Source organism: Streptosporangium carneum (genome assembly GCF_027922005.1).
GTDB lineage: Bacteria > Actinomycetota > Actinomycetes > Streptosporangiales > Streptosporangiaceae > Streptosporangium > Streptosporangium carneum.
Genome location: NZ_BSEV01000004.1, coordinates 224,746 through 279,980 on the forward strand (window position 1 = coordinate 224,746; position 55,235 = coordinate 279,980).

Sequence of the window (55,235 nt, forward strand, 5' to 3'; positions counted from 1 at the left end):
TCAACCCGGCCCGGCGCGGGACCGACAAGGAGCGCCTGGCCATGCTGCCGAAATTGGAGAGAGCCTCCCGGATCCTGGCGAGGGCTTCCCGGGTGTTGATCGAGCGGCTGCAGGCGGTAGAGGAGACCCAGACGGACCTGGATGTCGCCGCGTTGTGGGCGGCGGTGGCGACCGTGGCCTCACGCGCCGAGGTACATCAGGCGCTCGAGCAGGTCGAATCTCTGATCAGCCCAGAAGACGATGGCGGCGACAGTGCGATGCGACGTGCGCTGACCGACCGCTACAACACGGTCCGACCGTTCCTGACGCTGCTGGGTGAGTCGCCGGCGCTGGGCGCCGCCTCCGGCGGCAAGCGGGTGCTGGCCGCGGTACGGCGGCTGCCTGCGCTGGCCCGCCGCAAGGTGAAGCAGCGGGCGCTGCTGCCCAAGGAGATTGATGAGAAGCTGGTGCCGCCGATGTGGCGGCGCGCCGTGTACGCCAACCCCGGCCTGCTGGCCGGGTCGGTCGATCGCGATGCTTATGTGATGTGCGTGCTGGAGCAGCTCATGCGGGCGCTGCTGCGGCGTGACATCTTCGCCCCACCCTCGCACCGCTGATCCGATCCTCGCGCCCGGCTGCTGGACGGAGCGCAGTGGCAGGCGGTCCGCGAAGACGTCCTGGCGGGTCTGGGACTGGAGGTCCCGGTGATCGAGCATCTGGCTGAGCGGGTGCACGTGCTGGATGCCGCCTGGCGGCAGATGGCCGACCGACTAGAGGAAGCGGGCGAAGAGGCCAAAATCTCCATCGTGGTCCCGGAGAGGGGACGCCCCAAGCTGAACGTGGAGCGGCTCGGCGCGCTGGGCGAAAGCGAGATGCTGCGCTGGCTACGGGCGACGACCGCCGCGATGCTGCCCCGCATCGAACTGCCGGATCTGCTGTTCGAGGTGCACTCCTGGACCGGATTCCTGGACGCCTTCGTCCACGCCGCCGATGGCTCCACTCGGATGGAGGATCTGGCTACCTCGCTGGTGGCGTTGCTGACCAGCGAGGCCTGCAACATCGGCCTGTCTCCGGTGATCAACTCGAATGTGCGGGCACTGACGCGGGACCGGCTGGCGCATGCGGACCAGTACTACCTGCGCGGTGAGACTCTGGCGGCGGCCAACGCGCTGCTCATCCAGGCCCAGAGCGAGGTGCCCATTGTGAACGGCTGGGGCGGCGGGCTGCTCGCCTCGGTCGACGGGCTGCGCTTCGTCGTGCCCAAACGCAGCATCAACACCGGGCCGTCGCCGAAGTACTTCCACTTCAAGCGCGGACTCACCTGGCTCAACGCGATCAACGACCAGGTGTCCGGGATCGGGCAGATGGTGGTGCCCGGCCCCCCGCGCGACAGCCTGTACATTCTCGACACCCTGCTGAACCTGGACGGCGGCATCAAGCCGGAGATGGTCACCACCGACAACGCCTCCTATTCCGACATGGTCTTCGGCCTGTTCGACATCCTCGGCTACCGCTTCTCACCTCGCTTCGCCGACCTGGTCGACCAGCGGTTCTGGTACGCCGACCTGCCCGACCAAGCCCGTGGCAGCTACGGCCCAGTGGACGCGCTAGCTTGCAACAAGATCAACCTTAAGAAGATCATCACTTGGTGGCCGGACATGCTGCGCGTGGCCGGGTCGCTGATCACCAACCAGGTCCGCGCCTATGACCTGCTGCGCATGTTCGGCCGCGAAGGCCGCCCCACGCCGCTCGGGCAGGCCTTCGAGGAGTACGGCCGCATCGCCAAGACTCTCCATCTCCTCGCCGTGATCGACCCGGTCGATGACACCTACCGGCGCCGGGTCAACCGGCAGCTCACTATCCAAGAAGCCCGCCACACGCTGGCCCGGGAGATCTGCCACGGTCGGCGCGGCCGTATCCACCAGGCGTACCGTGAGGGCCAGGAGGATCAGCTCGGATCCCTCGGCCTGATCCTGAACGCGATTGTCCTGTGGAACAGCCGCTACCTGGATGCCGCCGTGGAACAGCTGCGTGCCCATCCGCCCAAGGACCGAGAAGTGCTCGACGAGGACGTGGCCCGGCTCTCACCCCTCGGCTATAAGCACATCAACACGCTGGGCCGCTACAACTTCATCGCCTCCCAGCCCGGCGAAGGCCTTCGCCCGCTACGCGACCCCTCCCAGCACGAAGAAGACGAGGGCTGATTGCAGGCCTTAACCCGCCCATGAGGGGTCGTAAGTAAGAGGCATGCGCCCAGCCGCCAAATTCGTGATCATGGCGACCCCGTCCGACCTTGTCCAGGATCGGGATTTCGTTCCAAATCACTCCGACCCCCTCAACCGTGCGGGCAAGATCGATCGTCGAGCGCTCGCCAAGATGCTCGATCCCGCACTCCCCCACCCGGACGCAACACGCAACCCTCACGTTGTGCCATTCACTGGCACGGGAGGGACGGATACGGGAAACTGTCCCAATGCCTGCTGAGTACACCCAAAGTGACCAGTTCCGTGGTGCCCGCATCCACCTGAGCGACCTCTCCGGCCTCGAGATTCGCGATTGCGACGTCACCGGCCTGAAGATCGTGGACTCCTATGGGGGCAACGTCTCCCTCGGTGGCGGCTTCGAGCGCGTCGTTGTCAACGACGTCGACGTGACCACCTACGTCGAGGCCGAGCTCGACCGGCTGCATCCCAACCGGGTGCTGGCCCGTGAGGCCACGTCCGCCGCCGAATACCGGGCCGCTTGGGATGCCATCGAGAAGCAATGGGAGGAGACGCTCGACCGCGCCAGGAGCCTACCCGAGGCGAAGCTACACGAGCAGGTCGACGGCGAGTGGTCGTTCGTCGAGACGCAGCGGCATCTGCTGATGGCCAGCGATGCCTGGATCGGCAACGCCGTGCTCGAGGAGGACGCGCCGTACCACCCGTTGGGCCTTCCTGCCGGCGGGATGCCGGCCGAAGCATCGGCGAAGCTCGGGCTCACCCTCGATGCCACCCCGACGCTCGACGAGGTACTCGCGCCGCGGCTCGCCCGCATGGCCACGATGCGCCGGGTCGTCGACGAGCTCACCGAGGCCGAGCTCGATCGGGTATGTGGTCGCAAGCCGGCGGACCCCTACCCGGACCGGGAGTACGTCGTGCGCCGCTGCCTCACGGTGGTGTGCAAGGAAGAGGCCGAGCATCACCGGTATGCGGTCCGCGACCTCACCGTGCTCGAGGCCGGTGCCCGAACCGAGTGAAGGCGCGTCCCGGCAATGGACGGCGATCTCGCGATCCTGCGCTTGACCAGCCCATCTTGCTGTCGGAGCCCCTCATCGCACCCGCACTGCCCAGCCAGGGCGCGGTGCCGACCGGCGAGGTAGTCACGACCGGCTACGGAAAGACCAGCAATGCGGGCTTCCCCAACGAACGACGCGCGGTCTTCCTCGATGTCACGCCGCGGTGGACCTGCGAAGGCATCTACCAGTTCGTGAAGGCGATCACGCCCGGAATGAACTGCACCCTCAAATCCGGCCAGACGGCCGGAGCGTGCGGCACTGGGTGATGTCGTCATCGGAATCGTCTCCTGAAATATCTCTGGCCAGTGCGGCAACCCGACCTATCCCACCGTGAATAGGAATGTTTCTCAGCACCGAACCTGGATAAGCGGCAACGTGGGGAGGTAGCCGGCGGTTCATCCACCTGCCTTCAGCCGGAACGCGAGGCGGCGGGGCGCCTGCACGCGATAGCTGTCCGTCACCAGCTCGGCAACCTCGACCCAGTCCGTCTCGTCGTCCAGCACCATTCCCACGACATTCACACCCCAGTCGGCCCGGAAGAACGGAGGGCCGGCATGCGCCAGCGCGGCCAACTCCCCGGGCGGCGCCCGGAAGGTCATCAGGATGGCCGGATCGTCCATATCGATGTACGCCGACCCCCTCCCGTCGGTGGTGTAGACGTGCAGGAACGTCCGCCGGCGAATTCGCCACCGCAGGCCGATCCACGCCGGCTCCTCGTACGCCTCGGGCAGCTCCCCGCAGATCACCCGGAGCCGGCCCACAACGGCGGGTGGAACGTCCGCGATGTCGCTCATCTGTACCTCCCGCGCCCATCCTGCCCGCCGGGTAGGACATCAGCACATCAGAGTCTCCGGGGTTGGCGGGGCCGCACCGACGTCATAGGACTATCGGGCCCTGGGCGCGCGCTTCACGTGGCCGATCTTGACGCCCTGGATGGCACGCCGGTGCTGGACATCAAACCGTACCTCCGCGAGTTCGCGCCGCAGGACGAGGTACGGCAAGCCCCCTGGGCAACCAACCTGATGCATCAGTACTACTAAAACTGGATCGCGGGCCCCGGAAGATCTCGTCCCACAGAACCGGTCGGCTGAAGGCTGGGCCCGCGAGATCACTTCCGGTCGATCCCGGCGGGCGTTTCATAGACGAGCACACATGAAACAGTTCTCACCGGAGATCGCGAACAGGGCATTCGCCGTTTCATAGGTCGTTTCAAAACTGTAGCCACATGAAACGACCCCATGAAACACTCGCCGGGTGAATGACGGGTACCTCAGCGTGGAAACCCACGGCTGCCCCATGTCCAGCTGTGCCGCGCCCGCCGGGTCACCTTGCCGGACCAGCAAGGGCAGGGTGGCGATCAACTACCACACCGCCCGGTTCCGCCTCGTCCCCTCGCTCGCCAAGGCCCTGACGGTTGTCACCCCGCCGATCCGCAAGCCGGGCACTCCGTGGGTCGAACTGCCCCGCCCCGCAAGCTCCGGGGCCGAGCTGAGCGGGCACGTCCGGATCGGGTACGCTCGCGCGTCCACAGCCCGACAGTCGCTCGACACCCAGCTCGACTCTCTCACCGCCGCGGGCGTGACGAAGATCTTCTCCGAGAAGATCTCAACCCGCGCCGTCAGTCGTCCCGAGCTCGACCGTGCGGTGGAGTTCGCGCGGGAGCTGCGGGCCGCCAGCCTCGGTGTCACGCTAGTGGTCCACGAGCACAAGCGCCTCGGACGCGGCCTGGCCCTGGCTGAGCTCGCCGAGCAGCTCAAGTCCTATGGCGTCGCCCTGGAATTCCTCACCGGCGAACTTCAGGGCAACCACGACCCGTCCGGGATCGTGTTCACCGTACTCGCCGCGCTTTCCGGCATGGAACGCGAGTACATCCGCGACCGCACCCTGGAAGGCCACGAGTCAGCCCGTACCCGCGGCCAGACCATCGGCGGCGCCACCGTCACCGACGACGCCATGCTCTCCCTGGCCCTCCACCTGCGCGAGAAGAACCTCAGCCTGCGCGAGATCGCGGCCAAACTCGTCATCACCAAGGGCAAGAAGAAGGGCCGACATCCCTCACCCGCGACCGTCCTGCGGATGCTCCGCGAACACGACGAAGCCGATGAAGATCATTCTCACCGCTAATGGCTGTACCGCTGTTCCTCAACCCTGGATTTCTCCACCTGGTGCGTCGAGCACGGCCGAGTGGAGTTGCCCGCCATCGGTAACACGCTGGCCGAGTACGTCGAGACGTTGTGCGCGGCCGAGCAGGCGCCGGCCAGTATCGAGCAGGCCATTGCCTGCGTACGTATCATGCACCGCCTGGCCGGTCACCCCAACCAGCCCGCCACCGACGCCGCCCGCCTGGCACTGCGCGCCTACAAGCGGGCCCGTGCCGAGGCCGGCACCCGCGGTCAGCGCGAGGCTCCACCGGTGGGCATCGACGCGCTGCGCGCCATGGTCAGCGCCTGTGACCTGGGCACGCGCATCGGCCTGCGTGACCGGCTGCTGCTGGTGCTAGGCCTGGCCATGATGGGCCGCCGCTCCGAGCTGGTCGCCCTGACCTGCGACGATGTCCGCGAGGTTCCCGATGGGGTGGAGGTCACCATCCGTACTTCCAAAACCGACAAGGACAGTCGGGGCGAGACCATCGCCATCCCCCGGGGCAGTCACCCCCTGACCGATCCGGTGGTCGTTTGGACCGACTGGATGGCCGTGCTCACCGAGGCCGGACAGGCCTCCGGGCGCCTGTTGCGTCGCATCGACCGGCACAGCAACCTCGGTCCTCGGCTGGGCGCCGACGCCGTCAACGTCATTGTTCGCGACCTGGCCGTACGCGCGGGCGTGCCCGGCGGGGAAAGCTTCACTGCGCACAGCCTGCGCGCCGGCGGCGTCACCGTCGCCTACGCCGCAGGCGTCCCGGTTTCCGTCATCGCCAAGCACGGCCGCTGGGCCCCTGCCTCACCGGTCGTGCTGCGCTACATCCGCGCCGTCGACCGCTGGGGCGACAACGCCATGCGCAACGTCGGCCGGTAACCCATGCAAAACCGGACGGCACCACTGGGCCTTCACCGGCCTGACCAGCCAAAACGGCTCGTGGCCTGCGTCGGCCCGCGTGTTGCTCGTTGCCGCTGCCCGGGAAGGGCCTCATCACCGAACCCGAGGACTGGACCGGAGCGACAACACCGCACATCGTGAGGACTTCTCTGAGCGTCTCTGAGACGCTCACACATTTTCGCCGCAGCGGTCGTCGACACCGGAGAACGCCTCTCCCGACACCGCACCCCGCCCCGGCTCACGGGGGATGGGTATCAAGCCTGACCAGGCGAAGAGGGACGGCATCCCAGCCGAGGGGCTACTCGTCGTCGACAGAGGCCTCACCGACACCCTGACGCCGACCTCCGCTGAGAGCAGATGGTGAACCTCCAGGTCAAAGCATCTTTCTCTGCGTCGCGCCTTCCCGGAACGTCACGTGACGTCAGCGACGCCGACTTGCTCTGCACCGGTCTTTGGCAGCGAAGAATCTCGGCGCCGACGTAACGGCCCATCCCGCCAGCGCTCAGGCCGTCACCGCCGAGCCAGGCCGTGCCTGGGGGGCATGGCTCGGCGTTGGGTCTATGGCCGCCGGCGTGACAACACGTCCTGCGCAACGCCGGCCTGTAGTCCCGGACGCCTCCGGCGGCGTGACGTAGTCAAGAGCCTCGTAGATGATCATTCGCAGCCCAAAAGTGCCTCTGACCTGCACACTGACACCTCATGCAGATCTCTGCTGACATCTCGATGCAGATTCGCAGGCAGCTAGGAGCCACGTTCCGGGAGGGGAGAAGGATAACTTGCGGGAATTTACATTCCCGGTAGTTGGCAAGATGTGCCTTCAGTGCAACGGATCATGATTATTGATTTTGATTTTCTAGAAAATAAAAAATGCTACCCTGGGACGGTGAGCGAGGGGGCAGGTGTGGTGACGCCATGCAAGCACTGTGGGATGCCGGTCGAGCAGCGGTCGGGGCGAGGGAGGCCTCGGGCTTACTGTCCGCAAGGCGACTGTCAGGCGGCGGCCAAACGGGAACGGGAGCTGAAGCGCGCCACACCTGGCCTGGAAGGCGCGCTGGCTCGGGCGGAAGAGTTCTACGAGCGCATGGAGAAAGGCATGGCGGCGGCGATCGCGCCGTTGGCGCAGATCTTGGCCGATGAGTTGAGTCCGGCGGGAGTGGAGGCCAAGCTGAGTGCGGTGCAGGCCGAGGCCCACACCCGGGTGGCGATCGCGCGCACCGAGCGGGAACAGGCCTTCGAGCAGGTACGGCTGGCACGCGAGGCCACCAGCCACGCCCGCCGTGAACGGGATGCGATGGCGCGGCAGGTGGAGGAGGCCAACGCTGAGCGGGACATCGCCCTGGCCGACGCCGAGACCGCAAGGGAGCAGGCGCTGGCGGCCCTGCACGAGGCGGCGGCGACCGAACGGCTGGCCAAGCACGCGGAGCAGGAGGCCCGGAGACGAGCCGATCGGGCGGAGGCGGCCAGGGACGCGGCCTTGCAGGAGGCGGCCGAGCAGGTGGAGGCGGCCGAGACCGCGGCGAAGCAGGCGCGGCTGCTGGCCGTACAGGAACAGGAGCAGGCCGAACAGGCCCGCGCGGAACGCGATCACGCTGAGCGGGCGGCGAAGACCGCGCAAGAGGCACGGGCCGAGGCCGAACGAGCCGTCGCCGCCTCCGAGGCCCGGGCACAGGCGATCGAGGCCGAGCGGGACCGGGCGCAGGCACGGGCCGACACCGAGGCCCGGGCACACGCAGAGGCTTTGGCCGAGGTGGCCGAGGCCCGGGCACAGGCGAGTCGCGCGGACAGGCAAGCGGTCCAGGCCGGTAAACGGGCGGAGCGACGGCTGGCCGAAATGGAGGAACGGACTTCGGCCAGAGTCGCCGAGACGGAGGAGCGGGCCGCGGCCAAGGTCGCCGAGGCTCAGGCCGAGAGAGACAGAACGCTCACACAGCTCGCCATGGAGCAGATGAGATCATCGGATCTGCGGGAGCAGATAGCGGCGATACGTCTCGAAGCGGACCAGCTCAGGGAGCGTGCGGTGGCCGCGGAGCTGCGAGGGGCAGGAACGGCCGCCCCGAAGCGCGAACCATCGTGATCACCTGCGGCGACGGCGATTTCCGCTGTCTGTCCCCGTCCGACCACGCGTCCTCGCCCGCGCGTCGCGGGCGTCCGCGACCGCCGACGTCGCCCGGCTCCGCGCCGAGGGCCACGACATCGAGGACGAGGACGTGGCCCGACTCTCCCCGCTCAAGGACCGGCGCATCAGCTTCCTGGGCCGCTACCTGTTCAACGTCAAGGCCGGCGGCCCCTTCCAGGACCCGGACGCCGTCGAAGACGACGAGGACTGACGGCCGGCACACCGCCCCTTCCGGGCACGAGCTCAACCAGAGGGCGTGACCGAGGACCACACGCCGAACCACTGCTCGGCGCCGTACTCCTCGAACCGCTCCACCTCGGTGAACCCCAGCTTCGCCGCGAGGCGCATCGAGCGGTCGTTGGCGGTCTGGGTGCAGAGCACCACCGGCTCGCCGGGAAGCGCGCCGGTGAACCAGTCGAGGGCCGCCGCGCACGCCTCGGTGGCGTACCCGCATCCCCACGCCTCCGGCAGGAACATGTAGCCGAGTTCGATCTCCCCGGCCTCCGGACGGACATGCCCCGGCCGCTCCGCGTCGCGCCGGTCGAGCGTGATGACGCCGATCATCGCTCCGTCCAGATCGACCACGAAAAGGCCGGGGCGTCGCCTGGGCACCTCAGGCACCGCACGCTCGAACTCATCACGCGGTCGAGGGCCACCAATGTAGGTGCCCACCTCCGGCGAGGTGAACAGCTCGATGATCGCCGTACGGTCCCGGGCCTCGGGCTCGCGGAGCACGAGGCGTTCGGTCCGTATCGGGGCGGGGGGCCAGACGACGGGTCCAAGATCAGACATGGCGGGCAACCTACCGCACTCCCGCCGAGCAACGCGGAGGTCTTCTCTCGAACGTGCCCCCAGCCGCCAGGTAGCTCTATGAGAGGTTATGGTCGCAGTTCGTGATCGTCGTGAGTCGGGCATATGCCGGTAGCGGATCATGGACGTTCGACGGTGGTCTTGAGCTCGGGGATCGGTCGGACGAGGGAGCACGCTGGTTCGCCGGGAGTGGGAACCGGAAGAACTGATCGCGGCATGGACGCTGCTGGACGACGACCGGGAGTTGGTGGCGAACAAGGCCGGCGCGACTCGGCTGGGCTTCAGCCTGTTGCCGAAGTTCTTCGAGCTGGAAGCGCGCTTCCCTCGACATGCCGGGGAACTGCCCAAGGCCGCGGTGGACTACGTGGCTGGGCAGGTGAAGGTCGAGCCGCCGGGCCTGATCGAGCGGATCGTGCGCGGCAGCCGGGCTCGGTTCGAGGACTCCGTGGCCGCGATCCGGACCGACACCGCCGAGGCCACCGACGAACGGCTGCGGTGCGCCGAGGATGCGGATGACCGCCCAGTCCGCTCGGTGCCTGTCTTTGACATCCTCTGTTGTCGCTGTTCAGAGGCCGGATTCCGGTGATCGGGGATCGGTGGGCACCGTTCGGATCGGCGGCACGGTGATGGGTTTGCGAACGGCGAGCGCGCCCAGGAGGGACCGAACTGTCCCGACAGAGGAAGTGGACCCAGCATCTCTTCGTCTGGGCCCTGCCGCTTTCCAGTACGACGCCCGACTAAGCGCGCCATCGCCAAGGGAATCAAGGACAGGCAGTCAGAGCACCAGATCGTCATGTTCGTCGAAGATCCAACCGTCTTCGTAGAGCACCTCGAACAGGTGGCCGTCGGGATCGGTGAAGTATCCGCTGTGTCCCCAGGGATTCGGGCCGGCCGGGCGGGTGACGGTGGCGCCCAGCTCGGCGGCCTTGGCCATGACCTGGTACACCTCCTCGGCGCTGCGGGCCACATACGCCAGGGCGAAGCCGGCGAAGCCACCCGGTTCCCGGTCGGGTAGACCAGCGTCGGCCGCGAAGGCCTCCCGGGACTGAAACGCGACCGCGACCCCACCCAGTTCGAACAGCGCGAACTCGTCCGAGCCCGCCGTGGACCTTCGCCAGCCCAGCGCCTGGTAGAACGCGACCGAGGCGGCGACATCGCGCACACCGAGCAGAATCAGATTGAGTCGCTGCCGCATGTCTTCCTCCTGGGAGCCGGTGTCCGGCACGTCATTCTGCCACCCCGCCATCTCCGGCTGACACCAGCCTGCCCAGCCCTGTGACGGCGGGCACAGGCGAGGGCACCTTGCCCCGAGAGGCTCCCCAGAGTTGGCATTCGGATAGGCGTGACCGTGAGGCTTTCCCCAACACCGGCCTGTCGGCGCTACTTCTTGGAGAGCGGCGCCGACCAGGACACCAAGGGGTCAAGGGCAGACACCCAGCTCGCCGCGATCACCCGCACGCTCGGCCTGGTGCTCGACGCGGTCACCCCGCGACCGTCCCCGGGCACGCGGTCCGCACCAACCTGATCATCGTCCCGGCCCTACCCGAGCGGGACGCCGGCCCGCAGGTCACCCTCGACGCCGACGTCCTGGAGCTCGCCGAGTTCTGTGGCCTCGCCGTCCGACTCGACCTCGACGACGAGGAGTCGGTGCGGCACGGCGGCTCCAGCCTCGAGGAGCGGCAGCGCCAGGAGGCCGAGCTGGTGGAGAGGCGTTCAACATCGGCTGCACCCCGGTCATCGACTTCACCAAGCTCGACCCGCAGGACCAGGCCGAGCTGGCGTCGGCTGCCTGAACCCCGGTACCGGATCGGCTCCGAGCGGTAGTGGCACCGGCCTGGGGTGGTCGAAGTCGTCTACCTCGGCTTCGACCGCCCCAGGCTTCTGGGCACGGTCAGGTTCGGGCCTGTGTCCGGGCGCCCGGGTACGCGCGGACCCGCGCCGTGGGCTATTCCTCCCGGGCCGGACGGAGGACCCGGCGCACGGCGCCACGCAGCCACTGATGGGCCCCGTCGGCGGTGTGGCGCGGGTGCCAGGCCATGCCGATCGTCAGTGGTGGCAGCGGCAGCGGGATTTCCAGCAGGCGTAGTCCCAGCGCATGCGCCGCGTCGCTGAGTGGTGAAGGGGGCTCGCCCGGCAGCGCGGTCGGCACCAGGCAGACCACGTCGCCGACTGCGGCCAGCGCCATCGCCGCCAGATGTCCGGGCAGGACGGCGCTGACCCGCCGGCTGAGCCCTTGTTCGGCCAAGGCCGCGTCCAGCGGGCCGGTGAAGCCTCCCCGGCGGCTGACCGTCACATGCTCGGCCGCGGCCAGCCTGATGGGCGTCAGCGGTCCTTCGGTGAGCGGGTGCCCGGCCCTGACGCCGGCCGCCATCCGCAGCGTGACCAGCTCTTCGACCCGGGTCTCCGGGTCTACGTGGTCGATGGACCCGATCTCCAGATCGATCCGGCCCTCGCGCAGCGCGGGGCCCGCCTCCCACTCCTCGGCCAGCACCCGCAGCGAGACGCCCGGCGCCCGGCGCCGGGCCAGCCCGAGCAGACCCGGTGCCAGCGCTGTGCCGACCAGGTCCGAGGTCTGGACGGTGAAGGTGCGTCGCAGTGCGGCGGGGTCGATTTCGCCGCTCGGGGTGAGCAATGCCTCCAGCCGACGCACCACCGCGGCGGCCTCGTCCCGCAGTGCCTCGGCACGGGGTGTGGGCACCATCGCCTGTCCTGCCCGCACCAGTAGGGGGTCCTGGAGCACCCGGCGCAGCCGGGCCAGAGTGCGGCTCATCGCCGCGGGGGAGGTGCGTAGCCGCGCGGCGGCACGGGTGACGCTCTGCTCGGTCAGCAGGGCGTCGAGGGCGACGGCGAGGTTGGCGTCGAGGTTCGGAGTTGGGCTGCTCAACGGCGTGATTCCGTTTCGGGCAATGATTGGATGCTGAAGTTCCCATTGTGGCAATGCGGTTCGGGTCTGCACGATCAAGGGGTTGTACCGATCCGACACAGACCGCGAGGTTTTCATGATCGTCATTACCGCCCCCACCGGGAACATCGGCCGACGGCTGCTGTCGCTGCTGGTCGAGGCCGCGCCCGCACGCGGAGAGAAGTTGCGCGTCGTGGTCCGCGATCCTGCCCGGCTCCCCGAGGCCGTGCACGGACGGGTCGAGGTGGTCACCGGCTCGCACGGCGACGCCGCGACCGTCGAGCGTGCCTTCACCGGGGCCGACGCCGTTTTCTGGCTGGTGCCGCCGGACGCCTCGGCCACACCCGACGAGGCGTTCAGCGGCTTCACCCGCCCGGCCGCGCGGGCGTTCGCCGCCCACGGCGTCGGCCATGTCGTCGGCGTCTCGGCGCTCGGCCGCGGCACCCCGCAGGCCACCCAGGCCGGGCTGGTCACCGCCTCCCTGGCCATGGACGACCTGATCGCCGGCTCCGGCGTCGCCTACCGCGCCCTGGCCAGCCCGTCCTTCTTCGAGAACCTGCTGGAGGAGGCCGACTCGATCCGCGAGAACGGCGTCTTCACCGACACCGTCGCCGCGGACCGTCCGGCCCCGCTGGTGGCCGTCGCCGACATCGCCTCGACGGCGGCCGAGCTGTTGCTGGACCGCTCCTGGACCGGCGTCGGCAGTGTTCCGGTGCTCGGCCCGCAGGACCTGTCGCCCAACGACCTGGCCCGCATCATGACCGAGGAGCTGGGCCGTCCGGTCCGCTACCGGCGCCAGCCGCTCGACGAACTGCGGTCCACCCTGCTCGGTTACGGCCTCAACGAGACGTTCGTCGAGGGCGTCGTCGACATGAAGCGCGCCAAGGACCAGGGCCTGGACTCGGGCGTCGGCCGCTCACCGCAGGCGGGTCCGGCCACCGGATTCGCGCAGTGGTGCGCGCAGACCCTCAAGCCGGCCGTCCTCGCCACGCCGGAGGAAGTCGATGCCCACTGACCGAACCGAGCCGCCGGTCACCGCGTTCATGCTGGTCAAGACAACGCCCGAGTGGCTTGCGATGACCGTGGCCGAACGCGTCCAGGCCTTCACCACCCAAGTCGTCCCGGTGATCGAGGCCCGCACCCGCGGCGTCCGCTCCCGCTTCTACGACACGGAGTTCTACTCGGCGCGGGTCACCGACATCTGGGTCTGGGAGGCGGACGACCACGACGCCTACCGGCTGCTGATCGACGCGCTGCGCGAAACCCCCTTCTGGGACCGCTACTTCGATGTTGTGGACCTGCTCGTGGGCACCGAGAACGGCTACGCCCGCACCTACGACCTGGAGCCGGTGGCCACCCTCGCCACCTGACGCTCCTCCCTGACCGGCCGGTGCCGCCGCCGCCCTGCGAAAGCATCGGCCGGCAGTTCAGCTGAGCAGCTGCCCGGCATCCACGCTCCGTCCGGCCTCGGCCGGATGCTCTTCGGGTTCTTCGCGGCGATGGCCGAGACCGAGCACGAGAGCATCCGCGAACCCCCTCGAAGGGCTCGACGCAGCCGCCCGCAAGGGCAGGCTTCGAACCGCTGGGCCCCGGAGCGGGCTTAGCGGTAACGGCTGCCCCATTGACCCCCGACGCCGTACACGCGGTGCCACGGACGTCACCTGGAAATCCTGAGCGTCACGCCGGCGGCCGGGCGAGTTTGGCGGCCACGGCGTCGAGGACCCAGTCCAGGCCGGTCGCGAAGGACGCCTCGGCGTCCACCTCCGTGCCGTCGTGCACGGCCTTGGCCAGCGCCGGGAAGCGGCCCGTGGCCAGCATCCTCATCAGATGCGGGCCATAGGCACGCTGCCAGTCGCGTTTGGACAGGCCCGTGGCGCGCTCGGCCCGCAGGTTCGCGATCTCGCGTCTGATCGCGCCAGTGAAGTAGGCGCTGACGGTCTCCACGGCGCGCATGACGGTGTCGAGGTCGGCGAGGCCGTCGAGAGCGGCCAGCGTGGCCTCGGTCACGGCGAGGGCGTTTGGGCCCAGGGTCGGACGGCCGCCGAGCAGGTCGGCCAGCCATTCGTGACGGAGGGCGGCCTGCCTGGTGCGGTGGGCGAGGATGCGCAGCGTCTCCCGCCAGTCGCCGGGCTGCTCCTCGGGGAGGATCTCGGCGTAGACCTCGTCCACCATGAGGTCGAACAGCTCCTCCTTGGTGGAGATGTATCCGTACAGCCGCATCGGGCCGACGTCCAGCCGGGCGGCGACCTTGCGCAACGACACGGCCTCCAGCCCGCCCTCGTCGGCCAACGCGATGGCGGCGGCGACGATTCGCTCCCGGTCGAGCGGCGCGGGGCGGGTCGGCGGCTCCGGTCGGTCCCACACAGTCATGGATACATCGTACTGTTGTGATACATCGTCTTAGTAAAATACAGTGTATCGACATGAGACATCGTATCGCCGTGATTGGAGGCGGCCCCGCCGGCCTTACCTTCGCCCGCGTCCTGCACCGCCACGATCACCCCGTCACCGTCCTCGAACGCGATCCCGCCCCCGACGCCCGTCCCCCGGGCGGCACGCTGGACCTGCATGAAAAGCTGGGCCAGCTCGCGCTGGGCAAGGCGGGGCTGCTGGCGGAGTTCCAGGCGCTGTCCCGTCCCGAGGGGCAGGCCATGCGCATCCTGGACGTGGACGGGAGCGTCCTCCGCGACTGGCAACCCCGTCCGGATGACCGGGCAAATCCCGAGATCGACCGCGGGCAACTCCGTGACCTGCTGCTCGGCCCCCTGGACGTTCGGTGGGGGAGGGGCGTGACGGAGGTGGTGCCGGGAACCCGGGATGGCGCGCTGGTCCGTTTCGAGGACGGGCGACAGGAGACGTTCGACCTCGTGGTCGGCGCGGACGGCGCCTGGTCCCGGGTCCGCCCGGCGGTCTCGCCCGCGACGCCGCACTACACCGGCGTCACCTTGGTCGAGACCTCCCTGGACGACGTCGACACCCGCCACTCCGACCTCGCCCGGCTGATCGGCGACGGCTCCGTGGCTGTGTACGGCGTGAACCGCGCCCTCGTGGCCCAGCGCAACAGCGGCGGCCATGTCAAGGTGTACGCCCAGTTCCGCGCGCCGCTGGACTGGCACACGAACCTGGACCGGCATCTGGGCCTGAACCGGCGCGCAGGCCTGGACCTGGCCGACGTCGAGGCTGTGCGATCAAGCCTGCTGGCTCTGTTCGACGGCTGGGCCGCTCCCGTCCTCGACCTCCTCCGTCACGGCACCGCTTTCGTCCAGCGTCCCCTCTACGTCCTGCCCGTCTCTCACATCTGGGCCCATGTCCCCGGGGTGACGCTACTGGGCGACGCCGCCCACCTGATGCCCCCGTTGGGGGTGGGCGCGAACCTCGCGATGCTGGAAGGCGCCGAACTCGCCGAGTCCGTCGCCGCCGCCTCCGGCCCTGGCGATCTGGACGAGGCCGTCCGCACCTTCGAGGAACAGATGTGGGCACGGGCCGGCAGGTGGGCGGAGATCACGGCGGCCGGTCTGGAACGCCTCGTGAGCCCGGACCCCGCCCAAGCCCTCGCCCTCTTCGACGAAGTCCAGCCGTCCTGACTGTCAAGCGCGAGAACACCGGCACCAGCGGCTCGCCACGGCTTCACGGGGCAGCACGGCACCGCCGCGGTTCCTTCCGGCAGATCCACCGCCCGCCGGACATCGCCCGCGACGCAGCGGCCCTTATGGTCCGACAGACGCTGGCCGTGACCCGGCAGCCCGTACGGGCGGCGGCGTGGCACGACCTGCCCACGACGTACGTGGTGTGCACCGAGACCGGGGCGCCTCGGCGGCGGCGCAACGCGAATTCTCCCGCCGCGCGGACAAGGACATCGAAGTGAAGGCGGCGCCCGCGAAGTAGGCGAATCCAAGCAAGGTCAATCTCACCGGGATTTCCTGCACCTCGACTACTCGCGCCCGGTGTACTTCACGATCCGGTCGTACTGCTGGCGGATCAGGTCCCAGTTGATCGTCCTGGTGGACAGCACTGACGTGAGGTTGGGGCCGGTTGTCGTCCTCCCCGGCCGCCGACCGGTACGGCTTCGCGGACTGGCCTCAGGGACAAGCGCCACGAGATGATCATCCTATGGCGGATGTGATTTTCTTCGATCTGGACGGCACCCTGGTCGATCACCGAAGCGCGGTCTTGGAAACGATCGGCCAGATCGTTCAGGCCTCGCCGAACGCGACGGCTCCACCGGAGGAGCTGGTGACCTTGTGGTGGACGCTGGAGGGACGCCACATGCGGGAATACCTGGCCGGTCAGTGCTCCTTCGCTGAGCACCACCGGCGCAGGATCCGTTCCTTCCTGCCGATGCTCGGCGAGCCGGTTCCTGAAAGTCCCGGCCTTCTGGACGCCTGGATCGCCGAGCGCTACCTCACCGTGTTCGAGGAGTCCTGGCGGTGCTATCCCGATGTCCAGCCATGCCTGGAGACCCTGAAACGGCTTCCCCGAGGACCGCGTCTGGCCGTTCTCACCAACGGGGACCCCGAGCAGCAGCGCACCAAGCTCGCCCGCTTCGGCCTCCTCGAATACTTCGAAGCCGTCCTGACCCCGACCGAGCTCGGTGCCGCCAAGCCCGCCGCCTACGCCACCGCCTGCCAGTGGATGCGGACGGACCCCGCGCAGGCGGTCAACGTGGGCGACATGCTGGAAAGCGACGTGAACGCAGCCGCCCTCGCCGGGCTCACCGGCATCTGGCTGGACCGCGGCATCGACTTCGTCACCGGTGGACCATCGCCGACAGCAGACGAGACGGTGCTCCGCATCGAACGACTCACCGACCTCCCCGACCACCTATCACGCACGAACGCCTGATCGGCTCTCACGAACCTCGGCATGGTTTGAGGGGGAGGGGGCCTTGAGCCCGGTGAGGCGGCTGCGCCGCTTCCGTTGGGGTCAACGCCTGCCTGCGGGTTCCTTCAGCTCTGCGACACGCACGGCGGTCACCTTGCCGCCGTGGCAGGGCGAGTCCTCGGGCCATGCGTAGACCGGAGGCAGGTTGCGCCGCGTCCGGTGGTCCGGTCCTTCCCGGCGACGTCCGGAGAACACTCGGGTGCCGGTGTCGACGCCATCGCCTTCGCCGCTGAGGGCTCCCGGTAGCACTGACGAAGTTTCGGCCGGAAAACCGTTTGAGCCTCTCTTCCGCGTTCCCGTAGGTTGCCTGCGGCCCGTCGCAGTGAGGACAGAGGACAAAACCGCGTGACCCCGCCTGCTCTTTAGACCTGACACCTTCTTCCGCTCACTTTCAAGCCGACCCTCCCGTCGGCTCTGCCGGGCTGCCCATGTGCGCCTGGTCACGCAGCGTTTGAGGCCGCGCGCAATCGGCCTCGTGTCAGGTCTAGAGAGATCATGTCTTCACAACCTCATACCGTGCTGCCCTGGGTCGTTCGTCGGACCAGGCTGCCTCTGCTGTCGTTGCGGTGCGTGGACTGCCGGTCGGAGTCGGCCACCACCGGCGAGGGCAGATTCCGCGTCAACGCCAGCGGCAAGCTGCTGGACGTGTGGCTGCTGGTCCGCTGCGTATCCTGCGATCGGACGAGCAAGCTCACCGTGCACGAGCGAGCGCCGGTCAGATCCTTCGATCCGGCCGAGCTCCACGGCTACCGCGTCAACGATCCGGGACTGGTGGCGTCCAGGCTGTTGGATCCGCTGCTCGCCCGGCGCAACCGCCTCACCCTGGACTGGACGGGGGCCTGGCGGCTGGACACCCCGTCGGCATGGCTCGACGAGGCGTGGCCGGTCCAGGTGGAGGTCCTCTTCGAGGATCCGGTACCGGTGCGCCCGGAACGGCTCATCGCGCAAGGGCTCGGCCTCAGCAGGAACGAAGCACTGCGTCGGATCAAGTGCGACATTCCGTTGCGCCGTCCGACGAGCGCCGGATTCACCTTTACCGTGATGGCCGGGGACTAGCGGGGATGTGGCCGCGGCGGGCCACCCGGCCTGCCGCGGCCACATCCCGAAACCATGCCGATACCGGACGCGCAAGGCCCACCCCGTCACAGAACACGAAGCACCCTCATCACCTGCAAGAACACTCAGGGGACGCCTGGATGACGGACGAACGGTGACAGCCGTGCCGTGTCTTCGTCGCGGACGTCGTGCCCGGCGGCGCGCAACAGCTTCAGGCTCGAAGGCGGGCCGCCAGGTCCCAGACCTGGACGGTCGTGTCGGCCATGACGGTGACGGCGACGGGGCGGCCGCCTGCGGTTGTGGCGGCGAGGGCGCCGACGCCGGAAGCGGTGATCGGGTCGGCGGCGGGTTCCCCGGTGGTCAGATCCCAGAGGTGGACGGTGTTCTCGTCCATGAGGGCGGCCACGATGGGGCGGCCGTGCGCTTCGACGACAGCCAGGTCCTGGACCCAGCGCGGCGACCTCCCGGTCAGCGGCTTCCCCAGGGGCAGACCGGTGCGCAGGTCCCACCTGCGGACGGTGCCGTCGTACCCGCCGGTGACGACGACGGGGCCGTCGTCGAGGAGCGCTGTCGTCACGACCGTCACGCCGGCGGTGTTGCCGGTGAGCCCCGCTCCGAGGCGGCCCCCGGTGGTGAGGTCCCACACCCGCACCGCCGGGTCGGCGCTGCTCGCGGTGATCAGCACGGGCCTCCCGTCCAGGACCGTCGTGGCGAGGTGCACCGCTCCCGAGTGCCCGGTCGCGATCTCACCGGTCTGCCGCCCCGTTGCCAGATCGTGAATGCCGGCGACCGGGAAGTCCTGGCAGACGCCGGTGCCGGAGTCGTCGGTGTGCACCGTGAAGATCACGACAGGCTGTCCGTCGAGCACGGCGGTGGCCAGGGCGTTCACATGAATGCCGCCGGGATACCACAGGTCCTCGGCGAGATCGTCGATGTCGGTGATCCCGGGATGCCCCTTGACCTCGATGGCGCGGATCAGCCGCCCGCCGGCCGGATCCCGGACCTCGATCACCCCGCCGTATCCGCCGGTCACCACGACGGGCCGCCCGTCCAGCACACCGGTCGTGATCGCCCACGCGTCGTCCGAACCTGGCCGCCACCACCCGGCGGGCTCGCCCGCGCCCACATCCCAGATTCGTACGGTGGTCTCGCCGAACCCGCCGGTGACCACGAGGGCCCGCCCGTCGGCCGTCACGGCCACCGCGGTCGTGGCCTCCTCCTCGTGTCCGGGGAACGTGATGACCGGCCGAGCCGCCACCCACGCGGCACCGTGCCCGTCGAGACCATCTGTCATGGCGGCACTGTAGACCCGCGCACCGACGAAGCCCGCCCCGTTCCCATCCGCGGCCTTCGTGCCCCGTGCCCAGCAGCCCCCCAACCCCGTTGACCTGCGTGGCCGACCTGAGCTGAGGGGGATGCGAACTCCGTTTCCTGCGGAGTTCAGCGTTCGCGATTGCCCCACAGGGGACGCCCTGTTCGCCCTCATCGGTGGAACGAGGGCGAACAGGGCATCCCTGTCAGGACGCGCCGACGAAGACCGGGGGAGTCCGGTCCTTCCAGGGCATGGCCTGTTCCAGCTGGGAGGCGATCTGGAACAACAGGTCCTCCCGGCCGTGAGCAGCGGCGACCTGTACTCCGATCGGCAGCCCGTCGTCGCTCATGGCGAGCGGCAGGCTGATCGCGGGCTGGCCGGTGACGTTGAACACCTGCGTGAACGGCCCGTACTCGGTCAACGCCTCCAGCCAGCTGGTCAGGGTGTGGCCGGGATCGTCGTACCGCAGGGCGCCGTGCGGCGCCGGCAGCCGGCCCAGAGTCGGGGTGACGAGCAGGTCGTACTCGGTGAAGAACGCGCCCACCGACCGGCTCACCCGATTCTGCGCGTGGAAGGCGGCCAGCATGTCCAGCCCGCTGTACTCCTTGGTCACCTGGAGAAACTGCCGGGAGACGGCTTCCAACCGTGCCGGGTCGGGTTGCCGGGGAGCCAGCAGCAGCGTGGAGAAGATCGCCACCCCCTCGAGCACCCAGGCCTGCATGACGGCATCCCAGTCGACCAGCGGACCGGCCTCGCAGACGATGTGCCCCGCCCGCTCCAGCACACGGCCGGCCTGGACCGTCGCCGCGGCCACCTGGGCGTCCACGCTCGTCCCGGACCAGGCCGTGGTGGTCACCGCCACTCGCAGCCGGCTCGGATCAGCCCCGAGCTCGTCGGCGTACGGACGGCGCGGGAGCGGCGCGGTGTACTTGTCGCCGATTCCGGGTCCTTGGACGGCATCCAGCAGGTGGGCGGTATCGCGGACGGTACGCGTCAGCGCGAACTCATAGGCCATGCCCAGCATCGGCTCGCCTGCATCGGGCCCGCTCGTGACTCGGCCCCGGCTCGGTTTGAGCCCGACCAGCCCGCAGCAGGAGGCGGGGACACGGATGGATCCGGCACCGTCGCTGGCGTGCGCGAGCGGTACCGCCCCGGCCGCGACCAGCGCCGCGGCGCCTCCGCTGGAGCCGCCCACACCACGGTCCGGATCCCAGGGGTTGCGCGTCGGCCCGAACCTGAGGGATTCGGTGGAGAAGCTGACGCACATCTCCGGCACGGTGGTCAGGCCCAGCGTGACCAGGCCGGCAGCGCGGAAGCGGGCCATCAGATCGGTGTCATGCTGGGCGATGATGCCCGGCAGAGCCCGGCTGCCGATGAAGAACGGCACTCCTTCGGCCACCGGTCCATGGTCCTTGACAAGGAACGGCACCCCGGCGAACGGGCCGTCGTCGGCGTGATCGAGCGCCGGAGAGAACACCGGCAGGGCCAGGCCGTTCACCTTCGCGTCGGCCGTTCGCAGGGCCTGCCGGGCGGTGGCCTCGATCTCGTCGGCGGTGACCTCGCCCGATCTGATCAGGTCCCGGATGCCGACAGCGTCGTACCTTGCGTACTCGTGGAGTTCCATGAAGAGTCCAATTCTCGGCGTCCCTGGACGCCTCGCACTTCGAGACAGGTGGATCCCGTCGCGGGATTCATTCGTTCGGTGGACAGCGCGACAAGCGCACGGCCGGCTCTCAGCCAGCGGCGTCGGCGCTGCGACAAGACGCGACCTGAACGAGGCGATGGTCGAAACGCCGGGTCGCCGGCTCCGAGGACCATCCCCTGTCGGTGATCGAAGTGTTTCTACGCTCGGTACATCACGCACCATGCTGGCATCGGCCGTTCCCGGCCGTCCACAGATTTTCCTCCGTCCCGACGACCTGGTCGTCTCCGGCGCACGGGAGGATGTCCGGCTTCAGTGTCTTCCACCAGCCCAGGCCTGTGGTGAGGTCGCCGTCGGCGATCACCGGGTACGGACCGTCGCCGGTCTCGATCGGTTCGTCGGCGGACAGCCTGACCCGGCGGATCCTCGTGGGCGGGGCAGCGGAGGGGCAGTCGAATCAGGAGCGGCGAGGCATAAGGTGGCTCGCATGTTCCGCGATGAGGATCTCGCCCTGCTCGCACGGCCGCTGTACGCCTTCCTCACCGTCGCACCACGCGGTGAACGCTGGCCCGCGCCGCGCCCGGTGTGGTTCGAGGTCGCTGACGACGGCGACCTGCAGATGTTCTCCGTCCCGGATGCGCCGAAGCTCGACCGCCTCCGGGAGCACCCCCGTGCCTCCGTCGTCGTCGCGGCTCCATCCGGTGAGCCCGAACACTGGGTGGCGGTGGAGGGCTCGGTCACTCTCCACGATCAGGGGGGCGCCGAGCTCGCCGCTCGTCTCGCCGAGAGATACTGGGACATGAGCGACCCGAACCACCAGAAGTTTCGCGATGCGTGGCTTGTCGGGGGCGTGGTGCGCATCGTCGTCCACCCAGAGGTGGTCAACCGCTTCGCCGCCTGAACAGCCAGACACCGTGAAGGCGTCCGCTCCGTGTCGACCGGACGACGCGCGGCCGCGCTGACTCGAGGTGTCGCGGACCCTGTAGAGGCATGCCGCCGGCACGTGCCTCATCCGGGCCGTGCTGGTGCGCGCCGTTGGTCGGGAGCACAATCCTTCTCGTGGCCATCCGCTCATCGGCAAATCTGCGGCGGTGCGGGCGGTCGTCCAAGTGGGGCTCGGTCTCTGCCCGGTCACGTGGGGGTCGTGGTGGGCGCCATCGTGGAGATGGCGGCGATGGCGTGTTTGAGGCTGGTGTGCACGTGCAGGAAGGACAGCAGGCCGGTGATCGTCAGCAGGCGCAGCGGGACGGGCTGGAGTTCGGCCAGGTGCAGGCTGCTGCCCTCCCGCTCGGCGGCGATGTGGACGGCCAGCAACGCCGCCAGGCCGCTGCTGTCCAGGAAGGTCATCCCGCTCAGGTCTGCGATCACGGGCTTGCCGCGGCGGCGGGCCTGGCCGAGGGCCGCCTCCAGTTGGGCCGAGTTGGTCGCGTCGACCTCACCGACGACGCACAGCAGGGTGGCGTCGAGCAGGTACGTGCTCGTGGTCATCAGACCGGAACGGCATGCGGGACGAGAGGCGGGCATGGCGTGCTCCAACATCGAACCAGCGTCCAGACAACGCGGGAGAACAGCTGACTCCCACCATAATGCCGAAGTATATTTCCGGAAAGACCATTCGGTGTTCGATGGCGGAAGACCCTCTCACGGGGAGCCGGACACACCCCAGATCAGAAAGCACGATGGTTGCCATGGGCAGGCCTGACGATCGCTCCTCCTGGACCTTCCTCACCCACCACGCGCGAGTGCTGCTGGAGATCGCACGTGATCCGGAGAGCCGGCTGCGTGACATCGCCCAGAGCATCGGGATCACCGAGCGCGCGGTCCAGGGAATTGTGGCCGACCTGCACGAGGCCGGATACCTCGCCATAGAACGGGTCGGCCGGCGCAACCGCTACCACCTCAACCTCGAGCGCGGTTTCCGCCACCCCAGCGAGGCCCACGCCCCGGTCCGGGCCCTGGTCGAGCTGTTCGCCGCCTTCGAGGTCTCCTCGCCGCCGACGGCGCCGGCCGACTCCGGTAGGGCCCCCGCACCGATCCCTTCATGAAGGCCCGGAACTCCTGAAGCTCCGGCGAGCCGCCACTCAGTTGATCAGTGGGTACGGCGGCGCGGTCGGTGTGCGGACAGATGTCGGCGGCCGCCGGGCGGCGGGCGGGGACGGGGCGGCGTTCGGACAGGAACAGCGGGCCATGGGTGCGGGTGCTGCCGTAGGGCAGCCGGAGCAGGCGGGGCAGCAGGTGGGCGGTCCCGCTCTCCCAGTACACCGGATAACGTGCGGGAGTCGCGCACCGCCGCGAAGCCGCCCCGCCAACCTTCGCGACGGTCGAACGGCCCCCAGCGGTGCTGGGGACCGTTCGACGCATTCGAAGAGCGGGAGGTCAGACGCCGAACGCCGCCGGGTAGCGGATGACGCCGCTCGGGACCGGCTGTTCAGGGTTGAAGGCGAGCGCCATCATGTACTTGTCCTCGACGTCGAAGGGCGGGCGGATTCCGTACCCGGAGGCCGGGGTGAAGCCGAAGCGGGGGTAGTACTCGGCGTGGCCGAGCACGAGCACCAGGTTCTCGCCCTGCTCACGGGCGGCTTGCAGAGCGGCGCGGATGGCGGCGGAACCGGAGCCCTGCCGCTGATGTTCGGGCTTGACGGCGCACGGGCCCAAGGCGAGGGCGGGTGAGTCGCCGACGTGGCAGCGGGTGAGCAGCGCGTATCCAGCGAGATCGCCGCCGGGGGTCTCGGCCAGCCAGGACAGGCTGGGCAGCCACGCCTGCGGGTCGGCCCGCAGCGCCTCGACAAGGTCGGCCTCGTGCGGGCTGGGGAAGGCGGCAAGGTTGATGTCGCGGATGGCGGCGACGTCGCCGGCGTTCTCGGGACGGGTGGTCCAGGAAGGGGCCATGGTCGGGTTCGTCTCCTTGTCCTTCTGCGGATGCAGGACATAGCCGGTGTACTGGTAGTCCGCGCCGTGCTCGCGGCGCATGGTGATCTCTTGCAGGGTGGCCGCGACCGCCTCGCGCATCCCGGGTACGGCCAGGTCTGCCGCGTGGGCACGCTGTGACAGCGGCGTGTAGTACTCCTCGAACCAGTCGCGGTCGGGGAGCGGATGCAGCGCGGCGACGGCATACCCTGCGGCGTGCGCCGCGGCGATGTTGTGCTCTCGTATGCGCAGCGGATACACCTGGTCCCAGAACGCGCGGGCTTCGGCGGATGGGGAGTCGGTGCTCCAGTCGGCCGCGGTGACCTCGGCGCCGGCCTGGGCCAGCACGAGCGAGGAGCGGCCTGGCCCGCAGCCGATGTCCAGCACGCGCGGGCGCGGTGCCGGCGGCCCGGCCAGGAACAGCAGGTGGCGGGTGGTCGCGTCGGAGCCGGGGCCTTGACGTGCCAGGTTGTCGTGCAGGGCGAAGAACGCCGCCACTGTGGGGTCGCTGACCGGGTCGTGCGGGCTTTCGGGCATGGTGGTGCGGGCTCCGGGTGGCCGATGAGCGGTCGAGGAGGTCGGTGGGACGCGGCCGGTCATGGCTGCTGGTCCCGGAACCTGTAGGTGGCGCGCAGGTGACTGGTGATGGCCTTCTGCCGGTTGACGCGCTCGTCGCGCAGCCGGGCATCGGTACGTGCGGCCGCCCAGGCGTTCTCCCGTTGCAGCTTGCGGTAGCTGTCCAGACGGCGCCCGGCCAGCTCGCCCGCGTCGATGGCGGCCTGAACCGCGCAACCCGGTTCGGTGTCGTGGGCGCAGTCGCCGAAGCGGCAGTCCCGAGCGAGGCGTTCGATCTCGGCGAAGACCTGCTCCAGGCCGTCGGCGGCGTCATGCAGGCTGATCCCGCGCAGGCCGGGCGTGTCGATGAGGACCCCGCCGCCGGGCAGGGGAATCAGTTCGCGGCGGACCGTGGTGTGGCGGCCCTTGCCGTCCTGCGCGCGTACCGTGCCGGTGGCCAGCCGCTCCTCGCCGAGCAGCGTGTTGCCGAGGCTGGACTTGCCCGCGCCCGAGGGGCCGAGCAGCACGGTGGTACCGCGCACCAGCGCGGCCAGCACGTCGATGTTGTGACCGGTGGCGACGCTGGTGACCAGGACGTCCACGCCGGGTGCCAGCGCTTCGGCCTCGGCGTGGACGGCCTCGGGATCGTGGGCCAGATCCGCCTTGGTCAAGACGATCACCGGCTGCGCCCCGCTCTCCCAGGCCAGGGCAAGCAGCCGCTCCAGTTTGGCCGCGTCCAGGGGCATCGCCAGGGACAGGGCGATGACGACCGTGTCGACGTTGGCGGCGAGCACCTGTCCGTGGGAGGACCTGGACGCCGACGAGCGCACGATCGCGCTGCGCCGCGGCAGCAGCGCCGCCAGGTGCGGCTCGGCGCCCAGGCGCAGCGCGGCCCAGTCGCCGGTGCAGGGCGTCACGAGCGGGTCGGGCGGGTGCGGCGCGGCGAACGTGGCCCGCATCGAGCCCGACGTGGTGATCGCCGTGCACAGGCCGCGATCGACCCGGGAGATCCGGGCCGGCACGAGGCCCGCTTCGTAGTGTTCGGTGAAGGTTTGGTCGAGTGCGCCGGTCCACCCGTACCGGGACAGGCCGGATGGATCGGTGTACGTGTGTGGCAACGTGAGAGACCCTTGCGGAGAAGGGGCCCCGACGAGACGCGGACATCACCCCGCCTGGCGAGCCGGATGGCTCAAGGCTGGGGGAAGAAGTGGGTCAGACCGGGGCCCGGGACGTGAGGTTGGTCCGGGCGCTGCCCATGGCAGCGGTCTTCACCGCGGTCATCAAACCTCACCTCCCTCCCACGCCGATCCAATACCGAACGAACGGCAGCATAGCACCCCGACCAGGGTCAGTTGTACCGCTGCCGTTCCCGCTCTTATCCGCCGACGCCTGCCACCACCAACTATGTGAAACCGGACGACCGGGTGTAGGCCGACCACGTGGCCCAGGCGTGCCGCCGCCTCCCGATGTCCGCTGGCCGCGATCGCCTTCCGGGCAGCGCCCGCCCCGAGCTCACGTCCGACCTCGACCTGGCCTCGGCAGGGGCCTGGTGGCCATGCTGCTGTCGGGACCTCCACAGGCCGAGACTCCGCTCATGCGGACACCTTCATCGATCGGCAGGGGACACCGTGCGTGCGCGGAGTCTGCGCAGCATGCGGGGGTCCTTGAAGCCCACTCGCGGGCGGCGACCTCGGCGGTGGCGCCCCGTGTGAGGAGGTGTTCGGCACGTTCCAGGCGCAGGGCGGTCTGGTACGCCAGAGGGGTGAGGCCGGTCGCCCGGGTGAACAGGCGGGTGACGGTTCGTTCGCTGCAGTCGGCGGCTTCGGCGAGCAGGCTGAGGGGGAGTCGTTCGGTGAAGCGGGTCTCGATGAGGTCCTGGATGCGGTGAACGGTCTCGTCCACGTGGGAGCGCCATCTCAGGAGGGGGCTGATCTGCTCCGCCGTACCGCCGCGGTGGGTGTGGACGAGCATGGCGCGGGCCACCTGGCCCGCGGTGTACGGTCCGTGGCGGGTCGTGATCAGGTGCAGTGCGACGTCGATTCCGCTGGCCACGCCCGCTGAGGTGACGATCCGGTCGTCCTCGACGTAGAGCGCGTCCTTGACGACGTGCGTGCGCGGGTAGAGGCGGGCGAGCTCGTCCTGGACGGTGTGGTGGGTCGTGCAGCGGCGGTCGTCGAGGAGTCCGGCGCGGCCCAGGGCGTCGGCGCCCGCGCAGACGCCGGCGACGGTGCCGCCCGCCGCGTGGTGGTCGCGCAGGCGACGCAGCGTTGGGGCGCCGGCCGGGCGGGTCGGGCCGCGCCAGCCGGGCACGATGATCAGGTCGTCGGGCGTCAGGGGTGGCCAGCTGGTCTCGGCTCGCAGAGGCAGGCCCTGGACGGTGGCGATCTCGGTGGATTCTCCGACGTACGTGAGGGTGTGGGGGTGGCCGAGGTCGTCGGCGGTGGAGAAGACCTGGGCGGGTCCGGCCACGTCGAGGAGGTGCGCCTGCGGGATGAGCAGGAAGACGACGCGGGACATAGCCGGTATCTCCTAGTTCGCGGTGAGTTCGTCCACGGTCTTGATGGTGGCGAACCGGCCCGACAGAGCGTATTCGGTGCGGGCGATGATCTCGTCGACGCCGAGGGTGCGCGGGTCGTGGACGAGTTCGGCGAAGGGGACGTCGTCAGGCGCGTCGCGGTGCGGGATGGGCGTGGTCGCGGTGGCGTCGATGGCGAAGTCGACCTCGAAGCCCAGGTCGGAGGCGAGGCGGGCGGTGGTCTCGCAGCACTGCTCGGTCCGGATGCCGCAGATGGTGAGCTTCTTGACGCCGCGCTGGGTGAGGTATCGGTGGAGGCCGGTGGTGGTGAAGGCGTTGTGCGCGTTCTTGGTGATGACCGGTTCGCCGGCAAGAGGTTCGACGCCGTCCATCAGGCTGACGAATCCGCGGGCCGGGTCGAAGACGGAGCCCGAACCGGGGCGCGAGCCGAGGACCCACACGACCGCGTCTCCGGCGCTCCTGGCGGCCTCGGCCAGGCGGTTGACCTGGTCGACGATGTCCGGCCGCGAGGTGTGCCGCCAGTCGGGGAGCTGGAGGAAGGAGTTCTGGACGTCGATGACGATGAGGGCGCTGGTCATGGCGTTCAGCCTGGCGAAACAGGGTGCGGAGCTGAAGGCCTGACCTGGTCGGCCTGCGGGCCGATCCGGTCAGGAGCCTCTGCTCGGACGCCCCGCGTCTCTACACGGCGTGCGCCGGCGTGGCCGGCGGCACCGGGTGCGCCACGCCCGGATCGGCGAGCCCCTCGCCGTGGCGCAGGCTCGCCACCGCGTCGGCAAGCCGGGCGGCGTAGCAGTCGCCGCCAGGTCCTCCCGCCGGGCTGTCACACGACGGCGACGGCGTCGATCTCGACCAGAAAGCCCGGGTTCAGGCCTGCTACGACGTGGACCGTGATCGCCGGCGGCGGGTCGGCCCGGTTCCACACCTCCTGGAAGGCCGCCACTCCCTCGTCGAAGGAGTTGCCCTCCACCACGGCGATGCGCCAGTGCACGATGTCGGCCAGGCGCGCCCCCTCGCTTTCCAGGATGGTCGTGAGGTTTCGGAACGCCTGCCTGGCCTGTTCCCCGACCGTGGGGCCGACGATCTTTCCGTCGGCGCCGACGCCGTTCTGCCCGCCGATGTAGATCGTCTTGGTCGGCTGCTCGACCACGACGGCCTGGCTGAAGGCGGGGCTGCGGTGCATTCCCTCCGGGTTGATGTGCCGTACTGCCATGCGGTGCCTCCCAAGATGGTGAAACCGGTTAAAGAGGTTTCGTACGACACCAGTTATATTGGTTTCATGCGCATGAGTGCAAACGGACGTATGCTGCACGACCCCAAAGGAGGGTCGTTCTGGTTCGACGCGGGCGCCCTCTGCCTGGACTTCGCCCACACCGGAGGCGAGGGCCCGTACGCGGTGTTCGAGACCCTCCACGACCCGGCCGACCTCGGCGTCTGGCTGGCCCAGCCGCCGCTGACCGCCGTCCTGACCGAGGCCGTCACCGCCCGCGAACTGACCGCCGCCAAGGCACTCCGCCAGGCCATCTGGGACGCGGCGCACGCCCGCGCGGCGGGCCGCTCCCTTCCCGCCGCGGCGATCGAGACCGTCAACCGGGCCGCGGCCGCGGCGCCGCTGGTCCCGGAACTCGCCGTGGACGGGGCGAGCGCGGCCTGGGCGTCACCCGTGCGGACCGCGCAGGCGCTGTCGACCCTGGCGCGGGAGACGATCGAGCTGTTGTCCGGGACGTTCGCCGAACGCATCCGCGAGTGCGCGAGTGACGACTGCCCGCTGGTGTTCGTCGACACCTCCAGGCCCGGCGCCCGCCGCTGGTGCTCCATGGAACGTTGCGGCAACCGCCACAAGCTCAGGGCACTACGCGCCCGACGGGCCACGGACCGCTGATCCCGGTCGTCCAGCGATCGACCCGGAACCGATCGGCGTCCGGGCGGGAACCGGCAGAGGAAGGCGCCGGGGCGAGAGCCGGCGGCCAGGCGTGCTCCTTGCGCAGCAGCGCGTCCGCGGACTGCGTCGCCCAGGGCAACCGGACGGCGAGGTCGTCGCCGAGCCGCCATGGCTGGTTGTCCCAGCCACGCGCGCCGAGCCGCAAAGGGCGATCGGCCAGGTCAGGGCGCCGGTCACGCGGCAGACCCCGCACCAACTCCGCGGTGATCTCGATCTCGGTGTGAGTCGTGCGGAGCGACACTAGCCGGATGGCGGCTTGTCTGTTTCTTCCCGGTTCAAAGGCCTTCAGGGCAGAAGTCCCATTGAACTCCCGCGTTTTCGGAACCCACCAACCGCACTCGCGCGTGTTCCCGATGAAGGTCTCTCAGCCCGGCCGCACTCACGGCGGACGTGCCGTTGCCCGCGCGGTGGGGGAGACCTTCACCGGCGACGACGTCGCTGACGCCGAGCCGCCCACCGCTCTTGAGGATCCGGCGGTCCCGGCCGGCGCGGGCCGGTCTGGACATGACGGTCAGGCGGGGCCGGGCGGCAGGTGAACGGTCATGATCAGGTCGCATGGGCCGGTGCCGGCGCCGCGGTAGGTGTGAGAAGAGTCGCCGTTGAAGGTGGCGGTCTGCCCGGCGGCGACGGTGTGCTCGACGCCGTCGACGACGAGGGTCATCTGGCCGGTGGTGACGCTGACGGTCTCCACGACCCCGGCCTGGTGGGGGTGGCTGGGGTACTCTTCGCCGGGATGCAGCCGCCACCGCCACACCTCCACCGGCGCCGCGCCGGCGGTGACCAGCATGAGGCGGGCTTGGCCGCCGTGTTCGCCGATCCACAGCGGCGCGATCTCCTCGGCGGTGGCGAGGCGGACGGTGCGGCCTTCAGGTGGTCCTTGCATGAGGGTGGGCACCGAGATGCCGAGGGTGTCGGCAAGCCGGACGAGGGTGGCGAGGTTGGGGTTGCCCTGTGCCTTCTCCAGTGCGGCGAGCGCGCCCTTGGAGACCTGGGCGCGGCGGCCGAGCTCCTCCAATGACAAGCCCGCGCGGATCCGAGCGGTCCGGACATTGTGGGCGACGGTCCGCAGGGCGGTGTCGGTCTCGGCCATCTCGCTGACGCTCCTTCAGTCGGTCGTTCCAATGTACTCTACGGTCGTTTGATTGGCGCTCATCGGTCGTTCTGTTGTACCTTGTAGTCGTTCCATTGAACCGGATCGGGGGTGTCATGATCGCTTTACTGCTGGCGCTGGGCAGTTCTCTGGCCTACGGATGCGCCGACTTCCTCGGCGGCCTGGGCGCCCGCAAAGCCCATGTGCTGCGGACGGTCATGGTCGCCGCCCCGGCCAGCCTGGTGGTGGAGCTGCTGCTGTGGCCGGTGCTGGGCGCCTCGTTCACCGCCGGCGCGCTGATCTGGGGTGCGGCCTCGGGAGTGGCGTCGGCGGCGGCGTTCACGCTGCTGTACCGCACCTTGGCGATTGGCCCGATGAACGTGCTGTCGCCGGTGACGGCGCTGGTGTCGGCTGCGCTGCCGGTGGCGGTCGGCCTGGTGCAGGGTGAGCGTCTGTCGGCTGTCGGGCTGGTGGGTCTGCCGCTGGCCTTGGTGGCGGTGGTGCTGGTCAGCGCCGGCCACGGTGCCGCATCGGCCCGCCCGTCCCGGACGGCGCTGCTGCTGGCGTTCGGCGCCGGCGCGGCGATCGCCCTGCAGCTGATCTTCCTGCACCAGGCGCCCGCGGGCAGCGGGGTCGCTCCACTGATCGTCGGCCGCGCGGTCTCCTCGGCGATCACGCTGACGGCGACTGCGGTGATGTCCGGCAGACTCGGCCCCGGCAAGCCCGCCTATGCCCTGTCGGCGACCGCCGGAGTGCTGGACTCGATGGCCAACCTGTTGTTCCTGTTCGCCGCGCGCAGCGGTGACCTGTCGATCGTCGCGGTGATCGTCGCCCTGTATCCGGCCGGGACGGTCCTGCTCGCTCGCGGGGTGCTGCACGAGCGAATCGGCCGCGGCCAGCTCGCCGGCCTGGGCGCCGCCGCCGTCGCGGTCAGCCTGCTGGCCCTCGCCTGACCGATCGCGCCGCCGTACGACTTCGATCACGTAAGGGAGCCGCTCATGTTCATCCAGCCCTGGGACGCGAGCCTGGACGAGGCCGAGTGGCAGGCGTGGATCGCCGACGGCCACGACTTCGGCCAGCTCGCGGTCAACGGCCTGCCTGGCCGGCCGCCCGTCGTCATCCCCACCCATTTCGTCTTCGACGGGAGTGATCTCCTGGTTCACCTCGCCCGCCCGAACCCGGTATGGAAGGCGATCGAGCACAATCCAGACGTGACCTTCACCGTCATCGGCGACTACGCCTTCGTCCCCGGCCCCTGGCGCGCCGCCCCCGGCACTCCGCCGCAGGACGGGGTCCCGACCAGCTATTACGCGGCCGTCCAGTTCATCTGCCGCGCTCACGTCATCGACGACCCCCAGGCCAAGGCCGACCTGCTGACCCGGCAGCTCGCCCACTTCCAGCCCGACGGCGATCACGCCGAGGTCGCCGTCGACCGCCCGCCGTACGGGCGCATGCTGTCCGGCATCCGCGGGCTGCGCCTGAAGGTGACCGCCGTCCAGGCCAAGTTCAAATACGACGACCACAAGAGCGTCGAACACCGCACCGCGGTCACCGGCCGCCTCACCCGACGTGGCGAGGGCCTGGACCTCCCGGCCGCGGCCCAGCAACTGCGCCGCCTGGGCCGTATCGGCACCTGGACGCCCTGACCCGGCCCGTGCCGACGATCTCTGCCAGAACCGGCGGGTGAAGGAGCTTCTTCGTCGTGACCGTCTTCCGTCTCAGCCCGGCCGCCGCGCAGCCGGTGACGCTGGAACAGAAAGTCACGGCAAGACCGGGATCGGGCGGGGCGTCTGGCGTGACCTTCCGTTCTGATGTGCCGCAACCCCGACCGGCCGCCTCTCGGCAGAGAGTCTCCGAATCCTGACGCCGTGATGTCTGCCATGGTCAGGTGGGGTTATCCCTACCCCGTGTTGACGTGCTGACATGATCCCTCAGGCAAAGGTGGACATCTAGCTTTATAACGTCTCAATCTTCCACTGAAGGGTTTCTCCCTCGTGTTTGGCAAGAAGTCGTTCCGCCGTGCCATGTCCCGCTCCGCCGTCGTCGCCCTGGCCGGCGCGGCCTGCCTCGCGGCGACGGCCGGCAGCGCCGGAGCGATCATCAACGGCACCAGGCCCACCGAGTCCTACGGCTTCATGGCCTCCATCCCCATCACGGTGCCTGCCATGGGCCTCAAGGACGGCAACTGTGGTGCGGCGCTGATCAACCCCCAGTGGGTGGTAACCGCCGCGCACTGCGTCGACATGGAGATCGGCTCGATCGTGAAGGGCACCGTCCGCATCGGCAGCGACCAGCGCAAGTCCGGCGGCGCCGTCCGCAAGATCGCCCAAGCGATCACCCACCCCGGCTACGCCCAGGGCACGGACAAGGCACCGTACAACACCGTCGACCTCGCGCTGATCCGCCTGGACAAGCCCGTCTCCATCAAGCCCATCCCGATCGCCCGGCAGGCCGGCAAGCCCGGCACCCCCACCCGCGTCATCGGCTTCGGCATCACCAAGTTCAGCAAGGACCCGAACGAGTGGAAGATGGCCAAGCAGCTGCGCCAGCTGGAGACCCGCCGCGGCGCGATCTCCGAATGCGGACCCGGCTACGCCTCCGACACCCGCCTGTGCACCGTCAGCCGCAAGCCCAAGGCCATGGCCTGCAACGGCGACTCCGGCGGCCCGCAGATCCAGCGCGGCCGGGGCGGTCGCTGGGAGCTCATCGGCGTCACCTCCGGCCCCGGCGCCCCGAGCCCCTCCTGCGCCGAAGGCCCCGGCCTGTACACCAACGTGACCGCCTACACCGACTGGATCAATCAGACCATCCGCGCAAACAGCTGACCTGCTGTCCATCCTGCCCGGCCGCCGCGCAGCCGGTGACGCCGGAACGGAAAGTCACGACAAGACCGAGACTGGCCGGGCGCCTGGCGTGACTTTCCGTTGCGTGGCGTGGAGTTCGGCGGCGGCGCTGTGGATGGAATCCAGCGAGGTCAGATCCAGGTGCTGGACGGTGAGGGTGGCGTGCGGCGCGTGGCGGGCGATTCGGGCGGCACGATCAGGCGTTGGCCTTCGCGGCGGCGCCGGTCGGGCTCGAGGCGTCGCGGAAGGGGGTGTCGCCCTCAGGCAGGCCGTTGCTGCCGGTCGTGTCGGTTCTCCTTGCCGGTTCGGCGTGGAATTACCTGCCTTCTGCGGCCCTCGACAGCGGTGTCCATTCGGCCCAGGTCTGCAGGCGCTGCTGGTAGATCGGCGGGACGATCTGGGTGGGGAGTTCGCCGCGGCCGCGGGCATGTCCAAGCGCACGTTCTTCCGCTACGTCTCGTCCAAGGAAGACCTGGTGGTCGGCAAATACGAGATCATCGGCACCCGGCTCGCCGAATCCTTCGCCGCCCGCCCCCGCGAGGAGGCGGTCTGGGTGTCTCTGCGGCGCGCCTTCGATCAGGTGGCCGGCTATTTCGACGACGAGACCCATGGATCGCGCGCCCTGATGATGGAGCGGATCATCCGTGACCATCCGACGCTCACCGCCGGCCACCTCGAACGCGTCTCCCGCATGCAGGAACTGCTCCTGCCCACCGTCCGTGAACGCACCGGACGCACCGATCCCGCCGACCCCCGCCCCGCCGCGATCATCGGCGCCGCGTTCTCCTGCCTGCTGGCCGCACAGGCCACCTGGCTCTCCTCCGAAGGCGCCCTGTCCTTCGCCGACCTGCTCGACGACGCCATGGACGCTGTCCGGTCGAGGTGACCGAGCATGATACTCCCCGCGCGCCTCGGACGCCTACGTCCTGGACCGGGTGGCAGCGCCGGCCCTCGGAGACGACCGGCGCGCTTGCCCGCCACCGCGCGGTGGGCAGGTCCTGGCGACGTCGGGACGCCCGTGGTCGCTGTGCGAAAAGGCCGGCCCACCCGCCGCCGTCCACGGCATTCACAGATAAAAGAGTGTGTGAAAAGTCGTCTGCGCGGGCAACTGATCGATGACGCCGTCGCAGGTCCCTTGGCGGGTCCGAGCACGATCGTGAAGTTGCAGGCGAAGCCGACAGCAAGAAAGAGGTGCGATGAGCACACCGACGCTCTCCCACGTCATCAGGCGGCACATGACGGTGCCGGTTGACCAGCGGGACCCCGCCTGGTTGTGCGATGCCCTGCAGAGCGCCGTCGCCCTGGAACTGGCGACGATCCCGCCGTACCTGTACGGGCTGTTCTCCATCAAGGACCCCTCCTGCGATGTCGCCGTGCACATCAGGAAGATCGTGCTGCAGGAGATGCTGCACATGGGGCTGGCCTGCAACCTGCTCACCGCGGCCGGGGGCACGCCCGCGGTGAAAGCGGCGGCCCGGAGCTATCCGACCCCGTTGCCGGGAAACATCCGGCACGAGGAGCTGACGGTCTACCTGGAAGGGCTGGCGGCCGCGCCCTGCGACGACAACGACGTCGTGAAGAAGGTCTTCATGGAGATCGAGATGCCGGAGACGCCGGTCGCGCACGCACAGAGGGGAGACGACGCCTACCCGACGATCGGCCTGTTCTACAAGGCCGTCAGGGATGCCTTCGACGCCTGTTCGGCTCACCTTCCCTACGCGCAGCAGCGGCAGCTCGAAGCCCGCATCGGCGACGACAAGATATTCAAAATCACCAATCTGGCGGACGCCGACAGGGCCATCGACCTCATCGTCGACCAGGGTGAGGGGAAACCGGGGTCGCCCGAGACGCTCGGACATCGGGGCCCGCGCGACACCGATCCCGCCGACCTGGCCCACTACTACAGATTCAAGGAGATCTGGCGCGGGCGCGCCTTGCGCTACCACGCCGACTCTCAGCAGTGGGAGTACGACGGCGATCCGGTGCCTCGGCCGCCGGTCCACCCGCTGGCGCGGGTGCCGGCCGATGGCTGGCAGGACGCACCCGCCGACGTGCGGGCCAAGCTTGACGCGTGCAACCTGTCGTACCAGCTTCTCCTCATCAGGCTCGAGCAGGCCTGGCAGTCCAAGCCCGGCGCCCTCGGCCAGGCGATCGGCGCGATGTTCGAGTTCGCCGCCCAAGCACGCGACCTGATCAGCCACCAGGACGGCAGGACGAAGATCTACGGGCCCGAGTTCAGACCGCCCCTGTGAAGGCAGGCGGCATGAGCCCGGTCAGCCGACCGTCAGGCCTTTGAACGCCACTCCTGCCGCACGGCTCGCACGGGGCCGACCGCGCCTTCTGCGCCCGGCCCCGTCAAGCCCCTGGCTGTCGCGCGGCTCTGCTCGCTGACGCGCACCGTGACGGCGCCGGACAGAGTGCGGAGGTCGACCGTCCCCCGGAGGCCCCTGGTCTCCATGGCTTCGCCGGTCGCCTCCGCCTCGACCTCGTCGGCATCACCCTCAGGCGGGACGGGGTGAGCGCCGTGGCCGCCAGCCGTGTCCAGCAGTAGGCTATGACTGAATGACCAAAGGAGTCATAGCAATGGCAACCGCGTTCACGGCCGAGGAGAAGTCACGCATCGCGCGCGTGCTGCTCGACGCCGGTGAGGAACTGTTCGTCACACAAGGTCTGAAGAAGACCTCGCTGGAGGATCTCGTCGCTCCGGCGGGCATCGCCAAGGGCAGCTTCTACGCCTTCTTCGACTCCAAGGAGTCGCTCTACCTGGAGGTCATGCTGCGCCGCACTCCGCAGGTGGCGGCCCGCGTCACAGCGGCCTTGGACGGCCCGCCCGGAGAGGAGGGGTTGGTCGCCGTCATGCACGCCATCACCGGCGTGCTCACCGGCGACCCTCTCTACCGGCGGCTGCTCACCCGGCCGGACGAGCTGGAGGCGGTGACCAGGCGCGTCGGTCCCGAGCAGATCGCCCGCGTCACCCCGCAGATCGTCACGCCGCTGCTCGACTACCTGGCCGCAGGCCAGCGGGCCGGTGTCGTCGCCGCGGACATCCCGCCGGAGACCCTCGTCGGGGTGATCCGCGGGGTCGGCCTCGTCGTCGTCAACCGCGACCGCTTCGGCCCCGCCTATGAGCAGGTGCTTGAGGCCACCATCAGGACTTTGGCAAGGGGGATGCTCGCATGAGCGCGCTGGACAGGTACGCGAGGATGGCCGGGATGAGCGAGGAGGCGTGGAAGCGCCACGCCAATCCGTGGAGCGTCTGGACCCGGTTCGCCGCCATCCCGCTCGCCATCCTGGCGATCTGGAGCCGTACGTGGATCGGCTGGTGGGCGCTGGCGCCGCTGGCCCTGGTCGTCCTGTGGCTGTGGGCCAACCCGCACGCCTTCCCGCCGATCGACGAACCGGCCGCCTGGTCCTCCCGGGGCATCTACGGCGAGCGCCTGTGGCTGAAGGATCGCTCGCGCATGCCCGCAGGATTCGTGGTTGTCCAGCGGATCTGGATCCTCGGCGCGTCCGCCGGTGTCGCCCTGCTGGCATGGGGGCTGATCGCTCTGGCGGTCTGGCCGACCGTGTTCGGCGCGGTCCTCATCGTGTACGGCCAGCTCTGGCGGATCGACCGGCTGGGCGTCTTCTACGATCAGGCCGCCTCTGGACGCTGAACAGAAATACGGCCGCAGACGCCGGCGACGCCGAAGACCAGCGGCGGCACGCCGATCATGCCGTCGGCCACGCCGTCGTGCTGAAGGGTGGGCCGGACGAACGTGCTCGGCCTTCTCCGATGCCGATGTGCCGAAACCCGGCCACAGAAGGGATTATGACTCATAGAGTTGAGCGTCTCGGGGATCATCCGCCGGAAAGGGGCGCGAGTGGATCCGATCGTGGTGGCAGCGGGAACAGCGGTGATCTCCGCGATGGCCACCAGCGTGTGGGAGACGGTTCGGGACGCGGTGGTCGCGCTGTGGCGCCGGCTCCACCCCGACAAAGCAGAGCAGATCGGCGAGGACTTAGAGGTGGTCCGGGCCGAGATAGTGCAGGCCCGCAGTAGCGGCGACGTCAGTGCCGAGCAGGCCCTGGCGGGAGAGTGGCAGAGCAAACTGCAGCGCTTGGTCAGGAACGACCCGGCGCTGGCCCACGAGGTCCAGCGGCTCCTGGAAGAGCACCTTGTGCCTGCTCTGGCCGCTGACGAGCAGACCCGCATCCGGACGATCATCCAGACTGCGCACGCCACCGATCACAGCACGATTTACCAGGCAGGGGGAGACATCACCACCCACCTGCCCCCGACGTCATGACCGGGCCCGCTGAACCCGCCGGCCGACCTGAGAGCGAGCCCGGCAGCAACCGCGAACGTCAGGCGGACGTCCACCGTGCCCAGCACGCGCAGGCAGCCGAGGGCAGCACGATCGTCCAAGCGCTGGGTGACATCCACCTGACCCAGCAACTGTCCGACACGCCCCCGCCGCCTGAGGCGATGCGGACCCTGGTCTTGGACGTGCCCGACTTCACCGGCCGCGGTCGCGAACTGGCGCAACTGCTGGCAGGCGTGAGCGGCGTGGTGGCGGTGCATGCGGTGAACGGAATGGCAGGGGTCGGCAAGACCGCGCTGATCCGCCGCGCCGCGCGACTGCTGGCTGACCGGTTCCCCGACGGGCAACTGTTCGTCGACCTGCACGCCCACACTCCGGGACAGACCCCGGCCGACCCGGCTGCGGTGCTCGCCTCCCTGCTGGACAAGACCGGACTGGACCCCCGGCACTTGCCCGCTGACCTGGAGGACCGAGCCGCGCGGTGGCGCGACCGCATCGCCGGCCGCAAAGTCCTGCTTGTCCTGGACGACGCCGTATCGCCCGCGCAGGTGCGGCCGCTGCTGCCTGGGCCGGGTGACTGTCTGGTGCTGATCACCAGCCGCGGTCGCCTGGACGTGGAAGAAGCCGAGCACCTCGCTTTACCGATCCTGCCTGCCGACGAGGCGGTGGAGTTGTTCATCCGGGTCTGCCGCCGTACCCCGGTCCCAGCCGAGATCGGGGCGGTCGAGGAGATCGTGCGGCGGTGCGGGTTCCTGCCGCTGGCCATCGTGCTGCTGGCCCGCCGGCTGATCCATCGCCCGGCCTGGAGCGTCGCCCACCTGGCCGACATCTTCACCACCGCCGCCGACCGGCTTGCCGTACTCCGGTCCGGAGACCGTCCCGGAGACCTGGCGGTCGCCGCCGCGTTCGAGATGTCCTACCGCGACCTCACCTCCGCACGGCAGCGGCTGTTTCGCCTCCTGGGCCTGCATCCCGGCCTTGACTTCGACGCTCACGCCGCCGCCGCCCTGGCCGGCATCTCGCTCGCCCAGGCTCACGAGGACTTGGACGCCCTGTACCTGGACCACCTCCTGATCGAGACCCCCGCCTCGCCCGGCCGATACGAACTGCACGACCTGCTCCGTGAATACGCCCGCACCCTCGCCGGCCGTCACGACGGCGAGCAGGACCGTGGCCAGGCCCTCGAACGGCTTCTGGACCACTACCAGCGCACCGCCCAGACCGCTGAGCACCACCTGGCCAACTACACCCGCCCCGGCGCGCCTCCGGCTCCCGATGCGGCGATGACCGCGGGCCCGGATCTGCCTGACCGGGCCGCCGCCCTGGGCTGGATGCGCACCGAACGCGCCAACCTGCTCGCCTGCATCGACCACGCCACCAGGAATGACCTGTACGGTCGCGTCATCTGGCTGACGGCCGCGATGGCCGCCTTCCTTCACCTCGAAGGCCCCTGGGCCCAGGCCGCGGCTCTTCACCAGGTCGCGATCGCAGCCGCCCAGCACGAACACGACTCTCCAGGCGAGGCCAGTGCCCTCAGGGACCTGGGCCGAATCCGCGAGCAGAGCGGGGACTACGCGGTGGCCATCGGGCTGTTGGAGCGGGCGCTGACCGTCTACCGGGAGATCGGCGACCACCTGGGGGAGGCCAACGTCCTCAACGAACTGGGTTATCTACGCCAGCAGACCGGGGACATCGCGGCGACCGCCAGGCTGTTGGAGCGGGCGCTGACCATCTACCGGGAGATCGGCGACAGCCTGGGGGAGGCCAACGTCCTCAACGAACTGGGTTATCTGCGTCGGCAGAGCGGGGACTACGCGGCGGCCACCGAACTGCTGGAGCAGGCGCTGACCATCTACCAACAGCTCGGCCACCGTGTGGGTGAAGCCGATGTCCTCAACGAGCTGGGTTACCAGCGTCGACAGAGCGGAGACCATGCGGCGGCCACCGAACTGCTGGAGCAGGCGCTGGCCATCTACCAACAGCTCGGCCATCGTGTGGGTGAGGCCAACGTCCTCAATGATCTGGGTTACCAGCGCCAGCAGAGCGGGGACTACGCGGCGGCCACCGAACTGCTGGAGCAGGCGCTGACTGTCTACCAGCAGTTCGACATCCCTGTCGGGGAGGCCAACGTTCTCAACGACCTGGGCCGCATTCACCTCATGACCGGCGACCATCCCGCGGCCACCGAACTGCTGGAGCGGGCGCTGTCGCTGTTCCGGCAGATCGGCGGCCGCCTCGGGGAGGCCAACGTTCTCAACGACCTGGGCCGCGTCCACCTCATGACCGGCGACCATCCCGCGGCCACCGAACTGCTGGAGCGGGCGCTGTCGCTGTTCCGGCAGATCGGCGATCCACAAGGCGAAGCCGCGGCCCTGAACAACATGGGCGCGCTCGTGGCGAACTCAGCCGGTCCGCAGGAGGCGGTACCCGTGTTTGAGCAGGCATTGCGCCTGACACGTCAGATCAGTAGTCCATTGGACGAGGCGCACGCACTTGAGGGAATCGCCCGGTGCGCCGTCCGTACTGGCGACCGGGAGGCCGCGATCACCCGTCTGGGCGAGGCAGTGGCGATCTACCGGCGGCTCGGAAGCCCCGAGGCTGCGGCAGCCGCCGCGTACCTGGCAACGTTATAGGAGGCACCCATGAGCCTGGCGGCCCGACATGGGACGTCAGCGTACGTGGCCGGGGCCCATCCCGGTGAAAAGGGCGTCGAGAATCCGGTCGACATACTCATGGGTCAGTTGTTCCTGAGTGATCAGGAACTGGAAGTACAGCGGGCCGGACAGGATCGCCATCGCCAGGTCGAGGTCGAAGGCGGGTGACAGTTGGCCCTGGTCGCGGGCCGTCTTCAACCGGGCGACGGTCTTGTCCGCCTGCGGGGCGATGAAGCGCTCGTTGAGCGCGGCGGCGATCCGGGGTTCGTGCTGGGCCTCGCCGATCAGGGCCTTGAACAAGGGGCCGAAGGGTGGCCTGGCCAGCAGGTCAACGGCCGAGTGGATCTGGGCGCGCAGGTCGGCGACGATGTCGCCGGTGTCGGGGTAGTCCAGGTCTGGCTCGTTCAGCGACAGCAGCGAGTCGAGCAGTAGGGCTCCCTTGGATGACCATCGGCGGTAGATGGTCTGCTTGCTGGCGCCCGCACGGGCCGCGACCGCCTCGATGCTCAGTTTGGCGTAGCCGATCTCCTGGCCGAGCTCCAGCGTGATCCGCATGATGGCCTCGGTCCGGTCAGCGCCGCGACGGTGGGGCGTGTCGGTCATGCCAACACCTTATCGGTACGGAACGTTCCGTACTTGACATCAGAAGCCCGACATGGACATCATCTTATCGGTACGATACGTTCCGTACCGATAAGAACGACCAGGTCGAAGCCCACCCCCGAGGACTACAAGCGGGTGTGCCCTACCTCAGCGCGCACGACGTCAAGGCGACGAGGCCCGACGTTCTTCAACGCGCCCTCGCCACCTCATCGGAAAGAGGACGATTTCGTGATGCCCGTTCCGTCCCGCCCCAGCTCGTTCGCCGGCTGGCTCAGCGCCCATGCCGTCCCGCTCACCCACCTCGACCCGGAGGCGGCGCTGGATGAGCTGGAGCCGCTGCGCGAGCTCATCGGGGCGGCCCGTGTCGTCGCGATCGGTGAGAACTCCCACTTCATCGTCGAGTTCTCGCTCATGCGCCAGCGCATCCTGCGGTTCCTGGCCGAACGTTGCGGTTTCACCGTCCTGGCCTTCGAGTACGGCTTCAGCGAAGGCTTCCCGCTGGACGCCTGGGCCCAGGGCGAGGGTCTCGACGATGAGCTGCAGGCCCGGCTCGCCGCGGCGATCCCGGTCGGGGTCGATGAGCCGCTGCGCTGGATGCGCCGGCACAACGCCTCAGCCGGGGTGCCGGTGCGTTTCGCCGGGATCGACGTCCCGGCGGCCGGTGGGTCCCTGCTTCCCGCGCTGACCCCGGTCGCCGACTACCTGTGCGAGGTTGATCCCGAGGCCCTCCCGATGATCCAGGAGGCGATCCGGATCGCCGGGTCGTTCGCCGGCGCCTCCGCGGCCTCGGCCGCGCCGGCCTGGACCCGCCTGGCCGCCGCTTCGCCATCGACAACGTCGCGCTGCAGTCGCCCGAGCCGGGCAGCATCGAGGCCGCCTTGCCGAGGCCGGGCTCGGGCTCAGCGTCGCCGACCTCCGCAAGGCGCACGAGACCACCGGCCCCGACCGCATCCGGATCCAGAGCGCCTACGTGCACACGCCCGTCCTGGAGGCGTTTGACGGCATCCTCAACACCCCGACCTCCACCGTCGCCGACATCGAGAACTGAGATGCGACACGTCACGATCCCACCCCGGGCAGGTCGCCGACGGTCCGGCACCACGAGGTCAGCGGGACGCCGCCCACTGCCGTACCGCTCAGACCGTGGTGGACGCGCATCGAGACCGAGGACGTCATCGTCCAAGCCGCGCAGGAAACCGTCAGCGCAGGCACAGAATCGGCGGAACGGCGCGTGACGACATGCGCGTATTGCGGACAACGACAGATTGTGAGAGAAGCGACCGATGAAGAACGCCGATGTGATCATTGTGGGAGCCGGACCGGCTGGCCTCATGCTGGCGAATGAACTGAGCTTGGCCGGGGTGCGACCGCTGGTGCTGGAGCGGTACCCCCACCGCCGCGACACCCCGAAGGCCGGAGGTCTCGGCGGGCAGATCCTGGAGCTGCTGCGCTACCGGGGCCTGCTGGAACGCTTCCAAGCGGCCTGCACCGGCCCCGTCCCGGCGCCCCGGTTCCCGTTCGGCGGGGTGCATCTGGACTTCACCCGGCTGGCGGATCCGCCGCTGCACGCGCTGCCGCTGCCGCAGCAGCAGCTGGAGCGGCTGCTCGACGAACACGCCGGTGAGCTCGGCGTGGACGTCCGGCGCGGGCACGAGGTGATCGGGGTGAACCAGGACGACGCCGCGGTGACGGTGGACGTGCGGGGCCCGGACGGCCCGTACCAGGTGAACGCCCGCTACCTGGTGGGATGCGACGGCGCGCGCAGCCGGGTCCGGGACTGGGCCGGCATTCCGTTCCCCGGCATCACCTATCCGGAGGTCAACCGGCTGGGCCAGGTCACGCTGCCCGACTCGGTGACCGTGCTCGGCAACGGCGATCTCGACGTTCCCGGCTTCGGCACGATCCGCACGGGTTTCACCCGCACGGACCAGGGCCTGCTCGGCGTCGGCTCCTCACCCGGCGCCCAGAGCGTCTCCCTCTACACCATCGAGGACGAGACCACCGAGTACGACGACGACGTCCCGATGACTCTGACCGAACTGCAGGACAGCATCCGCCGCGTGCTCGGCGCGCACCTGCCCCTGGCCGGATCGACGCGGCTGTCGCGCTTCACCTTCAAGGCCCGCCAGGCCGAGCGTTACCGTGTCGGGCGCGTCATGGTGGCCGGTGACGCGGCGCATCTGTTCCCCGCCACCGGAGTGGCGCTCAACTCCGGCATGCTGGACGCGGTCAACCTCGCCTGGAAGCTGGCCGCCGACCTGCACGGCTGGGCGCCGCCCGGGCTGCTGGACACCTACCACGACGAACGCCACCTCGCCGGTGCCCGCACCATGCTGCACACCCGCGCCCAGGTGGCACTGCGGCGCGGGCACGACGCGGCCGCCGAAGCGCTCCGCGAGATGTTCCAGGAACTGCTCGCCGACGAGCAGCCGTTGCGCCGCATGGGAGCCATGGTCGCCGGCGCCGACATCCGCTACCCGATGCCCGGCACGAACCCCCACCCCCTGGCGGGCACCTTCGCGCCCGACCTCGCCCTGCACACCGACCAGGGAATCACCGGCGTCGCCGAACTCCTGCACCCCGCCCGGCCCATCCTCCTCGACCTCGCCGACCGCCCCGACCTTCGTGAGGCCGTCCGCGACTGGAGGCAGCGCGTCGACGTTCACACCGCCAAGACCGGCCGGCGACCAGCCGACGCCCTGCTGATCCGCCCGGACGCTCACATCGCCTGGGCAGCACCCGTCGACGAACCCGCCGGCACCGCCACGCCGGCGCTACGCGAAGCGCTCTCCAGCTGGTTCGGCACACCCTGATGTGGATCAGGCATCGGCCGGGTGCGGCACAGGCGGCCTGACGGTGCCCGGCGAGCTCCGTGGCGGGTGGAGTGCGCGGAACGCCCAGGGCGGCGCGGGTGGGGATATGACCTGTAGGCCTGCACGTTGGCTGCCGGAACAGGACCGCCTTCACCGATCGCGCTGTCCCGGCAGCCAACTGTTGCTGAACTAGCGGATGCGGTAGCCGCTGACCCAGCTGCCAATCGAGCTGTAGCCGGTGTTGTCGACGACGATCGCCCCCCGGTGCAGTCGGCGTTGTCCCACAACTCCACCAGGTGACTGCTCTCGGTACGGGCGGAATTGATCTTGTCGTTCCAGCCGGAGCCGACGTAATAGCACTGGCTGACGTCCCCGTTGAGCCAGGTGTCCGGGCCTGAGAAGCCCGTGTCGTCGAAGACGTGGATGCCAGTGACCAGCAGGGCGGTGTCGGTGGAGGACGCCTGGGCCGGACCGGTCGCCAGGACAGGCGCCAGCACGACTGCGGCGCCGATGACGCTGAGGAGTCTCAGCTTGACGGCCTTCGTTCGCTGCAACATGGACAGCTCTTCTTTGCTTCTTTTTCTTACTTATCTGACATCTCATTGATAACAGGGAGTCGGTTGGTGGATCACTCCTCCAGTTCGGGTTATCTGAATGTCTTTGTCGGGATATATGACTACCGTTGACGATGGTTAGCGGCTGACGACCGCGCTTGGACGGGCCATGCTGGCGACGGCTGCGCAATGACCGCGAATCCAGCGAAGTACCGTCTGACCTGTGCTGACGAAGATGTCGTAGAAGCCGGGGCTAACGCCGCGGCGTGGCGCCGAGGAGACCATGACGTCAGGGGCGGTCAGTAGGCGGTGGGTGCGATGGATCGGGTGTGTGCTGAACGGAGGAGCGGCGAAGTGTCCTATGTGATCACCGTGTACGGGCCGGACGACGGTTCCGGCGAATGCGCGGAGCTCTACGAAGCAGCCATGGGCGGGCACGGAATCGTGATCGAGCACTGGGCGAAGCCCGCGCAGCGGCTCGGGCTTGCGTTTCTGTCCCAGCTGCCCGGCGAGGACCTCACCGTACGGCACGAGCAGCTGACCGCCTTTTCGGAGGAACTGGACGCGCTCGCTCGCCACTGGACCAGCACCCCGCCGAACGAGAGGACCATCTCAACCTCGGCGGGCGGCCATCTGTACGAGACGCCTCTCCTCGTCCATCTCCTCCACCGGCTCTCACTGGTGCGCGCCGCTGTCCGAATCGCCGAACTGTCGGGCGGACACCTGTACATCTGATGACAACGAGCTGAGATCGGACCTCAAAAACCTGGCAGGAGAGTCGCCCCAGCACCTGCGGTAGCCGGGCTGTCACGGTCACCAGCGGCGGGACCGTCTCGTTGCCCGGCTTGCGCCGGTTCCTTGATGTCGTCGGGGCCTACGTCGACGGGAAACCCGTCGGGCTGGGCAGCGCGGGCTCCCGGTTGCTGGGCGGCAGGGGCGGGCGTCGCGGGCGGCCACTGCGGTATCGATGGCGGGACGGATTGGCACGACGGGGGCGCTCATGGCATCACGCCTTCTTATCCACTGAGTTCTGTCCTGGGCTCCGAGGACCCGGTGACGGCGTTATCCACTGAGTGTTGGACCACTTCTTCACCCAGCTCGGACTCGGCCCCGCCGTCGTCCGCCGCGACGACGCCCCCAAGCTCGCGCCCCGCGCCCTGGACGCCCGCCAGTAGAAGCGCTACCTGCGCCCCCTCGCCCGCGACCACGCCATCGGCCGGCTGCTGTTCTACTCCGGCGTCCGGATCGCCGAGCTCGTCGCTCTGGACGACGACATCCCGCTCTCGGCGCGTAAAGGCAAGGTCATCGTCCGCTCCGGCAAGGGCGAGATCTCCCGCGAGATCCCGCTCTTGGACGGCACCGCAATCTCGCCCACCAAGGACGTTGCCATACCCGCACCAGACATCTACGCTATTTCGTAAATATGGAATAGCGTAGGAGGATGCGATGAGCGAGGACAAACTCGCCGAATTAGAGCGCCGGATCGCCCACCTGGAGAGTCGAGTCGACACCGCTGCCCCACGACGCCTCCCGAAGTCGCCGTCCCTCACCACGGCAGCCACCAGCATGCTCCGCCAGGCGAAGGAGGAGAACAGGCTCGGGACGGTGGGCTATGTCGGAGCAGCACGGCTGGCCGGCGGCGAGAACCTCTGGGACAGGCAGCTTTCTCTCGCCGAGTTGCTGTCGGCCGATTGGGCGCCAGTGGCCGCCATCCTGGAGTCCCTGGGCAGCCAGCCGCGGCTGGCGCTGCTCGCCGCGCTCGTACAACAGGGCCGGTGCACCAGCACCGACCTCCAAGAGTCCCTCGGCGGAGACGGCGAGCAGACCACGAGCGGCCAGCTCTATCACCACCTGCGCGCGCTACAGAGCGCCAGGCTGATCACACAACGGAGGCGCGGCGAGTACGAGCTGGCACCTCAGGCCACGATCCAGGTCCTCACCATCCTCGCCGCCGCGTTCGACCTGGCCAACGACCCCCCGCTGGGCCCACCAGCCGATCTCCCCAACCCGGAATGACCAAGCAGGCACCAACTGGACCGCGGCCCGGCGCGTCCAGGAACCCGTGCTCACGCGGCGTCAACGTGAAGTACTTGTTCAGCTCCTCACGCCCAATGTCAGGGAACGACCGTAGACGCTCCAACTGCTCATCAGACAGGAACCGCGTCGACATCAACCATCCCGGACGTCACAGAACACACGAACCATGACGAACCGTAGCTGAGGAGATCAACAACCGTCCTAAAAACCTCAGTAACCGCAGTTCAGAGTCGTATCCGTTGGATTTTCGCTGTTTGCTCCGGGGACCCCTTCATCCACCGGACGGGACGCAGCCGTACGGTTCACCCCAATGCCGCGGTCCTGACCGTCGATGTCGGCAAGGCGGTCGTCGGCTCGCTAGGCGTCGAGGTATCGGTAGCGGTCGTCGCCGGGAGTGATGGAGACCTGGCCGCCACGGATCTGCCATTCGGTCATGCCGTTGACCTCGTGGGTGACGAAGAACAGGCCGGTAACGCGGTCGCCGTCGGCGTCGGCGGGCGGAATCCGTGCGATCTCCCGTACTTGCTCAAGGAACCCGTCTATTGCCGACTCGCGCATGTCGGCGCCGAAGAAGACGTAGCCGGTCCCGTCGCCGCTGCCGGCGCGTTGCCAGGCGACCGCGACGCTGATGTGGATACCGCCATCTCATGGGAGGTTCACGAGTCGGTCTTCAGCGAGCAGCGGGCATCCGAGAGCTTATAGATCGTTTCCCAGGCTGGTGCACCTCGAGGCGGGCAACCGCGAGAACGAAGATCTTCCAGCGGCGGGGATCGCGACCTGAGGCCGTTCCACTCCAGTGGCTAGGCGTCAGCCCGGAGATTGTGCAGGTTTCGTCGAGATTCCGTACACGGCGTGGTCGCGGCACTGCGCTGCTGTCATATCTCGGTGGCGCCTCACCGATGGGATCCGCGATGCCCGCTCGTTCGCTTGTGCTGCTGGCCGCCTCGCTCTGCGCGGGCGGTCTCGCGGCTCTGGTGTACTTCCGCGGCTTCGACCTGGTGCTCCTGAGGGAGCATCTGAACCATCCGTTCGCGCTCGGCGCGCTGGCCTGCCTCCTGATGGCGTTGGCCGCCTTCGGGCTGCGGTGGATATGGCTACGCGTCGTGATCGTCGTCCTTGCCGGACTGGGCGCGAGTGCCGCGCTGTTCGGGGGAGGGCTCGCTCTTGCGTTCACCTCTGTCGAGGAGGTCGGCTTCGTCGACGGGCCGGCCCCGTACAGGATTCGACTTCAGCGGTCGCTGGCGGGTCTCGGGCCGGACACGGTGATGTGGCTCAGCGTCCGCAGGGACGGCGGGTTGCTCAGCAGGGAGTGGGATCTCGGCTGCTTCAACGGCGATATCCCTGATGACGCCTTCGACTCGGTCAAGTGGACGGGGCCGAGTTCGGTTGAGATCCGGGTGACCGACGGGCGAACGTTTCCCGTGGCCTTGGACCCCGCTTCGGGCCGACCCCGGACCACCGCCCTCAATTGTTAAAGGATCAGCCGTGCACCACCGGGGACTTCTCCGACCACCGGCCGTGCCGGGCGATCGCCGAGACCGGCACCCCCGCTTTCGCCGCGCCGGGGTCAGGCAGCCCCGTCCTTCGTGCCGTCCCGGGGAGTTCTCCTGGTCGAGGTGCTGATGTCCAGCCATGCGACGATGTGCCGCACGTAGCTGTCGGCGTTCGCCAGAGGTCTGCCGTCCAGCGCCGCAACAAGATGGGTCACCCCGAACGTCCGGTCCCAGACCCGGGCGCGCCGGTAGGTGGCGCCGTCGACGGCCTTGCGGAGGTTGTCCCAGCCGTGCAGCCATCCCATGGTGGCGGCGTCGACAGCCGGGTCGAACAGATGAGCCCGGTCCCAGTCCAAGACACCGATCAGCGTGCCGTCGCCGCTCCAGTGGATGTTGTCCGCGCCGAGATCGCCGTGGACGAGACGGTCCGGGACCTCCTCCAGGGCCAGCGCGTCGTCCAGGCGTCGCCGACCTTCTTCGCGCCACCTGCCGGGCAGGCGCGGGATGACCTCTTCGGCCAGGATGTCGGCCCAGTGATGGCCGCCGGTGCGGGTGCGCGGCGTGCTCAGTACGGCTCGCAGCCGAGAGGTGACGGCAAGCTCCCGTAGAGCCCGAAGAAGCTCGCCGATCCTCACTGGATCACCCACGCCGTCGGGCAGTCCGGCGCCGTCGAGCCAGGAGACGGCGACCGCGGCGCGTGCTCCGAACGTCGTCACCGGCGTCAGCGGCTCGGGCACCGCGAACGGCAGTCCGGCCGCCGCGATCGCCCGCAGCACTTCGGTCCGCCGCGGCAGGGCCTGCGCCCCTGACGGCCGTCGGCTGACTCGCACCGCCGCGACCCCCGGGAGCAGGACGACGTCGTGGATCCCGCCACGGACGAACCGCGCCGCTTTCAACGAGGTTCCGGGCAGGAGGGCCTTGGCCATCTCCAGCAGCTCGCCGGGTACCTGGTCACTCACCAAGCTCATCTTTCCTCGTTGACGGCCGGGGCCGCGTTCGAAAGCAGCTCGCCGCGCCGGGCCAGGTCAGACTGTCGCGTCCGCCGTACCGTCCCCGCGGCCGTCGCCCGTGTCTTCGAGCCGTAAAGGGGGGCTGTTCTGGAAACTTCTTTCGAAGACGGAGACCATGACCTGGCCCGCCGCTGTCTTCAGGCCACAGAAGAACTGCTCGGGCATCCGTCGGAATTCATGCGAGAAGTTGTCGAAGAGAAGAAGGCGGCTTGGAACGAACGCCCCTCATCTCCTGTGATTGGTAGAATTCGAGGGTGCATGATGACAAACTCCACTTCGAGGTGCTCAAGAGGTCGCGCAAGCCCCTGTCGGCCGGTGACCTGTTCACTTTCCGGGTGAAGACGCGCGGACATTTCTTCGGGCGCGTGATCATCCCTTCCATGCCCGGAGATCATCCGCTTACCGAGGCTTCTTGCCTGCTGTACATCTATGAATTCGAGAGTTCCAGCACGTCCATCGACTTCGAGACGATCGGCGTGCGGTCTTTTCTGATACCGCCGGTCTTCACCAATCGCAGACCGTGGACGATGGGATATTTTCAGACCCTCGCCAATGTCCCGCCAGGCGAACAAGACGTCCTTGGTCAACACTGCTTTTGGGATGTGCCGTTCCGCAGGTATGTGGATGAAATGCGTCGACCAATACAAGGAAAAATTGAACCTTGCGGCATGTTCGGCTTGGCCAGCTATTCGGGCATCAGCAGTGAGGTCGGGGCGGCTCTCGGCCTGCCTACGCTCGAAGGGCCAGAAGACTATTGACTCTTCAAGGCGCGGGTCAGCTCCTGAGGTTCGAGCTTGGGTCGAGACCGGTCAGGCCGGCGGTGGCAGCCCACAGGTGCGCCGCGAGCACGGTGTCGGCCAGGTGACCTTGGACGGGTTCGAGAACGGGCAGGCCGCGGATCCCGAACACCCGGGGCCCCCAAAGCTGGCCACCGCGCACGGAGGGGTCGAGGACGGCCCGGACGGCGGGCCAGGCGGCGGCCTCCTTGCTTTGCAGGAGAAGGCCGGCGGGCAGGCCGCGCAGCCGTTCGCCGCCGGTTCGGATGTGGACCGGCGGACGCGGGGGAGTGAGGGAGTCGAGTGCGCCGCCGGGATGGGTGACCACGCTCAGCGTCGCGCTGCCGGCGGCGCGCAGGCGGCGATCGAGTTCGAAGCCGAAGAGCATCTGCGCGAGTTTGGATCGTGCGTAGGTACGCTTCGGCCGGTAGTCGCGCGTGCTTTGCAGATCGTCAAGGTCCAGGCTCTCGGACTTCGCCGTGAAGCTGCCGGTGGTGACGACACGGCTCGCGGGTGTGGCCGTCAGCAGGGGGGCGAGCCATGAGATCAGCGCGAAGTGCCCCAGGTGGTTGGTGGCGAACATCAGCTCGTTGCCGTCCCTGGTCTCGCGCCGTGGCGGCTGGTCGAGCAGCACTCCGGCGTTGCAGACGACCGCGTCCAGTCTTTCCAGTCCCAGAGCGTCCGCGGAGGCTTTGAGTGAGGGAAGGTCTGCGAGATCCAGGCGGATGTGACGGACGTGCGCGCCGGGGACGCGGGTGCGGATCGAGACCTGTGCGGCCTCGGCCTTGGCGGGGGCACGGCTGGCGATGACGACGGTGGCGCCGGTGCCGGCGAGCTGTTCGGCGACGAAGTATCCGATGCCCGCGTTGCCGCCGGTGACGAGGAAGTTCTTGCCCTCGGCGCGCGGCAGGCGTCGTACGTCCCAGGGGGCTGAACTGCGGAGGGGGGACATGGTCCGGCTCCTTACAAATCTAAACTGACTCTGAAACTGTAATCATTATAGATTCAGATGCGTTTCAGGTTGCGATACGGTGTGGACATGCCGACGACGGGGCGCCGCGAGCGCAAGAAGGCACAGACTCGCCGGGCGTTGTCGGAGGCCGCGTTGCGGCTCTTCTGCGAGCACGGGTACGACGGCGTCACCGTCGCTCAGATCGCCGACGAGGCCGACGTCTCAATCGCCACCCTTTTCGCGCACGTGCCGGACGGCAAGGAAGCGCTGATCTTCGACGACGGCGCCGAACGACCCGTCTGGCTGGCCGCCGCGGTCCGCGATCGGCCCCCCGGTCAGTCAGTGCTGCAATCCCTGCGCCGCTGCATGGCAGCCCGGGGCCCCTTCACCAACGATCTCCCGCCCGAACTTCGGCGCAAGCGCGACCTGATCGTCAGCACGCCCGCCTTGCGGGAATACTCGCGCAAGCTCTGGATAGCCGGCGAGGGAACCCTGGCCGAGGCGATCGCCACCGAGAGCGGTCGCGCCCCCTCCGACATGACCGTCCGCGCTCTGGCCCGCTATGTCCTGGAGATTCCCGGACTCGCGGGCACGGAGCCGGACCCTTTGGCCGCGCTGAACGCCGTCTTCGACCTTCTCGAATCCGGCTGGCCCGAGTCACCCGAAGAAGTGACGGATCGCCCGGGGTGAGGAACCGCGCGCGGAGAAGTGCGTAACCGCAGGTCAGAGACAACTTCGTTGACTTTTCATCGGATGCCGGTTCATGGCGCCGTGACGTTCGTCGTCGCCAGGCTCATCGTCCGTGGGAATCCGCGGTGCCGGGCGGGGCGTCCCAGAACCGGCCGGTGCAGTCAACATCAGCGATCGGCTCCAGCCCCAGCGGCGGGGCATCCGCTCCTGGCGTTCCCTCCGGCCTGCCACTGAGTCCCTCACGGACGCCCTCGACCCAGCTGACCAGCCCTCGCGCTGAGCATGCGGTGGCGTGTCAGTGGCCGCGTCAGGACGGCGACGGCCCGGTATCAGAGCGGTCGGCGATGGTGGACGCCATGACCGGTTCGGCGATTGCGGCCTCAAAAGCCGGGGGCGCTCTCCTCGGGGCGACTCGACCCGAGCGATTCAGGCCCCTGGGCACCGAGAGGACCGCGTCCCACCGTTCATCCGTTCAATCGAATTCGTCACAGATCTAAAGGAGCACACCACCATGTCCGTCACCCTTACCGACCAGGACAAGCTCACCCTGCGGACCGCCGCGTGGGGCGCCGTCTCACTGATGTCCGCCGCCGGTGCCGCCGGCTCGGCCCACAAGGTCGCCACCGAAGGCTCCATCGCCCTGACCTCCGCGACCGGCCTGGTCGGGCACGTGCTCACCAAGGCGCCCAAGGGCGTGAAATACGGCAAGTCCGTAGCCGACCTCGCCGACCAGGTGCTGCCGGCCCTGACGGCAGCCATGAGCCTGCTCGAGCAGCAGGATCCGGCGGAGGCCGGAAACTTCCGCAGCACCGTCGTCGTCGCCGTCGAAGCAGCCGCCCGGACCCACCAGGGCCAGCCCAGCCCCACCCTGGTCGAGATGGCCCGCAAGATCACCGAGGCCCTCGACGCCGCCTGACGGCATGCCGACCCGCGCAGCCACAGCTTGCACGGGGCCCTCGCCGGGCCCCGTGACACGGCGGCACGGCGGGCGTGGATGCCATGACCGGTTCGGCGACTGCGGCCTCAAGGGCCGGGGGCGCTCTCCTCGGGGCGACTCGACCCGAGCGACCCAGGCCTCTGGGCATCGAAAGGACCGCGTCCCACCGTTCATCCGTTCAATCAAATTCGTCACAGATCCAAAGGAGCACACCACCATGTCCGTCCCCCTTACCGACCAGGATGAGTTCACCCCGCGAACCGGGCAGGACCGTCCGGAGCTGCAGAGGGCCATCCAGGAGATCGTCGACTCCGGTTTCACCGGGGTGCAGTTGCGCGTGCACGATGAGCGAGGCGAGTGGGTCGGCAGCGCCGGGGTGCGCAGGCTGGGCGAGACCGCGAAGCCGCCGACGAACGGGCACTTCCGGATAGGCAGCAACACCAAGACCTTCACCGCGACCCTGGTGCTGCAACTGGTGGCCGAGGGCAAGATCGGGTTGGACGACCCGGCGGCCGATCACCTGCCCGAGTTCGGGCTGGACCGGCGGATCACGGTGCGGATGCTGCTGCAGCACACCAGTGGGGTGTTCAACTTCACCGGCGAGTACTACGACGACGGGACGGTCGTACCGGGGATCTGCTGGGCGGGCAGGGAGTGGGTGGACAACCGGTTCAAGACCTACCGGCCGCAGGAGCTGGTGCGGCTGGCGTTGTCCAAGCCGCCGCGGTTCGAGCCGGGGGCGGACTGGAGTTATTCCAACACCAACTACGTGCTGGCCAGGCTGCTGATCGAGAAGGTCACCGGCCGCTCGCTCGCCGAGGAGATGCAGCGGCTGATCCTGGGGCCGCTCGGGCTGTCCGGCACCGTGGCGCCGGACACCCAGCCGGAGATCCCCGAGCCGCACGCCCACGCCTACTACCGGTATGAGGACGCCGGCCGGCAGAAGACGGTCGACGTCAGCCGCCAGAACCCCTCCTGGATCTCCAGCGGCGGTGACATGATCTCGACCACCCAGGACCTCCACACGTTCATCTCCGCGCTGATGGGCGGCAGGCTCCTGCCTGCCCCGCTGCTGGCCGAGATGTGCACGCCGCATCCCAAGGCCGGCTACGGCCTGGGGGTGTTCGTGCAGGAGGCGGGTCCGGACGGCGGTACCGTCATCACCCACAACGGCGGCATCTCGGGTTACGCGGCGCTGATGTACAGCACGCCCGACGGCGGCAAGACCCTGACCGCCTCGCTGACCTATGTGGACGACGCCGAGATGTCCCTGGCGGGGGGGTTCCAGAAGACGCTGCAGAGGCTCGTCAAGGAGGTGTTCTGCGGCGGGCAGGCCGAGTCGGCTGAGGTGGCCGAGCCGGGGCGGTAGACAGGGCTGAGCAGCGTGGACCCGTACGCCTTCCGCTCGGCGCGGCTGACCGCCGTTCAGGAGGAGCTGACCAGGTCGTGAGCGGCCTCGGTGAAGGCGCGGACCCGGGCGGTGGCGCGGTCGGCCCGCCACAGCAGGCCCCATCGCAGTGGCGGGGCGTCGCTGATGGGGATGTAGGCGACGTCGGGGCGGGCGTAGTAGCGCCTGGCATGGGCGCCGACGGGGAAGGCGCCGTGGCCGGCGCCGATGAGCGTGAGCATCTCGTTGAGCGTCGAGGCCGAGGTGCCGGGCTCGATCGGCCGTCCCGCGGGTGTGGTGCGCGGGGTGCGGTCCTCGCGCAGTGAGAGGGGCAGGGTGTCCGGTAGCTGGAGCAGCTTCACCCGGGCCAGGTCGTCGAGCGAGACCGACGTGCGGCGGGCGAACGGATGCTGGGACGGCACGGCGAGCATCCGCTTTTCGGACACCAGCACCGGGCCGGTGACGATGTCCGGCTCGTCGACGGGGAACGTGCCCAGCGCGAGATCGACCTGGCCGTCGCGCAGCCAGGGCATCAGATCGACCATCTGCGCCTCGCGGAGCCGGACGTCGCAGTCGGGCAGGCGCCGGCGGAACACCTCGGCGGCCCCGGCGAGCAACTGCCCGGCCGCCGCGCCGACGAAGGCCACCCGCAGTGTGCCGGTCAGACCCCGGCCGGCGTCGACGGCCTGCGCGAACGCGGCGGCGATCTGCTCCCAGGCGGGCCGTACCCCGTCGTACAGTTGCCGCCCGACCTCGGTCAACTCCACCCTGCGGCTGGTACGGGTGAACAACGGCGCCCCGGTCCGGCGCTCCAGCTTGGCGATCGTCTGGCTGATCCGAGCGGTGGACACCCGCAGGCGCTCGGCGGTGTGGCCGAAGTGCAACTCCTCGGCCAGGGTCAGAAACGCCTCCAGCTCGTGCCGCTCCAGCATGCCACCCCCAGATCGTTAACTCCCGCTTCACGATCTTCGCACAGGGCCGCATTGATCGGTCACTCGCCGCAGACGAGGGTTGGAACGTCCCCGTCGCCGCTCCGACCTGCGCACCCTCGCAGAATCCCGGCGAAGACAGCGGTCGGCCAGGGAGGCTTGGCCAAGCGCTCATCGCTGAACGGACTCCCGGAGGTGGGCTGGGGGCGCCACCTCCGGGTGATCGACGGCGGTCAGCGGCGCGGCACGGCCGCGACCGCCGACGTCAGCGGGTACACCGAATGGAGGCGCTACCCCAGTAGTAGCCAGGCCCGAGCCGGGACGAGTCGGCGAACAGCAGCACGCACTGCTCGTTGCTGAAGCCCGAGATCAGCGCCTGGCGTCGGGCGTCCTTCTCCGCCTCGCGCTTGGCCTCCTTGGGGCTGTTCTCGAGGGCCATGCCGTTGAAGCCGCGCTCCTCGAGCACGCTCGCCTGTCCCGTCGCGGCAGGCGCGGCGAACGCCGCGGCCGGAGCGAGGACGGCGAGGCCGGTGACCATGGCGGCGACGACGCCGCGAACAACCATTGAACGCATTCCTGAAGACTCCTTCTGTTCTCTGGTTCCGGTCCTGGGGTTCAGCGCTGGCAGTTGACTGTCGCGGTGCCGAACCAGCTGCCCGGGATGTCTCCGGCCCTCGCGCTGGAGTAGGTCACGTAGCACTGCGATCGCAGGAATCCGGCCCACTCCGCCTTGCTGTAGGCGTGGTACACCGCGCTGTTCACCGCGCTGGTCTGGCTCGTGCCCTGAGCTGTCGCCGTGAACGAACGGGTTTCCGCCGATGCCGGTCCCGCCGCGATCACGATCGCGGCGGCAGCCAGTACGGCGGCGCCCAGCGTCTTCTGCATGCGCCTCCCCCTCTGTCATTCATCTCAGCTAATATGATCAAGAAGCAAGCTAGTCACGCACCATGGCGATGTCAACTGAAATGAATGATCTCTTCATGATTATCCATTTCAGCTGCCAGCGCCGCTTACCCTCCAGAGGCGCAGATGACCGACGAACAGGACCGCGCACCGGTGGCCGGCACGCTCAGCGACCGGATCGACCACCTGTTCCAGGTGGTCCGTCGCCCCAACGGCGAGCAGCACAGCCACGAGGAGGTGGCCAAGGCCTGCCGGGAGAGCACCGGTGAGACCTTCTCCGCGACCTACCTCTGGCAGCTTCGCACCGGCCGC

At 69.0% G+C, this 55,235-nt stretch carries 58 protein-coding genes and 2 pseudogenes (2 of these 60 only partly in view); 36 read left to right on the forward strand and 24 right to left on the reverse strand.

Going from position 1 to position 55,235, the window contains the following annotated elements; genetic code table 11:
- The 3 genes and pseudogenes from PKF00_RS12660 to PKF00_RS12670 form a co-directional block, all read left to right on the forward strand.
- Positions 1–2,183: pseudogene (locus tag PKF00_RS12660) on the forward strand (Tn3 family transposase); it begins 937 nt to the left of the window's first position.
- 269 nt (positions 2,184–2,452) lie between these two features.
- On the forward strand, positions 2,453–3,217 hold the full coding sequence (locus PKF00_RS12665) for a DinB family protein (protein WP_271217646.1): 765 nt from the start codon (positions 2,453–2,455) through the stop codon (positions 3,215–3,217).
- 56 nt (positions 3,218–3,273) lie between these two features.
- Positions 3,274–3,522, forward strand: coding sequence for a S1 family serine peptidase (locus PKF00_RS12670; protein ID WP_271217647.1), 249 nt, complete (start codon positions 3,274–3,276; stop codon positions 3,520–3,522).
- Positions 3,523–3,651: 129 nt separating this feature from the next.
- Here PKF00_RS12670 and PKF00_RS12675 read toward each other — a convergent pair whose 3' ends face one another.
- A complete protein-coding gene (locus PKF00_RS12675) occupies positions 3,652–4,050 on the reverse strand; it encodes an MmcQ/YjbR family DNA-binding protein (protein WP_127933457.1) in 399 nt (132 codons plus the stop codon).
- 84 nt (positions 4,051–4,134) lie between these two features.
- Here PKF00_RS12675 and PKF00_RS12680 point away from each other — a divergent pair, with 84 nt between their 5' ends.
- The 4 genes from PKF00_RS12680 (at position 4,135) to PKF00_RS12695 (ending at position 8,366) form a co-directional block, all read left to right on the forward strand.
- Positions 4,135–4,296, forward strand: coding sequence for a TrmO family methyltransferase domain-containing protein (locus PKF00_RS12680; protein WP_271217825.1), 162 nt, complete (start codon positions 4,135–4,137; stop codon positions 4,294–4,296).
- A 214-nt stretch (positions 4,297–4,510) separates the two neighbouring features.
- Positions 4,511–5,380 carry a recombinase family protein gene (locus tag PKF00_RS12685; RefSeq protein ID WP_271217648.1) on the forward strand — a complete coding sequence of 290 codons (870 nt, stop codon included), beginning with the start codon at positions 4,511–4,513 and terminating at the stop codon, positions 5,378–5,380.
- A gap of 60 nt (positions 5,381–5,440) precedes the next feature.
- Positions 5,441–6,271, forward strand: a complete 831-nt coding sequence (locus tag PKF00_RS12690) for a tyrosine-type recombinase/integrase (RefSeq protein WP_271217649.1) — start codon at positions 5,441–5,443, stop codon at positions 6,269–6,271.
- A gap of 1,114 nt (positions 6,272–7,385) precedes the next feature.
- Complete coding sequence (locus tag PKF00_RS12695; RefSeq protein ID WP_271217650.1) at positions 7,386–8,366, forward strand: coiled-coil domain-containing protein; 981 nt, start codon at positions 7,386–7,388, stop codon at positions 8,364–8,366.
- 285 nt (positions 8,367–8,651) lie between these two features.
- On the opposite strand, the gene PKF00_RS12705 is transcribed toward PKF00_RS12695, so the two are convergent.
- Positions 8,652–9,200: a GNAT family N-acetyltransferase gene (locus PKF00_RS12705; RefSeq protein WP_271217652.1), complete on the reverse strand. Its 549-nt coding sequence runs from the start codon at positions 9,198–9,200 to the stop codon at positions 8,652–8,654.
- Positions 9,201–9,393: 193 nt separating this feature from the next.
- On the opposite strand from PKF00_RS12705, the gene PKF00_RS12710 reads away from it, so the two are divergent.
- Entirely contained in the window at positions 9,394–9,804 is a 411-nt protein-coding gene (locus PKF00_RS12710) for a DUF4158 domain-containing protein (RefSeq protein ID WP_271217826.1), read from the forward strand.
- Positions 9,805–9,993: 189 nt separating this feature from the next.
- Here the strand turns inward: PKF00_RS12710 and PKF00_RS12715 are convergent, their stop codons facing one another.
- A complete protein-coding gene (locus PKF00_RS12715) occupies positions 9,994–10,413 on the reverse strand; it encodes a VOC family protein (RefSeq protein ID WP_271217653.1) in 420 nt (139 codons plus the stop codon).
- Positions 10,414–10,566: 153 nt separating this feature from the next.
- Between PKF00_RS12715 and PKF00_RS12720 the strand changes: the two genes are divergently transcribed.
- Entirely contained in the window at positions 10,567–10,743 is a 177-nt protein-coding gene (locus tag PKF00_RS12720; RefSeq protein WP_271217654.1) for a hypothetical protein, read from the forward strand.
- 420 nt (positions 10,744–11,163) lie between these two features.
- Here the strand turns inward: PKF00_RS12720 and PKF00_RS12725 are convergent, their stop codons facing one another.
- Positions 11,164–12,102: a LysR family transcriptional regulator gene (locus tag PKF00_RS12725; RefSeq protein WP_271217655.1), complete on the reverse strand. Its 939-nt coding sequence runs from the start codon at positions 12,100–12,102 to the stop codon at positions 11,164–11,166.
- Between the two features lie 115 nt (positions 12,103–12,217).
- Here PKF00_RS12725 and PKF00_RS12730 point away from each other — a divergent pair, with 115 nt between their 5' ends.
- Positions 12,218–13,135 carry an NAD(P)H-binding protein gene (locus tag PKF00_RS12730; protein ID WP_271217656.1) on the forward strand — a complete coding sequence of 306 codons (918 nt, stop codon included), beginning with the start codon at positions 12,218–12,220 and terminating at the stop codon, positions 13,133–13,135.
- Entirely contained in the window at positions 13,125–13,490 is a 366-nt protein-coding gene (locus tag PKF00_RS12735; RefSeq protein WP_271217657.1) for a darcynin family protein, read from the forward strand. The genes PKF00_RS12730 and PKF00_RS12735 overlap by 11 nt, the downstream gene beginning before the upstream one ends.
- Positions 13,491–13,797: 307 nt before the next feature.
- Here PKF00_RS12735 and PKF00_RS12740 read toward each other — a convergent pair whose 3' ends face one another.
- A complete protein-coding gene (locus tag PKF00_RS12740) occupies positions 13,798–14,490 on the reverse strand; it encodes a TetR/AcrR family transcriptional regulator (RefSeq protein WP_271217658.1) in 693 nt (230 codons plus the stop codon).
- A gap of 53 nt (positions 14,491–14,543) precedes the next feature.
- On the opposite strand from PKF00_RS12740, the gene PKF00_RS12745 reads away from it, so the two are divergent.
- Complete coding sequence (locus tag PKF00_RS12745; protein ID WP_271217659.1) at positions 14,544–15,704, forward strand: FAD-dependent oxidoreductase; 1,161 nt, start codon at positions 14,544–14,546, stop codon at positions 15,702–15,704.
- 347 nt (positions 15,705–16,051) lie between these two features.
- On the opposite strand, the gene PKF00_RS12750 is transcribed toward PKF00_RS12745, so the two are convergent.
- On the reverse strand, positions 16,052–16,216 hold the full coding sequence (locus PKF00_RS12750) for a hypothetical protein (protein ID WP_271217660.1): 165 nt from the start codon (positions 16,214–16,216) through the stop codon (positions 16,052–16,054).
- A 14-nt stretch (positions 16,217–16,230) separates the two neighbouring features.
- Here PKF00_RS12750 and PKF00_RS12755 point away from each other — a divergent pair, with 14 nt between their 5' ends.
- Positions 16,231–16,962 (forward strand): HAD family hydrolase, encoded by a 732-nt coding sequence (locus PKF00_RS12755; RefSeq protein WP_271217661.1) that lies wholly within the window; start codon positions 16,231–16,233, stop codon positions 16,960–16,962.
- 555 nt (positions 16,963–17,517) lie between these two features.
- Positions 17,518–18,057, forward strand: coding sequence for a DUF1062 domain-containing protein (locus PKF00_RS12760; RefSeq protein WP_271217662.1), 540 nt, complete (start codon positions 17,518–17,520; stop codon positions 18,055–18,057).
- 211 nt (positions 18,058–18,268) lie between these two features.
- On the opposite strand, the gene PKF00_RS12765 is transcribed toward PKF00_RS12760, so the two are convergent.
- Complete coding sequence (locus PKF00_RS12765; RefSeq protein ID WP_271217663.1) at positions 18,269–19,351, reverse strand: WD40 repeat domain-containing protein; 1,083 nt, start codon at positions 19,349–19,351, stop codon at positions 18,269–18,271.
- A gap of 223 nt (positions 19,352–19,574) precedes the next feature.
- Positions 19,575–20,993 (reverse strand): amidase, encoded by a 1,419-nt coding sequence (locus PKF00_RS12770; RefSeq protein WP_271217664.1) that lies wholly within the window; start codon positions 20,991–20,993, stop codon positions 19,575–19,577.
- 505 nt (positions 20,994–21,498) lie between these two features.
- On the opposite strand from PKF00_RS12770, the gene PKF00_RS12775 reads away from it, so the two are divergent.
- Entirely contained in the window at positions 21,499–21,912 is a 414-nt protein-coding gene (locus PKF00_RS12775) for a pyridoxamine 5'-phosphate oxidase family protein (RefSeq protein ID WP_271217665.1), read from the forward strand.
- 230 nt (positions 21,913–22,142) lie between these two features.
- On the opposite strand, the gene PKF00_RS12780 is transcribed toward PKF00_RS12775, so the two are convergent.
- A complete protein-coding gene (locus PKF00_RS12780; RefSeq protein WP_271217666.1) occupies positions 22,143–22,499 on the reverse strand; it encodes an STAS domain-containing protein in 357 nt (118 codons plus the stop codon).
- 200 nt (positions 22,500–22,699) lie between these two features.
- Between PKF00_RS12780 and PKF00_RS12785 the strand changes: the two genes are divergently transcribed.
- Entirely contained in the window at positions 22,700–23,056 is a 357-nt protein-coding gene (locus PKF00_RS12785) for a helix-turn-helix transcriptional regulator (RefSeq protein ID WP_271217667.1), read from the forward strand.
- 331 nt (positions 23,057–23,387) lie between these two features.
- Here the strand turns inward: PKF00_RS12785 and PKF00_RS45175 are convergent, their stop codons facing one another.
- The 5 genes from PKF00_RS45175 to PKF00_RS12810 all read right to left on the reverse strand — a co-directional run bounded on the left by PKF00_RS45175 (position 23,388) and on the right by PKF00_RS12810 (position 28,219).
- Positions 23,388–23,900, reverse strand: coding sequence for a GNAT family N-acetyltransferase (locus tag PKF00_RS45175; RefSeq protein WP_271217827.1), 513 nt, complete (start codon positions 23,898–23,900; stop codon positions 23,388–23,390).
- 614 nt (positions 23,901–24,514) lie between these two features.
- Positions 24,515–25,591 (reverse strand): ribosome small subunit-dependent GTPase A, encoded by a 1,077-nt coding sequence (rsgA, locus tag PKF00_RS12795; RefSeq protein WP_271217668.1) that lies wholly within the window; start codon positions 25,589–25,591, stop codon positions 24,515–24,517.
- A 394-nt stretch (positions 25,592–25,985) separates the two neighbouring features.
- Entirely contained in the window at positions 25,986–26,990 is a 1,005-nt protein-coding gene (locus tag PKF00_RS12800) for a GlxA family transcriptional regulator (protein ID WP_309298395.1), read from the reverse strand.
- Positions 26,991–27,002: 12 nt separating this feature from the next.
- On the reverse strand, positions 27,003–27,587 hold the full coding sequence (locus PKF00_RS12805) for a cysteine hydrolase family protein (RefSeq protein WP_271217669.1): 585 nt from the start codon (positions 27,585–27,587) through the stop codon (positions 27,003–27,005).
- A gap of 242 nt (positions 27,588–27,829) precedes the next feature.
- Positions 27,830–28,219 carry a RidA family protein gene (locus PKF00_RS12810; protein ID WP_271217670.1) on the reverse strand — a complete coding sequence of 130 codons (390 nt, stop codon included), beginning with the start codon at positions 28,217–28,219 and terminating at the stop codon, positions 27,830–27,832.
- Positions 28,220–28,285: 66 nt separating this feature from the next.
- On the opposite strand from PKF00_RS12810, the gene PKF00_RS12815 reads away from it, so the two are divergent.
- The gene (locus tag PKF00_RS12815) at positions 28,286–28,888 is read left to right on the forward strand and encodes a CGNR zinc finger domain-containing protein (protein WP_271217671.1); all 603 of its coding nucleotides are present in this window, start codon (positions 28,286–28,288) and stop codon (positions 28,886–28,888) included.
- Here the strand turns inward: PKF00_RS12815 and PKF00_RS12820 are convergent.
- A complete protein-coding gene (locus PKF00_RS12820; protein WP_271217672.1) occupies positions 28,851–29,189 on the reverse strand; it encodes a hypothetical protein in 339 nt (112 codons plus the stop codon). The genes PKF00_RS12815 and PKF00_RS12820 overlap by 38 nt on opposite strands.
- A gap of 270 nt (positions 29,190–29,459) precedes the next feature.
- Positions 29,460–30,038 (reverse strand): helix-turn-helix domain-containing protein, encoded by a 579-nt coding sequence (locus PKF00_RS12825; RefSeq protein WP_271217673.1) that lies wholly within the window; start codon positions 30,036–30,038, stop codon positions 29,460–29,462.
- 116 nt (positions 30,039–30,154) lie between these two features.
- Between PKF00_RS12825 and PKF00_RS12830 the strand changes: the two genes are divergently transcribed.
- The 9 genes from PKF00_RS12830 (at position 30,155) to PKF00_RS12870 (ending at position 39,818) form a co-directional block, all read left to right on the forward strand.
- A complete protein-coding gene (locus PKF00_RS12830; protein WP_271217674.1) occupies positions 30,155–30,991 on the forward strand; it encodes an EamA family transporter in 837 nt (278 codons plus the stop codon).
- Between the two features lie 45 nt (positions 30,992–31,036).
- The gene (locus PKF00_RS12835; protein WP_271217675.1) at positions 31,037–31,684 is read left to right on the forward strand and encodes an FMN-binding negative transcriptional regulator; all 648 of its coding nucleotides are present in this window, start codon (positions 31,037–31,039) and stop codon (positions 31,682–31,684) included.
- 348 nt (positions 31,685–32,032) lie between these two features.
- Positions 32,033–32,863, forward strand: a complete 831-nt coding sequence (locus tag PKF00_RS12840) for a S1 family peptidase (RefSeq protein WP_271217676.1) — start codon at positions 32,033–32,035, stop codon at positions 32,861–32,863.
- A gap of 445 nt (positions 32,864–33,308) precedes the next feature.
- Positions 33,309–33,767, forward strand: coding sequence for an acyl-CoA-like ligand-binding transcription factor (locus tag PKF00_RS12845; RefSeq protein ID WP_271217677.1), 459 nt, complete (start codon positions 33,309–33,311; stop codon positions 33,765–33,767).
- 310 nt (positions 33,768–34,077) lie between these two features.
- Positions 34,078–35,133 carry a ferritin-like domain-containing protein gene (locus PKF00_RS12850; RefSeq protein ID WP_271217678.1) on the forward strand — a complete coding sequence of 352 codons (1,056 nt, stop codon included), beginning with the start codon at positions 34,078–34,080 and terminating at the stop codon, positions 35,131–35,133.
- 331 nt (positions 35,134–35,464) lie between these two features.
- A complete protein-coding gene (locus PKF00_RS12855) occupies positions 35,465–36,061 on the forward strand; it encodes a TetR/AcrR family transcriptional regulator (protein WP_271217679.1) in 597 nt (198 codons plus the stop codon).
- Positions 36,058–36,537 carry a DUF6653 family protein gene (locus PKF00_RS12860; RefSeq protein ID WP_271217680.1) on the forward strand — a complete coding sequence of 160 codons (480 nt, stop codon included), beginning with the start codon at positions 36,058–36,060 and terminating at the stop codon, positions 36,535–36,537. The genes PKF00_RS12855 and PKF00_RS12860 overlap by 4 nt, the downstream gene beginning before the upstream one ends.
- 207 nt (positions 36,538–36,744) lie before the next feature.
- A complete protein-coding gene (locus PKF00_RS12865) occupies positions 36,745–37,170 on the forward strand; it encodes a hypothetical protein (protein ID WP_271217681.1) in 426 nt (141 codons plus the stop codon).
- On the forward strand, positions 37,167–39,818 hold the full coding sequence (locus tag PKF00_RS12870; protein ID WP_271217682.1) for an ATP-binding protein: 2,652 nt from the start codon (positions 37,167–37,169) through the stop codon (positions 39,816–39,818). Before PKF00_RS12865 ends, PKF00_RS12870 begins: the two co-directional genes overlap by 4 nt.
- 36 nt (positions 39,819–39,854) lie before the next feature.
- Here PKF00_RS12870 and PKF00_RS12875 read toward each other — a convergent pair whose 3' ends face one another.
- The gene (locus PKF00_RS12875) at positions 39,855–40,442 is read right to left on the reverse strand and encodes a TetR/AcrR family transcriptional regulator (protein ID WP_271217683.1); all 588 of its coding nucleotides are present in this window, start codon (positions 40,440–40,442) and stop codon (positions 39,855–39,857) included.
- Between the two features lie 231 nt (positions 40,443–40,673).
- Between PKF00_RS12875 and PKF00_RS12880 the strand changes: the two genes are divergently transcribed.
- The gene (locus PKF00_RS12880) at positions 40,674–41,441 is read left to right on the forward strand and encodes an erythromycin esterase family protein (protein ID WP_271217684.1); all 768 of its coding nucleotides are present in this window, start codon (positions 40,674–40,676) and stop codon (positions 41,439–41,441) included.
- Positions 41,442–41,725: 284 nt separating this feature from the next.
- The gene (locus tag PKF00_RS12885) at positions 41,726–43,255 is read left to right on the forward strand and encodes an FAD-dependent monooxygenase (RefSeq protein WP_271217685.1); all 1,530 of its coding nucleotides are present in this window, start codon (positions 41,726–41,728) and stop codon (positions 43,253–43,255) included.
- A 317-nt stretch (positions 43,256–43,572) separates the two neighbouring features.
- Here the strand turns inward: PKF00_RS12885 and PKF00_RS44665 are convergent.
- Positions 43,573–43,812 (reverse strand): annotated as a pseudogene (locus tag PKF00_RS44665) (hypothetical protein); the annotation flags it as partial.
- Between the two features lie 351 nt (positions 43,813–44,163).
- Here PKF00_RS44665 and PKF00_RS12890 point away from each other — a divergent pair.
- Positions 44,164–44,544 carry a hypothetical protein gene (locus PKF00_RS12890; protein WP_271217686.1) on the forward strand — a complete coding sequence of 127 codons (381 nt, stop codon included), beginning with the start codon at positions 44,164–44,166 and terminating at the stop codon, positions 44,542–44,544.
- A 711-nt stretch (positions 44,545–45,255) separates the two neighbouring features.
- Positions 45,256–45,825: an ArsR/SmtB family transcription factor gene (locus PKF00_RS12895; protein WP_271217687.1), complete on the forward strand. Its 570-nt coding sequence runs from the start codon at positions 45,256–45,258 to the stop codon at positions 45,823–45,825.
- Positions 45,826–46,203: 378 nt separating this feature from the next.
- Here PKF00_RS12895 and PKF00_RS12900 read toward each other — a convergent pair whose 3' ends face one another.
- Entirely contained in the window at positions 46,204–46,404 is a 201-nt protein-coding gene (locus PKF00_RS12900) for a hypothetical protein (RefSeq protein WP_271217688.1), read from the reverse strand.
- A 353-nt stretch (positions 46,405–46,757) separates the two neighbouring features.
- Between PKF00_RS12900 and PKF00_RS12905 the strand changes: the two genes are divergently transcribed.
- The gene (locus PKF00_RS12905; RefSeq protein WP_271217689.1) at positions 46,758–47,321 is read left to right on the forward strand and encodes a hypothetical protein; all 564 of its coding nucleotides are present in this window, start codon (positions 46,758–46,760) and stop codon (positions 47,319–47,321) included.
- Between the two features lie 92 nt (positions 47,322–47,413).
- Here the strand turns inward: PKF00_RS12905 and PKF00_RS12910 are convergent, their stop codons facing one another.
- Positions 47,414–48,298 (reverse strand): phosphotransferase family protein, encoded by an 885-nt coding sequence (locus PKF00_RS12910; RefSeq protein WP_425582162.1) that lies wholly within the window; start codon positions 48,296–48,298, stop codon positions 47,414–47,416.
- 305 nt (positions 48,299–48,603) lie between these two features.
- Between PKF00_RS12910 and PKF00_RS12915 the strand changes: the two genes are divergently transcribed.
- Positions 48,604–49,107, forward strand: coding sequence for an Imm26 family immunity protein (locus PKF00_RS12915; protein ID WP_271217691.1), 504 nt, complete (start codon positions 48,604–48,606; stop codon positions 49,105–49,107).
- A gap of 16 nt (positions 49,108–49,123) precedes the next feature.
- Here PKF00_RS12915 and PKF00_RS12920 read toward each other — a convergent pair whose 3' ends face one another.
- Complete coding sequence (locus PKF00_RS12920; RefSeq protein WP_271217692.1) at positions 49,124–50,077, reverse strand: SDR family NAD(P)-dependent oxidoreductase; 954 nt, start codon at positions 50,075–50,077, stop codon at positions 49,124–49,126.
- An 87-nt stretch (positions 50,078–50,164) separates the two neighbouring features.
- Between PKF00_RS12920 and PKF00_RS12925 the strand changes: the two genes are divergently transcribed.
- The 3 genes from PKF00_RS12925 to PKF00_RS12935 all read left to right on the forward strand — a co-directional run bounded on the left by PKF00_RS12925 (position 50,165) and on the right by PKF00_RS12935 (position 53,073).
- Positions 50,165–50,767, forward strand: coding sequence for a TetR/AcrR family transcriptional regulator (locus PKF00_RS12925; RefSeq protein ID WP_271217693.1), 603 nt, complete (start codon positions 50,165–50,167; stop codon positions 50,765–50,767).
- Positions 50,768–51,278: 511 nt separating this feature from the next.
- Positions 51,279–51,683 (forward strand): hypothetical protein, encoded by a 405-nt coding sequence (locus PKF00_RS12930; RefSeq protein WP_271217694.1) that lies wholly within the window; start codon positions 51,279–51,281, stop codon positions 51,681–51,683.
- Positions 51,684–51,921: 238 nt separating this feature from the next.
- A complete protein-coding gene (locus tag PKF00_RS12935; RefSeq protein ID WP_271217695.1) occupies positions 51,922–53,073 on the forward strand; it encodes a serine hydrolase domain-containing protein in 1,152 nt (383 codons plus the stop codon).
- Positions 53,074–53,129: 56 nt separating this feature from the next.
- On the opposite strand, the gene PKF00_RS12940 is transcribed toward PKF00_RS12935, so the two are convergent.
- The 3 genes from PKF00_RS12940 to PKF00_RS12950 all read right to left on the reverse strand — a co-directional run bounded on the left by PKF00_RS12940 (position 53,130) and on the right by PKF00_RS12950 (position 54,905).
- Positions 53,130–54,023: a LysR family transcriptional regulator gene (locus PKF00_RS12940; protein ID WP_271217696.1), complete on the reverse strand. Its 894-nt coding sequence runs from the start codon at positions 54,021–54,023 to the stop codon at positions 53,130–53,132.
- Between the two features lie 262 nt (positions 54,024–54,285).
- Positions 54,286–54,594 (reverse strand): hypothetical protein, encoded by a 309-nt coding sequence (locus PKF00_RS12945; protein WP_271217697.1) that lies wholly within the window; start codon positions 54,592–54,594, stop codon positions 54,286–54,288.
- A 41-nt stretch (positions 54,595–54,635) separates the two neighbouring features.
- Positions 54,636–54,905 (reverse strand): hypothetical protein, encoded by a 270-nt coding sequence (locus PKF00_RS12950; protein WP_271217698.1) that lies wholly within the window; start codon positions 54,903–54,905, stop codon positions 54,636–54,638.
- 144 nt (positions 54,906–55,049) lie between these two features.
- Between PKF00_RS12950 and PKF00_RS12955 the strand changes: the two genes are divergently transcribed.
- Positions 55,050–55,235, forward strand: partial view of a helix-turn-helix domain-containing protein gene (locus PKF00_RS12955; protein ID WP_271217699.1) — the 5' end (the start) only. It continues 279 nt past the right edge of the window; only the first 186 of its 465 coding nucleotides appear in the window; it begins with the start codon at positions 55,050–55,052; its stop codon lies beyond the right edge, outside the window.

Bases quoted from the DNA above. Each gene is read 5' to 3' on its own strand.
- PKF00_RS12895 (WP_271217687.1), top strand. From the start codon at position 45,256: ATGAGCGAGGACAAACTCGCCGAATTAGAGCGCCGGATCGCCCACCTG.
- PKF00_RS12900 (WP_271217688.1), bottom strand. From the start codon at position 46,404: ATGCGCGAGTCGGCAATAGACGGGTTCCTTGAGCAAGTACGGGAGATC.
- PKF00_RS12905 (WP_271217689.1), top strand. From the start codon at position 46,758: ATGCCCGCTCGTTCGCTTGTGCTGCTGGCCGCCTCGCTCTGCGCGGGC.
- PKF00_RS12780 (WP_271217666.1), bottom strand. From the start codon at position 22,499: ATGACCACGAGCACGTACCTGCTCGACGCCACCCTGCTGTGCGTCGTC.
- PKF00_RS12675 (WP_127933457.1), bottom strand. From the start codon at position 4,050: ATGAGCGACATCGCGGACGTTCCACCCGCCGTTGTGGGCCGGCTCCGG.
- PKF00_RS12850 (WP_271217678.1), top strand. From the start codon at position 34,078: ATGAGCACACCGACGCTCTCCCACGTCATCAGGCGGCACATGACGGTG.
- PKF00_RS12765 (WP_271217663.1), bottom strand. From the start codon at position 19,351: ATGACAGATGGTCTCGACGGGCACGGTGCCGCGTGGGTGGCGGCTCGG.
- PKF00_RS12745 (WP_271217659.1), top strand. From the start codon at position 14,544: ATGAGACATCGTATCGCCGTGATTGGAGGCGGCCCCGCCGGCCTTACC.
- PKF00_RS12735 (WP_271217657.1), top strand. From the start codon at position 13,125: ATGCCCACTGACCGAACCGAGCCGCCGGTCACCGCGTTCATGCTGGTC.
- PKF00_RS12715 (WP_271217653.1), bottom strand. From the start codon at position 10,413: ATGCGGCAGCGACTCAATCTGATTCTGCTCGGTGTGCGCGATGTCGCC.
- PKF00_RS12810 (WP_271217670.1), bottom strand. From the start codon at position 28,219: ATGGCAGTACGGCACATCAACCCGGAGGGAATGCACCGCAGCCCCGCC.
- PKF00_RS12805 (WP_271217669.1), bottom strand. From the start codon at position 27,587: ATGACCAGCGCCCTCATCGTCATCGACGTCCAGAACTCCTTCCTCCAG.
- PKF00_RS45175 (WP_271217827.1), bottom strand. From the start codon at position 23,900: ATGGCCCCTTCCTGGACCACCCGTCCCGAGAACGCCGGCGACGTCGCC.
- PKF00_RS12920 (WP_271217692.1), bottom strand. From the start codon at position 50,077: ATGTCCCCCCTCCGCAGTTCAGCCCCCTGGGACGTACGACGCCTGCCG.
- PKF00_RS12800 (WP_309298395.1), bottom strand. From the start codon at position 26,990: ATGTCCCGCGTCGTCTTCCTGCTCATCCCGCAGGCGCACCTCCTCGAC.
- PKF00_RS12755 (WP_271217661.1), top strand. From the start codon at position 16,231: ATGGCGGATGTGATTTTCTTCGATCTGGACGGCACCCTGGTCGATCAC.
- PKF00_RS12880 (WP_271217684.1), top strand. From the start codon at position 40,674: ATGCCCGTTCCGTCCCGCCCCAGCTCGTTCGCCGGCTGGCTCAGCGCC.
- PKF00_RS12870 (WP_271217682.1), top strand. From the start codon at position 37,167: ATGACCGGGCCCGCTGAACCCGCCGGCCGACCTGAGAGCGAGCCCGGC.
- PKF00_RS12785 (WP_271217667.1), top strand. From the start codon at position 22,700: ATGGGCAGGCCTGACGATCGCTCCTCCTGGACCTTCCTCACCCACCAC.
- PKF00_RS12740 (WP_271217658.1), bottom strand. From the start codon at position 14,490: ATGACTGTGTGGGACCGACCGGAGCCGCCGACCCGCCCCGCGCCGCTC.
- PKF00_RS12815 (WP_271217671.1), top strand. From the start codon at position 28,286: ATGCGCATGAGTGCAAACGGACGTATGCTGCACGACCCCAAAGGAGGG.
- PKF00_RS12950 (WP_271217698.1), bottom strand. From the start codon at position 54,905: ATGCAGAAGACGCTGGGCGCCGCCGTACTGGCTGCCGCCGCGATCGTG.
- PKF00_RS12855 (WP_271217679.1), top strand. From the start codon at position 35,465: ATGGCAACCGCGTTCACGGCCGAGGAGAAGTCACGCATCGCGCGCGTG.
- PKF00_RS12935 (WP_271217695.1), top strand. From the start codon at position 51,922: ATGTCCGTCCCCCTTACCGACCAGGATGAGTTCACCCCGCGAACCGGG.
- PKF00_RS12825 (WP_271217673.1), bottom strand. From the start codon at position 30,038: ATGGCCGAGACCGACACCGCCCTGCGGACCGTCGCCCACAATGTCCGG.
- PKF00_RS12860 (WP_271217680.1), top strand. From the start codon at position 36,058: ATGAGCGCGCTGGACAGGTACGCGAGGATGGCCGGGATGAGCGAGGAG.
- PKF00_RS12830 (WP_271217674.1), top strand. From the start codon at position 30,155: ATGATCGCTTTACTGCTGGCGCTGGGCAGTTCTCTGGCCTACGGATGC.
- PKF00_RS12875 (WP_271217683.1), bottom strand. From the start codon at position 40,442: ATGACCGACACGCCCCACCGTCGCGGCGCTGACCGGACCGAGGCCATC.
- PKF00_RS12775 (WP_271217665.1), top strand. From the start codon at position 21,499: ATGTTCCGCGATGAGGATCTCGCCCTGCTCGCACGGCCGCTGTACGCC.
- PKF00_RS12930 (WP_271217694.1), top strand. From the start codon at position 51,279: ATGTCCGTCACCCTTACCGACCAGGACAAGCTCACCCTGCGGACCGCC.
- PKF00_RS12925 (WP_271217693.1), top strand. From the start codon at position 50,165: ATGCCGACGACGGGGCGCCGCGAGCGCAAGAAGGCACAGACTCGCCGG.
- PKF00_RS12730 (WP_271217656.1), top strand. From the start codon at position 12,218: ATGATCGTCATTACCGCCCCCACCGGGAACATCGGCCGACGGCTGCTG.
- PKF00_RS12885 (WP_271217685.1), top strand. From the start codon at position 41,726: ATGAAGAACGCCGATGTGATCATTGTGGGAGCCGGACCGGCTGGCCTC.
- PKF00_RS12665 (WP_271217646.1), top strand. From the start codon at position 2,453: ATGCCTGCTGAGTACACCCAAAGTGACCAGTTCCGTGGTGCCCGCATC.
- PKF00_RS12945 (WP_271217697.1), bottom strand. From the start codon at position 54,594: ATGCGTTCAATGGTTGTTCGCGGCGTCGTCGCCGCCATGGTCACCGGC.
- PKF00_RS12835 (WP_271217675.1), top strand. From the start codon at position 31,037: ATGTTCATCCAGCCCTGGGACGCGAGCCTGGACGAGGCCGAGTGGCAG.
- PKF00_RS12770 (WP_271217664.1), bottom strand. From the start codon at position 20,993: ATGGAACTCCACGAGTACGCAAGGTACGACGCTGTCGGCATCCGGGAC.
- PKF00_RS12845 (WP_271217677.1), top strand. From the start codon at position 33,309: ATGTCCAAGCGCACGTTCTTCCGCTACGTCTCGTCCAAGGAAGACCTG.
- PKF00_RS12695 (WP_271217650.1), top strand. From the start codon at position 7,386: ATGGCGGCGGCGATCGCGCCGTTGGCGCAGATCTTGGCCGATGAGTTG.
- PKF00_RS12940 (WP_271217696.1), bottom strand. From the start codon at position 54,023: ATGCTGGAGCGGCACGAGCTGGAGGCGTTTCTGACCCTGGCCGAGGAG.
- PKF00_RS12705 (WP_271217652.1), bottom strand. From the start codon at position 9,200: ATGTCTGATCTTGGACCCGTCGTCTGGCCCCCCGCCCCGATACGGACC.